General features: G+C 72.4%; 55 protein-coding genes, 3 tRNA genes, 1 other RNA gene and 1 pseudogene (1 of these 60 only partly in view). 31 read left to right on the forward strand and 29 right to left on the reverse strand.

Features of this window, described 5'->3' with window-relative positions:
• Positions 1–577: 577 nt before the first annotated feature.
• A pseudogene (locus HNR57_RS37640) lies at positions 578–757 on the reverse strand (transposase); the annotation flags it as partial.
• A 515-nt stretch (positions 758–1,272) separates the two neighbouring features.
• On the opposite strand from HNR57_RS37640, the gene HNR57_RS37645 reads away from it, so the two are divergent.
• Both HNR57_RS37645 and HNR57_RS37650 read left to right on the forward strand, forming a co-directional pair.
• Positions 1,273–2,517, forward strand: coding sequence for a hypothetical protein (locus HNR57_RS37645; RefSeq protein ID WP_184567683.1), 1,245 nt, complete (start codon positions 1,273–1,275; stop codon positions 2,515–2,517).
• A 92-nt stretch (positions 2,518–2,609) separates the two neighbouring features.
• Positions 2,610–2,876, forward strand: coding sequence for a hypothetical protein (locus HNR57_RS37650; RefSeq protein WP_184567685.1), 267 nt, complete (start codon positions 2,610–2,612; stop codon positions 2,874–2,876).
• Positions 2,877–2,892: 16 nt separating this feature from the next.
• Here HNR57_RS37650 and HNR57_RS37655 read toward each other — a convergent pair whose 3' ends face one another.
• Positions 2,893–3,369 (reverse strand): MarR family winged helix-turn-helix transcriptional regulator, encoded by a 477-nt coding sequence (locus HNR57_RS37655; protein ID WP_184567693.1) that lies wholly within the window; start codon positions 3,367–3,369, stop codon positions 2,893–2,895.
• A gap of 98 nt (positions 3,370–3,467) precedes the next feature.
• Between HNR57_RS37655 and HNR57_RS37660 the strand changes: the two genes are divergently transcribed.
• The 8 genes from HNR57_RS37660 (at position 3,468) to HNR57_RS37695 (ending at position 13,681) form a co-directional block, all read left to right on the forward strand.
• The gene (locus HNR57_RS37660; protein WP_184567695.1) at positions 3,468–3,854 is read left to right on the forward strand and encodes an HGxxPAAW family protein; all 387 of its coding nucleotides are present in this window, start codon (positions 3,468–3,470) and stop codon (positions 3,852–3,854) included.
• Between the two features lie 399 nt (positions 3,855–4,253).
• Positions 4,254–5,126, forward strand: coding sequence for a DUF2797 domain-containing protein (locus HNR57_RS37665; RefSeq protein ID WP_184567697.1), 873 nt, complete (start codon positions 4,254–4,256; stop codon positions 5,124–5,126).
• A gap of 107 nt (positions 5,127–5,233) precedes the next feature.
• On the forward strand, positions 5,234–5,974 hold the full coding sequence (locus HNR57_RS37670) for a response regulator transcription factor (protein ID WP_033309794.1): 741 nt from the start codon (positions 5,234–5,236) through the stop codon (positions 5,972–5,974).
• Positions 5,971–7,584 (forward strand): sensor histidine kinase, encoded by a 1,614-nt coding sequence (locus HNR57_RS37675; RefSeq protein WP_184567699.1) that lies wholly within the window; start codon positions 5,971–5,973, stop codon positions 7,582–7,584. The genes HNR57_RS37670 and HNR57_RS37675 overlap by 4 nt, the downstream gene beginning before the upstream one ends.
• Before the next feature lie 14 nt (positions 7,585–7,598).
• The gene (locus HNR57_RS37680) at positions 7,599–8,993 is read left to right on the forward strand and encodes a bifunctional glycosyltransferase family 2/GtrA family protein (RefSeq protein ID WP_184567701.1); all 1,395 of its coding nucleotides are present in this window, start codon (positions 7,599–7,601) and stop codon (positions 8,991–8,993) included.
• On the forward strand, positions 8,990–11,173 hold the full coding sequence (locus HNR57_RS37685) for a glycosyltransferase family 39 protein (protein ID WP_184567703.1): 2,184 nt from the start codon (positions 8,990–8,992) through the stop codon (positions 11,171–11,173). The genes HNR57_RS37680 and HNR57_RS37685 overlap by 4 nt, the downstream gene beginning before the upstream one ends.
• A gap of 107 nt (positions 11,174–11,280) precedes the next feature.
• Complete coding sequence (locus HNR57_RS37690) at positions 11,281–12,777, forward strand: MFS transporter (RefSeq protein ID WP_184567705.1); 1,497 nt, start codon at positions 11,281–11,283, stop codon at positions 12,775–12,777.
• Positions 12,778–12,901: 124 nt separating this feature from the next.
• Positions 12,902–13,681, forward strand: a complete 780-nt coding sequence (locus HNR57_RS37695) for a TetR/AcrR family transcriptional regulator (protein ID WP_184567707.1) — start codon at positions 12,902–12,904, stop codon at positions 13,679–13,681.
• Position 13,682: 1 nt separating this feature from the next.
• Here the strand turns inward: HNR57_RS37695 and HNR57_RS37700 are convergent, their stop codons facing one another.
• The gene (locus tag HNR57_RS37700; protein ID WP_033309789.1) at positions 13,683–14,153 is read right to left on the reverse strand and encodes a PPOX class F420-dependent oxidoreductase; all 471 of its coding nucleotides are present in this window, start codon (positions 14,151–14,153) and stop codon (positions 13,683–13,685) included.
• Positions 14,154–14,163: 10 nt separating this feature from the next.
• Positions 14,164–14,526: an STAS domain-containing protein gene (locus tag HNR57_RS37705; protein ID WP_376772335.1), complete on the reverse strand. Its 363-nt coding sequence runs from the start codon at positions 14,524–14,526 to the stop codon at positions 14,164–14,166.
• 207 nt (positions 14,527–14,733) lie between these two features.
• On the opposite strand from HNR57_RS37705, the gene HNR57_RS37710 reads away from it, so the two are divergent.
• A complete protein-coding gene (locus HNR57_RS37710) occupies positions 14,734–15,456 on the forward strand; it encodes an ANTAR domain-containing protein (RefSeq protein WP_184567711.1) in 723 nt (240 codons plus the stop codon).
• 57 nt (positions 15,457–15,513) lie between these two features.
• A complete protein-coding gene (locus HNR57_RS37715; RefSeq protein WP_184567713.1) occupies positions 15,514–16,215 on the forward strand; it encodes a GAF and ANTAR domain-containing protein in 702 nt (233 codons plus the stop codon).
• Here HNR57_RS37715 and HNR57_RS37720 read toward each other — a convergent pair.
• The 3 genes from HNR57_RS37720 to HNR57_RS37730 form a co-directional block, all read right to left on the reverse strand.
• Positions 16,198–17,019: a YceI family protein gene (locus tag HNR57_RS37720; RefSeq protein ID WP_184567715.1), complete on the reverse strand. Its 822-nt coding sequence runs from the start codon at positions 17,017–17,019 to the stop codon at positions 16,198–16,200. The genes HNR57_RS37715 and HNR57_RS37720 overlap by 18 nt on opposite strands.
• An 89-nt stretch (positions 17,020–17,108) precedes the next feature.
• On the reverse strand, positions 17,109–19,556 hold the full coding sequence (locus tag HNR57_RS37725; RefSeq protein WP_486387916.1) for an MFS transporter: 2,448 nt from the start codon (positions 19,554–19,556) through the stop codon (positions 17,109–17,111).
• Between the two features lie 97 nt (positions 19,557–19,653).
• Positions 19,654–20,142 (reverse strand): MarR family winged helix-turn-helix transcriptional regulator, encoded by a 489-nt coding sequence (locus tag HNR57_RS37730; protein WP_184567719.1) that lies wholly within the window; start codon positions 20,140–20,142, stop codon positions 19,654–19,656.
• A gap of 215 nt (positions 20,143–20,357) precedes the next feature.
• On the opposite strand from HNR57_RS37730, the gene HNR57_RS37735 reads away from it, so the two are divergent.
• Positions 20,358–20,555: a hypothetical protein gene (locus HNR57_RS37735; protein WP_184567721.1), complete on the forward strand. Its 198-nt coding sequence runs from the start codon at positions 20,358–20,360 to the stop codon at positions 20,553–20,555.
• 308 nt (positions 20,556–20,863) lie between these two features.
• On the opposite strand, the gene HNR57_RS37740 is transcribed toward HNR57_RS37735, so the two are convergent.
• The 8 genes from HNR57_RS37740 to HNR57_RS37775 form a co-directional block, all read right to left on the reverse strand.
• The gene (locus HNR57_RS37740; RefSeq protein WP_142162166.1) at positions 20,864–21,766 is read right to left on the reverse strand and encodes an RNA polymerase sigma factor SigF; all 903 of its coding nucleotides are present in this window, start codon (positions 21,764–21,766) and stop codon (positions 20,864–20,866) included.
• Positions 21,767–22,034: 268 nt separating this feature from the next.
• A complete protein-coding gene (locus tag HNR57_RS37745) occupies positions 22,035–22,880 on the reverse strand; it encodes an RNA polymerase sigma factor SigF (RefSeq protein ID WP_376772337.1) in 846 nt (281 codons plus the stop codon).
• A 199-nt stretch (positions 22,881–23,079) separates the two neighbouring features.
• Positions 23,080–23,373 (reverse strand): Dabb family protein, encoded by a 294-nt coding sequence (locus HNR57_RS37750; RefSeq protein WP_184567725.1) that lies wholly within the window; start codon positions 23,371–23,373, stop codon positions 23,080–23,082.
• A complete protein-coding gene (locus HNR57_RS37755) occupies positions 23,373–23,549 on the reverse strand; it encodes a hypothetical protein (protein ID WP_184567727.1) in 177 nt (58 codons plus the stop codon). The genes HNR57_RS37750 and HNR57_RS37755 overlap by 1 nt, the downstream gene beginning before the upstream one ends.
• Positions 23,550–23,665: 116 nt before the next feature.
• Positions 23,666–23,750: transfer RNA gene (locus HNR57_RS37760), tRNA-Ser, on the reverse strand.
• Between the two features lie 45 nt (positions 23,751–23,795).
• Entirely contained in the window at positions 23,796–24,227 is a 432-nt protein-coding gene (tadA, locus tag HNR57_RS37765) for a tRNA adenosine(34) deaminase TadA (protein WP_062927790.1), read from the reverse strand.
• 56 nt (positions 24,228–24,283) lie between these two features.
• The gene (locus HNR57_RS37770) at positions 24,284–24,826 is read right to left on the reverse strand and encodes a tRNA adenosine deaminase-associated protein (protein ID WP_184567729.1); all 543 of its coding nucleotides are present in this window, start codon (positions 24,824–24,826) and stop codon (positions 24,284–24,286) included.
• A 276-nt stretch (positions 24,827–25,102) separates the two neighbouring features.
• A complete protein-coding gene (locus HNR57_RS37775) occupies positions 25,103–25,336 on the reverse strand; it encodes a hypothetical protein (RefSeq protein ID WP_184567731.1) in 234 nt (77 codons plus the stop codon).
• Positions 25,337–25,468: 132 nt separating this feature from the next.
• On the opposite strand from HNR57_RS37775, the gene upp reads away from it, so the two are divergent.
• Positions 25,469–26,104 (forward strand): uracil phosphoribosyltransferase, encoded by a 636-nt coding sequence (gene upp, locus HNR57_RS37780; protein WP_062927788.1) that lies wholly within the window; start codon positions 25,469–25,471, stop codon positions 26,102–26,104.
• A gap of 14 nt (positions 26,105–26,118) precedes the next feature.
• Here the strand turns inward: upp and HNR57_RS37785 are convergent, their stop codons facing one another.
• Together HNR57_RS37785 and HNR57_RS37790 are read right to left on the reverse strand one after the other, a co-directional pair.
• Positions 26,119–26,736 carry a LytR C-terminal domain-containing protein gene (locus tag HNR57_RS37785; protein WP_184567831.1) on the reverse strand — a complete coding sequence of 206 codons (618 nt, stop codon included), beginning with the start codon at positions 26,734–26,736 and terminating at the stop codon, positions 26,119–26,121.
• A 121-nt stretch (positions 26,737–26,857) separates the two neighbouring features.
• Positions 26,858–27,154, reverse strand: a complete 297-nt coding sequence (locus HNR57_RS37790; RefSeq protein ID WP_003999914.1) for a type II toxin-antitoxin system VapB family antitoxin — start codon at positions 27,152–27,154, stop codon at positions 26,858–26,860.
• A gap of 106 nt (positions 27,155–27,260) precedes the next feature.
• On the opposite strand from HNR57_RS37790, the gene HNR57_RS37795 reads away from it, so the two are divergent.
• A complete protein-coding gene (locus HNR57_RS37795; RefSeq protein WP_184567833.1) occupies positions 27,261–28,865 on the forward strand; it encodes a helicase HerA-like domain-containing protein in 1,605 nt (534 codons plus the stop codon).
• A gap of 58 nt (positions 28,866–28,923) precedes the next feature.
• On the opposite strand, the gene HNR57_RS37800 is transcribed toward HNR57_RS37795, so the two are convergent.
• The 4 genes from HNR57_RS37800 to HNR57_RS37815 all read right to left on the reverse strand — a co-directional run bounded on the left by HNR57_RS37800 (position 28,924) and on the right by HNR57_RS37815 (position 31,268).
• Positions 28,924–29,073 carry a hypothetical protein gene (locus HNR57_RS37800; protein WP_184567733.1) on the reverse strand — a complete coding sequence of 50 codons (150 nt, stop codon included), beginning with the start codon at positions 29,071–29,073 and terminating at the stop codon, positions 28,924–28,926.
• 72 nt (positions 29,074–29,145) lie between these two features.
• A complete protein-coding gene (locus HNR57_RS37805) occupies positions 29,146–29,478 on the reverse strand; it encodes a hypothetical protein (RefSeq protein WP_313675814.1) in 333 nt (110 codons plus the stop codon).
• Between the two features lie 437 nt (positions 29,479–29,915).
• Positions 29,916–30,509: an HhH-GPD-type base excision DNA repair protein gene (locus tag HNR57_RS37810; RefSeq protein WP_184567735.1), complete on the reverse strand. Its 594-nt coding sequence runs from the start codon at positions 30,507–30,509 to the stop codon at positions 29,916–29,918.
• Between the two features lie 36 nt (positions 30,510–30,545).
• Positions 30,546–31,268: a siderophore-interacting protein gene (locus HNR57_RS37815; protein ID WP_184567737.1), complete on the reverse strand. Its 723-nt coding sequence runs from the start codon at positions 31,266–31,268 to the stop codon at positions 30,546–30,548.
• Between the two features lie 113 nt (positions 31,269–31,381).
• Between HNR57_RS37815 and HNR57_RS37820 the strand changes: the two genes are divergently transcribed.
• The 4 genes from HNR57_RS37820 (at position 31,382) to HNR57_RS37835 (ending at position 36,518) form a co-directional block, all read left to right on the forward strand.
• Positions 31,382–33,478 carry a penicillin acylase family protein gene (locus tag HNR57_RS37820; protein WP_184567739.1) on the forward strand — a complete coding sequence of 699 codons (2,097 nt, stop codon included), beginning with the start codon at positions 31,382–31,384 and terminating at the stop codon, positions 33,476–33,478.
• Complete coding sequence (locus HNR57_RS37825; protein WP_184567742.1) at positions 33,471–34,079, forward strand: GNAT family N-acetyltransferase; 609 nt, start codon at positions 33,471–33,473, stop codon at positions 34,077–34,079. Before HNR57_RS37820 ends, HNR57_RS37825 begins: the two co-directional genes overlap by 8 nt.
• A complete protein-coding gene (locus HNR57_RS37830) occupies positions 34,076–34,597 on the forward strand; it encodes a cupin domain-containing protein (RefSeq protein WP_184567744.1) in 522 nt (173 codons plus the stop codon). Before HNR57_RS37825 ends, HNR57_RS37830 begins: the two co-directional genes overlap by 4 nt.
• A gap of 94 nt (positions 34,598–34,691) precedes the next feature.
• Complete coding sequence (locus HNR57_RS37835) at positions 34,692–36,518, forward strand: copper resistance CopC/CopD family protein (protein ID WP_184567746.1); 1,827 nt, start codon at positions 34,692–34,694, stop codon at positions 36,516–36,518.
• On the opposite strand, the gene HNR57_RS37840 is transcribed toward HNR57_RS37835, so the two are convergent.
• The gene (locus HNR57_RS37840; protein ID WP_184567748.1) at positions 36,418–37,386 is read right to left on the reverse strand and encodes a DUF72 domain-containing protein; all 969 of its coding nucleotides are present in this window, start codon (positions 37,384–37,386) and stop codon (positions 36,418–36,420) included. The two genes, HNR57_RS37835 and HNR57_RS37840, sit on opposite strands and share 101 nt — an antisense overlap.
• A 149-nt stretch (positions 37,387–37,535) precedes the next feature.
• On the opposite strand from HNR57_RS37840, the gene HNR57_RS37845 reads away from it, so the two are divergent.
• From HNR57_RS37845 to HNR57_RS37855, 3 genes are read left to right on the forward strand one after another with little or no spacing between them, the layout of a single operon-like run.
• Positions 37,536–40,013 (forward strand): SpoIIE family protein phosphatase, encoded by a 2,478-nt coding sequence (locus tag HNR57_RS37845; protein WP_184567750.1) that lies wholly within the window; start codon positions 37,536–37,538, stop codon positions 40,011–40,013.
• 13 nt (positions 40,014–40,026) lie between these two features.
• The gene (locus tag HNR57_RS37850; protein WP_184567752.1) at positions 40,027–40,479 is read left to right on the forward strand and encodes a DUF4383 domain-containing protein; all 453 of its coding nucleotides are present in this window, start codon (positions 40,027–40,029) and stop codon (positions 40,477–40,479) included.
• A gap of 17 nt (positions 40,480–40,496) precedes the next feature.
• Positions 40,497–40,964, forward strand: coding sequence for an MSMEG_6728 family protein (locus HNR57_RS37855; RefSeq protein WP_184567754.1), 468 nt, complete (start codon positions 40,497–40,499; stop codon positions 40,962–40,964).
• A gap of 278 nt (positions 40,965–41,242) precedes the next feature.
• On the opposite strand, the gene HNR57_RS37860 is transcribed toward HNR57_RS37855, so the two are convergent.
• Positions 41,243–41,464: a hypothetical protein gene (locus HNR57_RS37860; RefSeq protein WP_097217638.1), complete on the reverse strand. Its 222-nt coding sequence runs from the start codon at positions 41,462–41,464 to the stop codon at positions 41,243–41,245.
• Between the two features lie 123 nt (positions 41,465–41,587).
• On the opposite strand from HNR57_RS37860, the gene HNR57_RS37865 reads away from it, so the two are divergent.
• The 3 genes from HNR57_RS37865 to HNR57_RS37875 all read left to right on the forward strand — a co-directional run bounded on the left by HNR57_RS37865 (position 41,588) and on the right by HNR57_RS37875 (position 42,499).
• Positions 41,588–41,821, forward strand: a complete 234-nt coding sequence (locus tag HNR57_RS37865; RefSeq protein WP_184567756.1) for a DUF8825 domain-containing protein — start codon at positions 41,588–41,590, stop codon at positions 41,819–41,821.
• 44 nt (positions 41,822–41,865) lie between these two features.
• Positions 41,866–42,090: a hypothetical protein gene (locus HNR57_RS37870; protein WP_184567758.1), complete on the forward strand. Its 225-nt coding sequence runs from the start codon at positions 41,866–41,868 to the stop codon at positions 42,088–42,090.
• A gap of 64 nt (positions 42,091–42,154) precedes the next feature.
• Complete coding sequence (locus HNR57_RS37875) at positions 42,155–42,499, forward strand: amphi-Trp domain-containing protein (protein WP_184567761.1); 345 nt, start codon at positions 42,155–42,157, stop codon at positions 42,497–42,499.
• A 51-nt stretch (positions 42,500–42,550) separates the two neighbouring features.
• Here HNR57_RS37875 and HNR57_RS37880 read toward each other — a convergent pair.
• A tRNA-Ser gene (locus HNR57_RS37880) sits at positions 42,551–42,638 on the reverse strand.
• Between the two features lie 73 nt (positions 42,639–42,711).
• On the opposite strand from HNR57_RS37880, the gene ffs reads away from it, so the two are divergent.
• The 6 genes from ffs to HNR57_RS37910 all read left to right on the forward strand — a co-directional run bounded on the left by ffs (position 42,712) and on the right by HNR57_RS37910 (position 51,493).
• Positions 42,712–42,806: signal recognition particle sRNA small type (gene ffs / locus HNR57_RS37885), an RNA gene on the forward strand.
• A 71-nt stretch (positions 42,807–42,877) separates the two neighbouring features.
• The gene (locus tag HNR57_RS37890) at positions 42,878–45,235 is read left to right on the forward strand and encodes a DNA polymerase III subunit gamma and tau (protein WP_184567762.1); all 2,358 of its coding nucleotides are present in this window, start codon (positions 42,878–42,880) and stop codon (positions 45,233–45,235) included.
• 93 nt (positions 45,236–45,328) lie between these two features.
• A complete protein-coding gene (gene purD, locus HNR57_RS37895; RefSeq protein ID WP_184567764.1) occupies positions 45,329–46,579 on the forward strand; it encodes a phosphoribosylamine--glycine ligase in 1,251 nt (416 codons plus the stop codon).
• Positions 46,580–46,986: 407 nt separating this feature from the next.
• Entirely contained in the window at positions 46,987–48,795 is a 1,809-nt protein-coding gene (locus tag HNR57_RS37900; protein ID WP_184567766.1) for a Rossmann-fold NAD(P)-binding domain-containing protein, read from the forward strand.
• A gap of 253 nt (positions 48,796–49,048) precedes the next feature.
• On the forward strand, positions 49,049–50,524 hold the full coding sequence (locus HNR57_RS37905; RefSeq protein ID WP_184567768.1) for a N,N-dimethylformamidase beta subunit family domain-containing protein: 1,476 nt from the start codon (positions 49,049–49,051) through the stop codon (positions 50,522–50,524).
• A gap of 69 nt (positions 50,525–50,593) precedes the next feature.
• Positions 50,594–51,493 carry a phosphoribosylaminoimidazolesuccinocarboxamide synthase gene (locus HNR57_RS37910; RefSeq protein WP_184567770.1) on the forward strand — a complete coding sequence of 300 codons (900 nt, stop codon included), beginning with the start codon at positions 50,594–50,596 and terminating at the stop codon, positions 51,491–51,493.
• Between the two features lie 47 nt (positions 51,494–51,540).
• Here HNR57_RS37910 and HNR57_RS37915 read toward each other — a convergent pair.
• The 5 genes from HNR57_RS37915 to HNR57_RS37935 form a co-directional block, all read right to left on the reverse strand.
• Positions 51,541–51,616 (reverse strand) — tRNA-Gly (locus HNR57_RS37915).
• Between the two features lie 22 nt (positions 51,617–51,638).
• On the reverse strand, positions 51,639–52,259 hold the full coding sequence (locus HNR57_RS37920) for a response regulator transcription factor (protein WP_184567772.1): 621 nt from the start codon (positions 52,257–52,259) through the stop codon (positions 51,639–51,641).
• Complete coding sequence (locus tag HNR57_RS37925) at positions 52,256–53,539, reverse strand: sensor histidine kinase (protein ID WP_184567774.1); 1,284 nt, start codon at positions 53,537–53,539, stop codon at positions 52,256–52,258. The genes HNR57_RS37920 and HNR57_RS37925 overlap by 4 nt, the downstream gene beginning before the upstream one ends.
• A gap of 22 nt (positions 53,540–53,561) precedes the next feature.
• The gene (locus tag HNR57_RS37930; protein WP_184567777.1) at positions 53,562–54,365 is read right to left on the reverse strand and encodes an ABC transporter permease; all 804 of its coding nucleotides are present in this window, start codon (positions 54,363–54,365) and stop codon (positions 53,562–53,564) included.
• Positions 54,362–54,864 carry the 3' portion of an ABC transporter ATP-binding protein gene (locus HNR57_RS37935; protein ID WP_184567779.1) on the reverse strand. It continues 469 nt past the right edge of the window, so 503 of the gene's 972 nt are visible here — the last part of the coding sequence; its start codon lies off the right edge, out of view; the stop codon is at positions 54,362–54,364. Before HNR57_RS37935 ends, HNR57_RS37930 begins: the two co-directional genes overlap by 4 nt.

Below are 54,864 nucleotides of genomic sequence, written 5' to 3' on the forward strand. Positions count from 1 at the left end.
GGACATCGTCCCCATTCCCGGCACCAAGCGCATCACCTACCTGGAGGAGAACGCCGCCGCCGCCGACATCCACCTCGACGCCGACCAGCTCGCCGGCCTGGAGGCAGCCATGCCGCCCGGCGCCGCCGCCGGCCCGCGCTACCCCGAAGCCTTCATGGACCGCGTCAACAACTGACACCGCCCCTGGCCCAGGCGCCCAGCACCGCCCCTGGGTCAGGGCCAGGACAACCCTGAGCACCCGACGTTGAGCGCCTGGTCTTCCGGCTCGCCGCGTCGCATCATCAGCCAGGCGCCCGCCGCGCGCGGCCGAACCCGCCGACGGGCGGTGGCAGCCGTGGCGGGCCGCTCCCGGCCAAGGTGCCTGCGGGCACCGTGAGAATGGTCAGTCCCGCTGGGCTTCGAGGGACTTCGGCTGACCGGCCATGCGGGACTGGTGGCGGGTGATGTGCCTGGTCATGAGGGTGATCGCGGCCCAGGCGTTCGCTGGACTCGATGCCTTTACGGGACCTTTACGGGCGATGTGGACGCCGATGCGTTTGCCGCGTCGGGGATGTCGTACGCCTTGTCGGCGTGGCGCGGGCAGAGCCCGCCAGGCGCAGCCGCTTTCCAGGACGCAGACGATGGCCGCGAACACCGCCTCATCAGGGGGGTCCTGCGTCCCGCAGCCCTGCGGACGCACCCGCGACGGCGGTAACAGTGGGCGGACGAGATCCCACAGACTGTCCGGGGTGATCCGCCCCCGGTCGTTGCTCTCCACCCGGTCAACGCCCAACTCGCCACATAGGACACAGTCTTAGTTGGGTGTCAGTCATCACTCAGGTGGCTCGGTGGGAGCGGCTCTGCTGCGACCTGGGCGGACCCTTGGCTGTGGCGTAGAGCATCGCCTTGACGGCAGCGCTGACGGCAACGACGGCACACGCTCGCACGCGACCGCTGACCTGGGCGATCGGCATCAGAGGCTGTCGTCGTCCAGCACGACGCCCTGCCCGATCCTACGGATCAGAAGGTTGCCGGTTCGAATCCTGCCGAGTGCACACAGGTGAGAGGCCCCGGAGAGATCCGGGGCCTCTTGCGTTTCAGGGCGTACAGCTGCCGCCCACGCGTTGTCTCTCTGGGTCCTCACCCGACGCGCTCCTCGACCGTCAACCAACTCCACGGCGACTCGCGCCAGTTCGCACTACGATCACGTGGCCGCTGCTGAGCAGGACATCGCGAGGGGACACGGACGTGAGAAGGACAGAGGGCCACGGAGGCCGCCGGCGGGGTGGGGGCATGGCCGCGCTGGCTGTCGCCACGGTGCTGTTTCCGCTCGTCGCGGGGTGTGGCGGGGGCCATGACGACTCCGGCCCCGGCGCCAAGGGCTCCAAGGCGACGGCGGGACGGCAGGGCGGGAGCAAGGGCGCAGGCCAGGGCAGCGGGGCCTTCCCCGACAGGGGTGTGATCGTCACCGCCTCGTGTTCCGTGCCCGCGAGCAAGCCGGCCAGTGTGACGGTCACGGGCTGGGATCCGGCAACGTGGGAACGGACCGTCTCCCGGACCTTCACCGTACCGGCCGAGGCCGTGGTCGCGGGGGCCGACGATGTCGCCTCCCCGCTCGTGGAGCTGTGCGCCGACAATTTCCCCGGTGCCGGCACGTCCGAGGACGGGCCGCGCGCCGTCGCCGCCACCCGGCTGCGGCAACTCTTCGACGAGGACTTCTCCCGGATGGCCGTCGTCCTCATCGATCGAGAGACCGAGGCGACAGGGGTGGGCTACGTCGACACCAGCGGCAAGCTGACCAAGCTGTCCGGCGAACAGGGCGACGACTTCGGTGACACGCCGAAAGAGGAGAACGCCGTCTTCGCCCAGGACGGCAGTGCTGTCTGGTTCACCGAGACCGACTCCTCGGATCGTGTGCGGATCGCCAGCCGTTCCGTGGCGGGAGATCACGCGGTGACCGAACAGGCGGGCGGTGACGGCAATTACATGGACGGGGCCGGCCTTGCGCTCGCGGGTGACCCGGTGCGCGGGCTCTTCGGCAAGGAAGTCCGGATCAGTCCCAACGGGCGCAAGGCGACGGCCTTCATCACCTGGCAGGGCTACAACGTGGCCGACGTGCCACAGCGCAGTGCGCTGCTCAAGGCCGACGGTGTGAAGGCAACCGGTATTCCGTTCGACGCCGACTGCTACCCCTACGGCTGGGTCGACGACAGGACCGTGCTGTGCGGCCCCCGACTCGGGAAGGCCAAGGCCCCGGAGCGGAAGAACTCCTTCTGGACGCTGGACACTTCCCGGCTCGACGGCACGGCGGATCTCCCGAAGGGCGCCCTGGGCGGTCCGATCATCCCGGCGACGGATCGGAAGAACACCGTGCGGGCCATTTCGCGGAACGGCAAGCAGATGATCTTCGCCTCGCTCCAGGGCACCCGGCTCGATTTCTTCGTCTCCGCCATCGCTCCCGGCGCAACCCCGAAGAAGATCACTGCAGGGGGCGCGGACAGGGCGCTGGGCGTGGGGGACGTCCTGGAGTGGCGGTAAACGCCGACGCTCCTGACGTCTTCTACGTCGGTGGCGGTCCGCGTCGGGGAAGGGGACGCTGGAACAGGGGCAACGTGATGGAGAGGTACTCCATGGCTCAGTTCAGCCCAGACCACAAGGCGCGCACACCGTTCTTCTCCCGGCCCGCGGTCCGCCGCTTCGCACCTTTCGTTCTGGTCACCGCCGTCGCTCTGATCTTCATCTTCGAGAACCGCTCGGACGTCGAGATCCGCCTTCTCGTGCCGATCGTGACCATGCCGCTGTGGGGGGCGCTCCTGATCGCCTGGGGACTCGGTCTGCTCGCCTGTGTCTTCACCGTGCGCCGACGCGCGAGCCGGCACTCACGTCAGCCCAGGTAGCGACGGAGGCTCTGGTTCAGCCGGGGCGGCGGTGCTCTTCCAGGTAGTTGGCCGCCAGCGTGCTCGCGCGGGTGAACCAGTCGTGCAGGACCGCGATCTCGTCCGGGGAGTAGTCCGCGAAGAGGTGCGTGAGGCGGGCGTAGTACGGCTCGTAGACCTCTCGGACGCGGGCGACCGCGTCGGGCCGGGCCGCCACGCGGATGCGGCGGCGGTCCGTGGGGTCGGGGCGGCGGGTGATGTAGCCGGCGCGCTCCAGGCGGTTGAGGATGCCGGTGACCGCGCCGGTGGTGACGTGGACGCGGGCCGCGAGATCGCCTGCCGTGGGGAGGTTCTCACCGGCCTCGATCACATAGGCGAAGCAGGTGAGGTCGGTCACACTCAGGCCCACCTGCTGGGCGATCTCGTGCTGTCCGACCATGTGAGTCGCGATGAGCTGGTCCATCGCCGAGAGCGCCTGCTCCGGTGTGGCGGCCGGACGCGGCTTGGCTGGCATTCCCAGATCCCTTAGTTCGTGAGATGTTTGGGCCGTATAAGTCTTAGCAGATGAAGGGTTCGGCGGACAGGGAGCCCTTGGGCGCGAGGGAGTGACACGTGAGTGCACATCAGTATGACCACGGGCACACGGTCGCGGGGTGGGTCGGATGCGGCATCGCCAGCGTCGGGGCCGGAGTGGCGGGTCTGGGGGTCTGCACGGTCTCCGGTGTGCTGATCGCCGGTGGGCTGGCGATCGGGGTCGTGGCCCTGCTCGTCACGTGGGCTCTGCATCTCGCCGGGTGGGGGAAGGGACCGGGTCTGCGGCCCCGGGCGGAGTGGGGATGGCGGGTGCGGGACTCGGCCGCGCCGGGCGGGCACGGGGAGTGCCTGGCGTGCCGGCTGGCCGGGCGGGGGCGCGGCGCGCGTGCGGTGGTGCCGGTCATGCCGGCGCAGCGCGAGGGCGAGCCGGAGACCGTCGCCGCCGGGGCCGACTCCGTGCGTTGAGGCCGCTCCTGACCGGCCGCCCCCCGTGGTCGCCGGCTCTGCGCGGCAGAGGCCGTACCGCACCGGCCGCCCCCGTGGTCGCCACTCCGTGCGGTGAGGCCGTACCTCACCGTCCGCCCCCGTGGTCGCCGGCTCTGCGCGCTGAGGCCGCTCCTCACCGGACGCCCTCCCGTGGTCGCCGGCTCTGCGCGGCAGAGGCCGTACCGCACCGGCCGCCCCCGTGGTCGCCACTCCGTGCGGTGAGGCCGTACCTCACCGTCCGCCCCCGTGGTCGCCGGCTCTGCGCGCTGAGGCCGCTCCTCACCGGACGCCCTCCCGTGGTCGCCGGCTCTGCGCGGCAGAGGCCGTACCGCACCGGCCGCCCCGCGTTGTCAGTGGTGCCCCCTACTCTCGGCAGGGATGGCACAGGCATGGAAGTGCTCGGGGCTGCGGTGGTCGGCGGACGGCCCCGTGCTGGTGTGGGACGGCGGGCGGCGCAGTGCGCTGACCTGGGGGAAACGCGTGGCCTTCGGGGTCGTCGAGGGGGGCGTGCGTACCTGCGTGGGGGCGAGGGGGCATGCGTGCCCGGTCGGGGCCGTCGTGCCGGGGCGCAGTACGGGGGCCCGGTGCGAGGAGTGTGCGCGGCTGGACCGGGCCCACTCCGTGGCGGCGGACACCATCGCCGACGATCCCCGGCCGTACCGCGTCTATCTGGCGTGGTTCGGGCCCGGCATGGTCAAGGCCGGGATCACGGCGCGGGCGCGGGATTCCGCTCGGCTGCTGGAGCAGGGGGCCGTCTGCTTCAGCTGGCTCGGCGTCGGGCCGCTCATGGCCGCGCGGCGCACGGAGGAGCTGCTGCGGGCCGCCCTGCGGGTGCCCGACCGGATCCCGTACGCCGAGAAGCGGGCGGTCCGGGCCGCGCTGCCGGAGGCCGCCGCCGACCGGGCCCGTGAGGTGGCCGAGCTGCACGAGCGGGCGGTCGCACTCCCCGCGTGGCCCGAGTCGCTGGCGCGGGAGCCGCTGCGGGTCGTCGATCACGTGGGGGTGTTCGGGCTCGGGGACCTGCCCGTCGCCGTCGGGCAGGTGAGCGAGCTCGTCGCCGGGGGTGTGGTCGGCGGGGAGCTGGTCGCGGCCGCCGGGCCCGATCTGCACCTGGCCACCGGGGGCGGGGTGGTCGTGCTGGACACGCGGTTGATGACCGGATGGGGGCTGGTGCCTGTCACGGCGGGAGAACTGACCGTGCCGACCAGGCAGTTCAAGGAGACGCCGGGCGTGCAGGACGGGTTGTTCTGATCTGACCGGCGCTTCCCAGGCATTGCCTGAGAAGCGCCTGTGTGTTTCTCAGAGAAATCACAGGTTGGCGAAAGCGTGTTCTCAGAGCCCCCCGACATCGTGTTCACATGACCACGACCTCGCCCCAGGGGCGCACCGAACTGCTCAGGCCGGACGGGAGCCCCGTCCGCGTGCTGGTGGTGGACGACGAGATGTCGATCACCGAGCTGCTGTCCATGGCACTGCGCTACGAGGGATGGCAGATCCGGAGTGCCGGTGACGGCACGGGCGCGATACAAGCCGCCCGCGACTTCCGGCCCGACGCCGTCGTCCTCGACATGATGCTGCCCGACATGGACGGCCTGGCGGTGCTCGGGCGGCTGCGCCGGGAACTGCCGGACGTGCCGGTGCTCTTCCTCACCGCCAAGGACGCCGTCGAGGACCGGATCGCCGGGCTGACGGCGGGCGGGGACGACTACGTCACCAAGCCGTTCAGCCTGGAGGAGGTCGTCGCGCGGCTGCGGGGGCTGATACGCCGCTCCGGTGCCGCCGACCGGCGCTCGGAATCCGTGCTGGTCGTCGGCGACCTCACCCTCGACGAGGACAGCCACGAGGTGACCCGGGCCGGGGACGGCATCCACCTGACCGCGACCGAGTTCGAGCTGCTGCGGTTCCTGATGCGCAATCCGCGACGCGTGCTCAGCAAGGCGCAGATCCTCGACCGCGTGTGGTCGTACGACTTCGGCGGCCAGGCCAATGTCGTCGAGCTCTACATCTCCTATCTCCGGCGGAAGATCGACGCCGGGCGCGAGCCGATGATCCACACACGGCGCGGTGCCGGGTACCTGATCAAGCCCGCCGCGTCATGAGCGGACGGCGGCGGCCGGGTACGCCGCAGCGGGCGGGCAGGCGGTGGGCAGGCAAGCCGCGCACGCTGCGCACACGGCTCGTCGTCGCGTCCGTGGTGCTGATCGCCGTGGTGTGTGCGGTGATCGGCACGGTGACGACACTGGCGTTGCGGTCACATCTGTACGAGCAGTTGGACGGGCAGCTCGGCGTGGCCGCGGTCCGGGCCGCCCAGAGCCCGCCCAGGGATCCCGGCCAGGACATGAACGGCGGCTCCGGCACGCCCGGGCAGAAGAAGGAGAGCCTCACCGACTTCGTCACCCGGGGACCGCAGCCGGGCGGCACGGTCGCCGCCAAGATCGAGGGCGGCCGGATCACCGAGTCCGCGTACGGCGTGTCCGAGGACAACCAGCCGATGAGCGCGCGCTCGCTGAACTCAGCCCAGACCGACGCGCTCACTTCCGTGCCGCAGGCCGAGGGGACGGTGCGAACCGTCGACCTGCCGGGCCTCGGCGAGTACCGGGTCACCTACAAGAGCGGCGACAAGGGCAGCTACTACGTCGCCATCCCCACCACGGATGTCACCAACACCGTCAACACCCTCATCCTGGTCGAGGTCAGCGTCACGGCAGCCGGTCTGGCCGCCGCGGGGCTGGCCGGTTCCGTCCTCATCGGCGTGGCCACCCGCCCCTTGCGCCGCGTCGCCGCCACCGCCACCCGGGTCTCCGAACTGCCCCTGCACACGGGCGAGGTGAACCTCAGCGAGCGGGTCCCGGACTCCGAGACCGACCCGCACACCGAGGTCGGCCGGGTCGGTGCCGCGCTCAACCGGATGCTGGACCACGTCCACGGGGCGCTGCACGCACGGCAGCAGAGCGAGACGCGCGTCCGGCAGTTCGTCGCCGACGCCAGTCACGAGCTGCGCACCCCCCTCGCCTCCATCCGCGGGTACGCCGAACTCACCCGGCGCGGCAGGGAGCAGGTCGGACCGGACACCCGGCACGCGCTGGGCCGGATCGAGTCCGAGGCCGGCCGGATGACCCTCCTCGTGGAGGATCTGCTCCTGCTCGCCCGGCTCGACGCGGGACGGCCGCTCCAGTTCGAGCAGACCGACCTCGTCCCGCTCGTCGTGGACACCGTCAGCGACGCCCGGGCAGCCGGCCAGGACCACAACTGGCGCCTCGACCTGCCCGACGAGCCCGCGCTCGTGTCGGCGGACGCGGCCCGGCTGCAACAGGTCCTCGTCAACCTGCTCGGCAACGCGCGCAGCCACACGCCACCCGGTACGACCGTCACCGCCCGCGTCCAGCGGCGCGGACCCTGGCTGTGCGTGGACGTCGAGGACGACGGGCAGGGCATCCCGGCCGAGTTGCTGCCGCACGTCTTCGAACGGTTCGCGCGCGGTGACTCCGCGCGTTCCCGCGCCCACGGCTCGACCGGCCTCGGCCTCGCCATCGTGCAGGCCGTGGCGAGCGCGCACGGCGGTGCCGTGACCGTCGACAGCGTGCCCGGGCGGACCGTGTTCACGGTGCGCCTGCCCGCGCTGCCGCCCGAGCCGCAGCCGGACATGAGCCGGCAGTCGCACTCACAGGCACGCCACAGCGTCACCACATGGGCACAACAGGACGCCTGACGAAAGTCGGTTCCATGCGAACCGACACTTCTCCCGGCACCCTGCCGGCGCGGGAGCACCTCCCGGCCGCACCAGCCGGTACGCCTGTCCTGGACGTAGTGATCCCCGTCCACAACGAGGAGAAGGACCTCCAGCCGTGCGTCCGCAGACTGCACGAGCACCTCGACCGGACGTTTCCCTACGCGTTCCGCATCACGATCGCCGACAATGCCTCCACGGACACCACCCCGCAGGTGGCGCGGCAACTGGCGGCGCAGATCCCCGAGGTGACCACCTTTCGCCTGGAGCAGAAGGGGCGCGGCCGAGCCCTGCGGGCCGTCTGGTCCGCCTCGAACGCCCCGGTGCTCGCCTACATGGACGTGGACCTGTCCACCGACCTCAACGCCCTGCTCCCGCTGGTGGCACCGCTGATCTCCGGCCACTCCGACCTCGCCATCGGCTCCCGGCTGACGCGCAGTTCCCGGGTGGTGCGCGGCCCCAAGCGGGAGTTCATCAGCCGCGCCTACAACCTCGTCCTGCGCGGCTCGCTCCAGGCGCGGTTCTCGGACGCCCAGTGCGGCTTCAAGGCGATCCGTCGGGACGTGGCCCAGGTGCTGCTGCCGCTCGTCGAGGACACCGGCTGGTTCTTCGACACCGAGATGCTGGTGCTCGCCGAGCGCGCCGGGCTGCGGATCCACGAGGTGCCGGTCGACTGGGTCGACGACCCCGACTCGACCGTGCACATCGTCAGGACCGCGACCGACGACCTCAAGGGCGTGTGGCGGGTCGGCAGGGCCCTGGCCACCGGCTCGCTGCCGCTGGACCGGCTCACCCGGCCGTTCGGCGACGACCCGCGCGACCGTGACATCGAGGACGTGCCGAAGGGACTCGCCCGGCAGCTCGTCGGATTCTGCGTGGTCGGGGCCCTGTCCACCCTCTTCTACCTGCTGCTCTACAGCGGCTTCCGGGTGTTCACCGGCTCCCAGACCGCCAACGCCCTCGCCCTGCTGGTCTCGGCGGTCGCCAACACCGCGGCCAACCGGCGGCTCACCTTCGGGGTGCGCGGGCGGGGCGGGGCCGTACGGCACCAGGCGCAGGGTCTGGTGGTCTTCGGTATCGGACTCGCCCTGACCAGCGGTTCGCTCGCGGCACTGAACGCGGCGACCTCCGAGCCCGCCCACTCCACCGAACTGGCCGTCCTCATCGCGGCCAACCTCGCGGCCACCGTGCTGCGCTTCCTGCTCTTCCGGGCGTGGGTGTTCCCGGACCGGCGCGAGGACGACCCGGCGCGTGCCGTCGCCCCTTCCTCCTCGTCCTCGTACGACACCACCCCCTTCCGCGCCGGTGACGTCGCGGACTCCTGGCGGGACGCCACCGTGCAGCTGCTGCCGGTGCGCCCGCACGACACCGATGCGAGGGACCTCCGATGACCGTCCGCTACGACCAGCCGGCCACCGGCAGAGACACGAGCCCCGGCACCTGGACGCGACCCCCGGACGCCGCGCCGGCTCCGCGCGCCGGTGCCCCCGGCCGGTCCTTCCCGCAGCGGCTGTGGCGCGGCCGGCCCGAGGACCCCCGCTGGGCCCGCCCGGCCTTCCTCGCCCTGCTGCTGGCGACGGCCGTGCTCTACCTGTACAACCTGAGCGCCTCCGGCTACGCCAACTCCTTCTACTCGGCGGCCGTTCAGGCGGGCAGTCAGTCCTGGAAGGCGTTCTTCTTCGGCTCGCTCGACGCGGCGAACGCCATCACCGTCGACAAGCCCCCGGCCGCGCTGTGGCCGATGGCCCTCTCCGTGCGGCTCTTCGGCCTCGGCTCCTGGGCGATCCTCGTGCCCGAGGTCCTCATGGGCGTCGGCACGGTGGCCGTCGTGTACGCGGCCGTGCGCCGCCGGTTCAGCCCCGCGGCCGGGCTGATCGCGGGCGCCGTGCTGGCGCTCACCCCCGTCACGGCGCTGATGTTCCGCTTCAACAACCCCGACGCGATGCTGGCGCTGCTGATGGCGGCGGCCTGCTACCTCGTCATCCGCGCACTGGAGGACGGCCGTACGAAGTGGCTGCTGTGGGCCGGTGCCGCGATCGGCTTCGCCTTCCTCGCCAAGACCCTCCAGGCCTTCCTGATCCTGCCCCCGCTCGCCCTCGTGTACGGCGTGTGCGCCCCGGTGACGGTGAGGAAGCGGATCGGCCAGCTCGCCGCGGGGCTCGCCGCGATCGTCGTCTCCGGCGGCTGGTGGGTCGCGATCGTCGAACTCTGGCCCGCCTCCTCCCGCCCGTACATCGGCGGCTCGCAGAACAACAGCTTCCTCGAACTGACCTTCGGCTACAACGGCCTGGGCCGCCTCAACGGCGACGAGACCGGCAGTGTCGGAGGCGGCGGCGGGGGCGGCAACGGCGGCGGCGCCTGGGGCGAGACCGGCTGGGACCGGATGTTTAGCTCGTCCGTCGGCGGCCAGATCTCCTGGCTGATCCCGGCCGCGCTGATCCTGCTCGTCGCGGGCCTGGTCGCTACGCTCCCCCACTCTCGACTTCGCTCGAGCGGGGGGACCCCCATGGCCCGCCGGACCTCGGCGACCCGCGGCGCGTTCCTGGTGTGGGGCGGCGCGCTGCTCACGACCATGCTCGTCTTCAGCTACATGCAGGGCATCTTCCACGAGTACTACACGGTCGCCCTCGCCCCCTACATCGCCCCGCTGACCGGGATGGGCGCGGCCCTGCTCTGGGAGAAGCGGGACAAGGCGTGGGCGTCGCTGACCCTGGCCGCCGCGATGACGGCGACCGCGGCCTGGGGGTACGTCCTGCTCAACCGCTCCTCCGACTACCTGCCCTGGCTCAAGTGGCTCGTCCTGGCCGGCGGTCTGACGGCGGCCCTCGGGCTGATCTTCGCCGGCCGACTGGGACGCCGGCTGGCCCTGGGAGCGGCCGGGCTGGGCCTCGTCGCCGCGCTGGCCGGTCCGGCGGCGTACACCCTCACCACGGTGAACGAGGGGCACACCGGCTCGATCGTCACGGCGGGCCCGGCGGTCGCGGGCGGCCGCGGCGGACCGGGCGGTGGCGGCGGCCCCGGCGGAGGCGGCTTCCCGGGCGGCGGCCCGAACCAGCAGGGTCCGAACCAGAACGCCCAAGGCCGGCAGGGCAACGGCTTCCCCGGCGGCGGCCCGAACCAGCAGGGCCAGGGCCAGAACCAGCAGAACGGTGACGGCGGCCGTATGGGCGGCATGGGCGCAGGCGGCGGCGTCGGCGGCCTGCTCAACGGCGCCAGCGTCAGCACCGAGGCCCAGACGCTGCTGGAGACCGACGCCGACCGGTACACCTGGGCAGCGGCGGCCATCGGCGCCCAGAACGCGGCGAGTTACCAGCTGTCCACCGGCGACCCGGTGATGGCCATCGGCGGCTTCAACGGCACGGATCCGTCCCCGACCCTGGCCCAGTTCAAGAAGTACGTGGCGGACGGAGAGATCCACTACTTCATCGCCTCCGGCGGCATGGGCGGCGGCATGGGCGGCAGCAGCAACGGGACCTCCTCCCAGATCACCTCCTGGGTCGAGGCCAACTTCAAGAAGGTCACGGCCGGTTCGGCCACGTTCTACGACCTCACCCAGAAGGCGAGCAGCTGACACGTCCCTGACCGGGCGAAGGGCGGTGGCCGGAAGCCACCGCCCTTCGCCGTCCCCGCCCGGAACTCTGTTGTACGCCGTATAAGAACTGTTCTACGGTGTACGGCATGACGACGTCCCCCCAGGAAACGGCCGCGCCGCAGACGGCCCACGGAAGCCACCCGCAACGCTGGCTGATCCTCGGTGTCATCTGCCTCGCGCAGCTCACCGTGCTGCTCGACAACACGATCCTGAACGTGGCCATCCCCTCGCTCACCCGCGAGATGGACGCGACGACCGCCGACGTCCAGTGGATGATGAACGCCTACGCACTGGTGCAGTCCGGCCTCCTGCTCACAGCGGGCAACGCCGCCGACCGCTACGGCCGCAAGCTGCTGCTGATGTCGGGCCTGGCGATCTTCGGCGTGGGCTCGCTGGCGGCCGGGCTCTCCCAGAGCCCGGGCCAGCTGATCGCGGCCCGCGCCGGCATGGGCGTCGGCGGCGCGCTGCTGATGACCACGATCCTCGCGGTCGTCGTGCAGATCTTCGACGACCAGGAGCGGGTGAAGGCCATCGCGCTGTGGTCGACGGTCAGTTCGCTCGGCTTCGCGGCCGGACCGCTGATCGGCGGCGTGATGCTGAACCACTTCTGGTGGGGCGCGATCTTCCTCATCAACATCCCGGTCGCGCTGCTCGGCCTGGTCGCGGTCGCCGCGCTGGTGCCGGAGTCGAAGCACCAGGCCGGTGACCGGCCCGACCTGCTCGGCGCGGTGCTCTCGACCATCGGTATGACGGCCGTCGTCTACGCGATCATCACCGGGCCCGAGCACGGCTGGACCTCCGCGCAGGTGCTGGTCTCCGCCGTGACCGGCGCGGCCGTGCTCGCCCTGTTCGTGCTGTGGGAGCTGCGCACCGAGCACCCGATGCTCGACATGCACTTCTTCCGCAACCAGAAGTTCGTGGGCGCGGTCGCGGGCGCGATCCTCGTGGCGTTCGGCATGACGGGGTCGCTGTTCCTGCTCACGCAGCACCTGCAGTTCGTCCTCGGCTACGAGCCGCTGGACGCCGGGCTGCGGACGGCGCCGCTGGCGCTGACCGTCGTCGCGCTCAACTTCACGGGGGTCGGGGCGAAGCTGGTCCTCAAGGCCGGCACACCGGCGGCGATCGCGCTGGGCATGACCCTGGTGGCAGCCGGGCTCGCGGCGATCGCGCTGCTCGGAGGACACGGGTACGAGGGCACGCTGCTCGGGCTGGTCGTGATGGGCGCGGGTGTGGCGCTGTCCATGCCGGCGATGGCCAACGCGATCATGGGCGCGATACCGCCGGAGAAGGCGGGTGTGGGAGCGGGGATCAACGGGACGCTCGCGGAGTTCGGCAACGGGCTGGGCGTCGCCGTCCTCGGTGCCGTGCTCAACTCCCGGTTCGCGTCGCTGGTCGCCGTGTCCGCGACGTCGCTGCCGGCGGCGCTGGCGGCGGCCGACAGTGCCGAGGAGAAGGCGCGCATCTCCGACGCGTTCGCCTCCGGGCTGGAGACGAGTCAGTTGGTGGGGGCGGTTGCGGTGCTGGCCGGTGGACTGGTCGCGGCGGCGTTGCTTCGACGTGCTGAGCGGGCAGAGTCCGCCTAGGAGCTCGGGGCTGGTCGTAGCGCGCGGGTGTGGGTCCGTCGTGGTTGATCGCGCCGTTCCCCGCGCCCCTGAAAAGACGGCGCGTCTAGCATGAGCGGCGTTGGAAGATCGAGGAAGGTGCGCCATGGCGAAAGCCGCCCGGCAGGATCAGCCGCGGTCCAGTGTCTGGCTGGAGGGCACGGCGCACCGGCGGCGTGGCGGGGGGCAGCCCTCGGGGCTGGACCGGGACCGGATCATCGAGGTCACCGTGCGGCTGCTGGACGCCGAAGGCCTGGCCAAGTTCTCCATGCGGCGGCTGGCCGGCGAGCTGAACGTCACCGCGATGTCCGTCTACTGGTACGTCGACACGAAGGACGACCTGCTAGAACTCGCCCTGGACGAGGTCATGGGCGGGATGCGGCTGCCCGATCCGGACGCCGGTGAGGACTGGCGGGACCAGGTGCGTGCGCTCGCCCGGGAGTACCGGACCCTGCTCGTGCGGCACCCCTGGGTGTCCGCGCTGGTCGGGGTCTTCCTCAACATCGGCCCCAACAGCCTGGCGTTCTCCCGGGTCGTCCAGCGCGTCGTCCGCAGGACCGGACTGCCCGCGAAACGCATGACGAGCACGATCTCGGCCGTCTTCCAGTTCGTCTACGGCTACGGCACCCTGGAGGGCCACCTCGCCTCCCGGGCCACGGCCGGCGGCATGAGCGTCGACGAGTACTTCCAGCAGGCACTGAGCGCCGTGACCGCCGCCCCGCAGGCCGCCGACGTCCTGAAGGAGTCGCGGGAGATCATGGCGGCCCGTGGCGGCGACACGGTCGCCGAGATGCTGGAGCGCGACTTCGAGTTCGCGCTGGAGCTGCTGATCGCGGGCATCGAGGCGATAGTCACCCGCGAGCGGGAAGCCGAAGCAGAGGGCTGACCTACTCCCCTTCGACCAGCCGCGCCGGGAACCCGCCGGTCGCCACCGGCCCCCACCGCTCCGGCGTGATCCGGATGATCGACTTGCCCTGCTTGAGCATCGCCGCGCGGTACTCGTCCCAGTCGGGGTGCTCCCCGGCGATGTTCCGGTAGTACTCGACGAGCGGCTCGACGGAGTCGGGGGCGTCGACGACCTCGGCCGTGCCGTCGATCTGCACCCAGGGGCCGTTCCAGTCGTCGCTGAGCACGAGCAGGCTCACGCGGGGGTCCCGCTTGGCGTTGCGGGTCTTGGCGCGCTCCGGGTAGGTGGAGACCACGATCCGGCCGGAGTCGTCGACACCGCAGGTCAGCGGGGAGCCCTGGGGGCCGCCGTCGGCCCTGCGGGTGAGCAGGATCGCGTGGTGCCGCGGGCGTACGAAGTCGAGCAACTCGTCCAGGGAGACGCGGGTGTTCGTCGCGATGTTCGGTGCCATGTGCGGCAGCCTACGACGCCAGGGCTTCGGCGAGGTCGTCGTACACGGGGACGTCCCGGCGCAGGCCGGTCAGCTCCAGGACGCGGCCCGTGACCCCCTCCGGCCGGGCCACGAGACGCACCACGGCGCCGGGCGGCAGCCGGTGCCGTACGTCGTTGACGAGGCGGACGCCCTGGGAGTCCATGAAGGAGGTCGTCCTCAGGTCGAGGACGAGGACCTCCAGCCGGTCACCCTGGGCCCCGGCCGCGGACAGGACGAGCGGCAGCAGCTCCGCCGCATTGCAGAAGTCGATCTCGGCGGGCATCGTGAGGTGGACGCGACCTGGGAGATCGCGCGGTTCTGTGGGATTCGTGAAGAAGGTCACGGCACTCACCTGGCAGACGTTCGTCCGGTTTCCGGTAAGGCCGCTTCCTGACCCGTGGCGCCATTCCACCATGCTGGGGCCCGGTGGTGGAAGCGCCCCTCAGCGGCGTCGGCCGGGCGTCACTTGACGGCAACCGAACGGTTAGAGTGCTGTCCGTCCTGTGCTCGCAGTCGGGAATGTGCTGCGGAGCTCTCCTGCGCACGGCCATGGCCGTGCATGCCGAAGAGGTTCGTGGTGGCTGCGTCCGAGTTTCCTGATTTGCCCCGTTTTCCGGCTGGCGTCGAGCTGGCCGAGGCCCTCACGGTGGCTTCTCAGCAGCTGCACGAAACCCTCACACCCCACAGCGCCCTGCGCACGGCGGTCGGGCTGGCGGTGCACCTCATGCCGGGCGCCGAGCACGCCGGCATCTCCGTGATCGAGCGCGGCGACAAGCTCCGCACCCTCGCCTGGACCGACGAGGTCGTGCGCTCCGCCGAGTCCCGGCACACCGGCCGCGAGCAGCACGGGCTGTGGGACCAGTTGTGGAACAGCCCGGTGGCGCACATAACGGACAGCGAGGCGGACGACGGCTGGGACGTGCTCGCGGCGCTGGGCCTGCGCTCCGCGCTGTCGCTGCGGCTGCGCGCCGACCGCCGCCGGCTGACCGTGCTGACGGCATACGCGCGTAAGCCGGGCGCCTTCGACGAGGAGGCCACGCGTGTCGGCCGGCTGTTCAGCGCGCACGTCAGCATCGCCCTGGACTCGGCGACCGTGCGCGAGCAGCTCACCGAGGCCATGCACACCCGGGACCTGATCGGACAGGCCACCGGCATCCTCATGGAACGCCAGGGCATCGACGCGGCCGCGGCCTTCGAGAGCCTGGTGCGGGCCTCCCAGCGGGAGAACGTGAAACTGCGCGACCTCGCCCGCCGGATCGTGGGTGCGCACAACACCCCCTGAGGTGAGGTGGATTACGCAGGGGGCGTGTCCGGCCGGTGACGGGATACCCGTACGGTCATGAGCTCCGAAGCGTCCGACACGCTGGACCAGGCGATGGTGCGCAGCAGCGGTCTCGACACCCTGCTGCGCGATCTGACCGACCGCGCGGTGCAGGAGGTGCCCGGCGCGGACGCGTGCAGCATCACCGTGCGCCGCGCCGGCCGGCTGCTCACCCTGGCCGGCAGCGACGGCATGCCCAGCGGCCTGGACCTGCGCCAGTACGAGAACGGCTCGGGGCCGTGCGTCGACGCGGCCGAGACCGGCGAGGAGCAGTACGGCCCGGATCTCGCCGCTGAGTCCCGCTGGCCGTCGTACACGCGGTACGCGCTCTCCACGGGCGTCCGCTGCGTGCTGGCGGTGCCGGTCGCCGTCGAGGACGAGAGCGGCGCCGCGCTCAACTTCTACGGGCTGCGGGCCGGAGCGCTGGACACGGGCCGGGACGCGGCCCGTGCCTTCGCGGCCCGGGCCGGGGACGCGATCGACGTGGCGCTGCGGATCGAGCGCCGGCGCCAGTCGGCGGCCGATGTGCGCACCGCGCTGCTCTCCCGCAGCGTCATCGACCAGGCGGTCGGCATCCTGATGGCCCGGGAGCGGATCGACGCGCGGATCGCGCTGGAGCGGCTGCGCCGGGTCTCGCAGGACCGGAACATCAAGCTCCGGGACCTGTGCGGCCAGTTGGTGGCGCGGGTGTCCGCCCCGGACTCACGCCGCCGGAAGTGACTCGCCCTGCACGGCCTGGACGTCCAGCTCCACCTTCAGGGTCGTGCCGACGGCGGCGATGCCGGCCTGCAGGACCTGGTTGTAGTTCATCGCGAAGTCCTCGCGGCGCAGTTCGGTCGTCGCGCGGAACGCGGCCCGGGTACCGCCCCACGGGTCCGGACCCGTGCCGAGGTAGGCCAGATCCAGGTCCACGGGCCGTACGACCCCGTGCATGCCCAGCTCGCCGTGGACGGTCCACCGGTCGGACCCGGCCGCCGTCAGACCCGTCGACCGGAAGGTGATCTCCGGGAACCGCTCGACGTCCAGGAAGTCCGGCGACTTCAGGTGCCCGTCGCGCATGCCGTTGCCGGTGTCGATCGACGCGGCCCGGATCAGCGCCTCCACGCGCGACGTGGTGACGTCGTCCGGGGCGATCTCGATCGAGCCGGAGAACTCCGTGAAGCGGCCGTGCACGCTGGAGATGCCCAGGTGCTGGGCGACGGCGGCCACGCTGGAGTGCACCGGGTCGATCGTCCACGGCCCGGGCGGCGGCAGCTCGGTGCCGCCCTGGCGCGCCAGCGTCACGGTGCCGACCTCGGCCCGTCCGCTCGCGGTCACGATCACGCTGGAGGCCGCGGGCGCATAGCCCACCGCCGTGACGATGACGGTGTACGCCCCCGCTTCCATCGGCGTCGCGTCCCGCACGGCGCCCTCCGCGTCGGCCTCGGCCCGCAGCACCTGCGCTCCGGTCATGTCCGCCACCGTGACGACCGCGTGCGACACGGCCCATCCGTCCCGGGTGCGGATCCTCGCGGTCAGTCCCATCTCAACTGCTCCTCAGAAAGAAACCGGCCCGCGACAGGGGGCGCACCTCCGCTCAGAGCGCGCCCGCCTGTCACGGGCCGGGGTCCGTACTACTCGCCGGGGTGGGCGAGTTCGATGTCGTGGGCGTCGGTGCCGGCGCCCGTGACCGTCAGGGCGGTGGCCACCGGCGGGTAGCCCGTGGCGATGACCGTGTACTCGCCGCCGTCCAGGTCGGTGAAGGCGTACGCCCCGTCCGATCCGGTCGTGGCCGAGCCGACGACGTTGCCCGCCTGATCGACCAGCGTCACCCGGGCGTCGGCCAGCGGCCCGTGCGGGGCGCGCACGACACCCTGGACGCGGGCGCCCGCGTCCAGGTCGATCTCGACCCGGGTGACCCCGGCGCCGCCCACCTCGACGGGCAGGGCGCGCGGCCGGTACCCGGCGGCGTTCACCGCGACGGTCACCGCCCCCGGCACCAGCTCGGCGAAGGAGAACTCGCCCTGCTCACCCGTGGTCCCGTTGGCCAGCAGGTCCCCGCGCACATCCGTCACGATGACCATGGCGTCCTTGACCGGCTGCCCGCCGTCGGCGGCCCGCACCAGGCCGGTCAGCCCGCTGGTGCCGTTGAGCAGGATGTCGTAGGCGACCGGCTCGCCGTTCACCACGACCGTGGACGCCTGCGGCTGGAAGCCGTCGGCCGAGGCGATCAGCACGTACGAACCCGAGCCCGGGGCGTCCACCGCGTACGAGCCGTCGGCCTGCGCCACCGACCGGCCCAGCTGACGCCCGGCCGGCGAGATCAGCGTGACGGCGGCCTGCGGCACGGGCGCGGACTCGTTCCCGCGGACGAAGCCACGGACCGGGACACCGCCCCCACCGGACGCGGACTCCTCGGCGCGGGCCACGGTCGCGACGGCTGCGAGCCGCTGCGTCCCCTCGGGCCCGGCCTCGGCGTCGGCCACGGCCCAGCTCGGCACGGCCTTCTCCCCTTCGGCAGCCGCGGCGGCCTCAGCCGGAGCGACAGCGGGCGTCTCCGCGTCGGCGGCCTGCGCCAGCCCGCCCTTCGTCTTCAACGGGACCTCCTTGATGAACAGCGACACCAGCAGCGCGAGCAGCGCCAGCGGGGCCGAGTAGAGGAACACGTCCGCGACACCGTGGCCGTAGGCGCTCTCCACGACGGTGCGGATCGGCGCGGGCATCGAGCTCAGGTCGGGGATGTTGCCCTCGCCCGTGCCGGCGTGGCCGAGGGCCGCGCCCTTCGGGCCGAGGCCGGCCAGGCCGTCCTTGACGTAGTCGGTGATCCGGGTGGCCAGGACCGCGCCAAGCGCGGAGACGCCCATCGCACCGCCGAGGGACCGGAAGAACGTCACCGTGGAGCTGGCCGCGCCCAGGTCGGAGGGCGCCACCTGGTTCTGCGTGCACAGCACCAGGTTCTGCATCATCATGCCGATGCCGAGACCCAGCAGCGCCATGAAGATCGCTATGTGCCAGTACTCGGTGTCGTAGCGGATCGTGCCCAGCAGGCCCAGGCCCGCGGTCACCAGCACACCGCCGGCGACCAGCCAGCCCTTCCAGCGCCCGGTCCGGGTGATGACCTGGCCCGAGACGGTGGAGGAGATGAACAGACCAGCGATCATCGGGATCGTCATGACGCCGGACATCGTCGGCGACTTGTCACGGGCCAGCTGGAAGTACTGGCTGAAGAAGACGGTCCCCGCGAACATCGCGATACCGACGAACAGCGAGGCCAGCGAGGCCAGCGCGATGGTGCGGTTGCGGAACAGCCGCAGCGGGATGATCGGTTCGCTCGCCTTCGCCTCGACGAGGACGAACAGCGCCAGCAGCACCAGCGAACCGCCGACCATCGCGTACGTCTGCCAGGACACCCAGTCGTACTTGTCACCGGCGAAGGTGACCCAGACCAGCAGCAGGCACACCGCGGCGGTGATCAGGAACGCGCCGCCCCAGTCGACCTTGACCTTCCGCTTGACCACGGGCAGGTGCAGGGTCTTCTGCAGCACGATCAGCGCGATCACGGCGAAGGGCACGCCGACGTAGAAGCACCAGCGCCAGCCGAGCCAGTCGGTGTCGGTGATGACACCGCCGACCAGCGGGCCGCCGACCATGGCGGTGGCGAAGGTGGCGCCGAGGTAGCCGTTGTAGCGGCCTCGCTCACGCGGCGAGATCATCGCCGCCATGATGATCTGGGCCAGCGCGGACAGACCGCCCATGCCGATGCCCTGGACCGCGCGGAAGGTGATCAGCATGCCCGGGTTCTGGGACATGCCGGCCGCCGCCGATCCCAGCACGAAGACGACCAGTGCGAACTGGATCAGCAGCTTCTTGGAGAACAGGTCGGCGAGCTTGCCCCACAGCGGGGTGGACGCGGTCATCGTCAGCAGGGACGCGGTCACGACCCAGGTGTAGGCGCTCTGGCCGCCGCCGAGGTCGCTGATGATCCGGGGCAGGGCGTTGGAGACGATCGTCGACGACAGGATCGCGACGAACATGCCGAGCAGGAGGCCGGTGAGGGCCTCCATGATCTGCCGGTGCGTCATCGGAGCGCCGTCGCCGGAGGAGCCGTGGGAGCCTCCCCCGTGCTTGGCATGAGCCCGCACACCGGCTGGTGTGGTCGTTGCCATGGGCTTCCTTCTCTTACGTGCTTGCGGGTGTACGGGTGGTCCGGTCGAAAGCGGCCGGTGCGGCCCGGGCCCCGGGCCGGCAGGCGAAGCTCTCCCTCAGCCGCGCCATGAGGCTGGTGAGCCGGCTGACGTCCTCGTCGGTCCAGTCGCTCAGGCGTTCGGCGAGGACCTCGGTGGTCCGCCGGGACAGCTCGTCGAGCTGTGTGTGGCCGGCGGGGGTGAGGCGCAGGATGCGTGAGCGTTTGTCCGCCGGGTCGGGGGAGCGCTCGATCCAGCCCCGGGCCACGACGTGCGCGACGTGGCGGCTGGTGACCGACATGTCCACCGCCAGCAGCTCGGCGAGCTTGCTCATGCGCATGTCGCCGTGGCGTCCCAGCAGCGTCAGGACGGCCGCCGACCCGCCGGGGCACTCGGCGGGCATGATCCGGCCGAGCTCCCGCTTCACGGCGCCGAAGGCGCTGAACTGGCGGACCAGCTCTTCGTACTGCGCCTGTTCGGCCATGACACCTCCCGCTTTCGTTGCTTAGGGCAACCGTAAGAGCTGTTGGTTGCTGCAGGCAAATAAAAGAGGGCGGTGCGGAATAAAAAGTTGGCAAAGGCAAGTATTGCGGGAGTAAACGTGCTGCTGACGAGCCTGGCGGTACGGGTCGGTCGGGACCAAACGGAATCCCAACCCCCACTTGGGGAGCCCCGGCGTTTTCGCTAGGGTCTCGGGCCATGGCTAACAACCAGGCCCCGCAGGGCAATCACGACCCCGCCGGCAGCACCCAGATGTTCCGCGCGTTCGTCGACGAGGCCCCGCAGGGCCGTCAGGCGGCGGCCTCGTCCAGCGGCGGGCCGCGCATCGGTCTCATCCTCGGCGTCGTGGTCGCCGTGGCGGTCATCGCGGCGGTGGCCTGGCTGGCGCTGGCGTAATTCCTACGGCGGTCTCTGACCGGCATCTGGTTCTGCAAGCTCTCGGCTTCGCTCGGGCAGGGGCCCCCACGCCCAGCGGCACGATTGCCCGCAGCTGGGGCAGAGCGCGCCCGCACCCGCCGTCGTATGCAAGGGGACGTGTCGGGGGAGTCCGCCCGCAGCGGTTGGCGCGTCAACGGGGAGTCGGTCGGTAAGTGGCTCCATCGCGCCGTTCCGAGGACGGACACCCCCCGGCGCGGCCCCGACCACCACCCGCGGCTGGGCGCGGCACGAGCCCCCGCCCAGCCGCACTGCGGCGTAGCCGTCCGTCAGTCCGAGATCAGGCCTTCCCGGAGCTGCGCCAGCGTCCGGGTCAGCAGCCGGGAGACGTGCATCTGCGAGATGCCGACCTCCTCGCCGATCTGCGACTGCGTCATGTTCGCGAAGAACCGCAGCATGATGATCCGCCGCTCACGGGGCGGCAGCTTCGCCAGCAGCGGCTTCAGGGACTCCCGGTACTCCACGCCCTCCAGCGCGGTGTCCTCGTACCCCAGCCGGTCCGCCAGCGACCCCTCGCCGCCGTCGTCCTCCGGCGCCGGCGAGTCCAGCGAGGACGCCGTGTAGGCGTTCCCCACCGCCAACCCGTCGACGACGTCCTCCTCGGACACTCCGAGCACAGCGGCCAGTTCGGTGACCGTCGGCGACCGGTCCAGCTTCTGCGAGAGCTCGTCACTGGCCTTGGTCAGCGCGAGCCGCAGCTCCTGCAGTCTGCGCGGCACCCGCACCGACCACGAGGTGTCGCGGAAGAAGCGCTTGATCTCCCCGACCACCGTCGGCATCGCGAACGTCGGGAACTCCACGCCCCGTTCGCAGTCGAACCGGTCGATCGCCTTGATCAGCCCGATCGTGCCGACCTGGACGATGTCCTCCATCGGCTCGTTCCGTGACCGGAACCGCGCGGCGGCGTACCGCACCAGCGGGAGGTTGAGCTCGATGAGCGTGTCGCGGACGTACGCACGCTCGGGGCTGTCCTCGTCGAGCGCGGCCAGCCGCAGGAACAGGGAGCGGGACAGGGTGCGGGTGTCGATGGCGCCCGCAGCCGGAAGGACCGGGACGGGCTCGGCCGGGAGGGCCGGTACGTCATCGATGGGGCCGAGTGAGTCGAGAGCATGGGGAGCTGTCTCGCTCTCCGCGAGCGTGAGCACCTTCGAGCTGCCCTGTTCTGCGGACATGCCACCCCCTTTGGGTCGCGGGACGGTCGCGGCGAACGCCCCCGTCTGAGGGACGCAGCCTTCACCTGAATACCGGAGCCGGAGCTCTGGCAAACGCGCTTCCCGCAGAATGTCACATGTCGGCAACACGCTGTAGTGACATGTCGACATCTGAGACGCGAATACGCCCTGCAAACAAGGGGTCTGACGGCTTTTCGGCTCTCGCCTGTCGGCAACCGCCCTGATGAGCGATTCCCTCCTCGCGGTGACCTGTCGCTCGTGTTTGCGGTTACGCGTCGATACGGTTCGCAGACCGCAATCTCTGGAAGCTACGCGCCAGTAGCCGCGACACATGCATCTGCGAGACGCCGAGCTCCGCGGAGATCTGGGACTGCGTGAGATTGCTGTAGTACCGCAGCAGCAGGATCCGCTGTTCCCGCTCGGGCAGCTGAACGAGCAGGTGCCGTACGAGATCCCGGTGCTCCACGCCGTCCAGCGCGGGATCCTCGTAGCCGAGCCGGTCCAGCAGCCCCGGCAGCCCGTCGCCCTCCTGCGCCGCCTCCAGGGAGGTCGCGTGGTACGAGCGCCCGGCCTCGATGCAGGACAGCACCTCGTCCTCCGTGATGCGCAGCCGCGCGGCGATCTCCGAGGTCGTCGGGGTGCGCCCGAAGGAGGTCGTCAGGTCCTCCGTCGCGCTGTTGACCTGCACCCACAGCTCGTGCAGCCGGCGCGGCACATGGACCGTGCGGACGTTGTCGCGGAAGTACCGCTTGATCTCGCCGACGACCGTCGGCATCGCGAAGGTCGGGAACTGCACGCCCCGGTCCGGGTCGAAGCGGTCGATGGCGTTGATGAGCCCGATGGTGCCGACCTGGACGACGTCCTCCATCGGCTCGTTGCGGGAGCGGAACCGGGCGGCCGCGTAGCGCACGAGCGGGAGGTTGGCCTCGATGAGCGCCCCGCGTACGCGGTCGTGCTCCGGGGTGCCCGGCTGGAGCTCCTTGAGCTGCGCGAAGAGGACCTGGGTGAGAGCGCGGGTGTCGGCCCCACGGCTTCGCTGGGGAGCGGGCGGGGTGGCTTCCGCGGTGTCCGGGGTTTCCGAGGTGGGTGCCTGAGGCGCGGTACTGGCCAGCACGGTCAATTCCACCTCGTCATCGTCAACTCATCGTTCAACTCTTCCATCAAAAGCGGTCATAGCATCACAAGACATGTGCACTGTGTGCAAGCACCCCATAACTACGTGTTGAGTGATGAATGGCGCATAAATGAACTCACGTCACACAGAAGCCCCCTGTCGCACTGACAGGGGGCGAACCGACCGGACCGGCCGGGAGTCAGAAGTCGTAGTCCGCGATCACCCACGTGGCGAACTCCCGCCACAGCGCGACACCCGCCTGGTGGTCCGGGTGCTCCACGTACCGTCGCAGCGCGTCCGCGTCGTCGAAGGCGGAGTTGATGGCGAAGTCGTACGCGATGGGGCGGTCGCTGACGTTCCAGCCGAGCTCCCAGAAGCGGATCTCGGGGATCGTGCCCTCCAGCGCGCGGAAGGCCTCGACGCCCTTCACGACCCGCGGGTCGTCGCGCTCGACGCCCTCGTCGAGCTTGAAGAGGACCAGGTGGCGGATCATCACTTTCCTCCGTTGGCGACCCAGGTGGCGAAGTCGCCGAGGGCCTTGGCGGCGTCCGAAATGCCCTGGAAGCCTATCTGGACGTAGTCGGCCGCCTTGGCCGGGTCCGTGATGATCACGTACGTCGCGAAGACCACGACGGCGTAGACGGCGACCTTCTTCGCGTTCACCGCCATTGCGGCCTCCCCTGTCACTCATGTCCCGTGCAGCGCACATGATCGCACGAAGGGCCGATCACACGAAGAGGCTGATCGCACGAAGGGCCCCGTCTGACGACGGGGCCCTTCTCAAGCGGTAGCGGAGGGATTTGAACCCTCGGTGACTTGCGCCACACTCGCTTTCGAGGCGAGCTCCTTCGGCCGCTCGGACACGCTACCGAGGGAGACCTTACAGCAAGGAGCCGCGTGCTTTGAAATCGGTATTCAGCGGTCCCGGAAGAACGCCGTGAGCAGCCCGGCGCACTCCTCGGCGAGCACGCCCTCGATCACCTCGGGCCGGTGGTTGAGCCGCCGGTCGCGGACGAGGTCCCAGAGCGAGCCGGCCGCGCCGGCCTTCTCGTCGCGGGCGCCGTAGACGAGCCGGTCGACGCGGGACTGCTGGATCGCGCCCGCGCACATCGTGCAGGGCTCCAGCGTCACCACGAGGGTGCAGCCGGCGAGCCGCCACGCGCCGAGGGCGGCCGCGGCCCGCCGCAGGGCGAGGAGCTCCGCGTGGGCCGTCGGATCGCCGCCGGCCTCGCGTTCGTTGTGCCCGGCCGCGAGCACGGTCGCGCCGTCCGGGGCCAGGACGACGGCGCCGACGGGGACATCCCCGCCCCGGACGGCGCCGGCGGCCTCGTCCAGGGCGAGTCGCATCGCGGGCCGCCAGGGGTCGCGGACCGGATCCGGCGGCCCCGCGGTGCCACGACCGGTCAGCGGACGGTCTCCAGGGTCTCCGAGGCGCCCAGGACTTCGGCGATCTCGGTGACGGCGTCCGTCGACATCAGGCGCAGTTCCTTCTCGCTCACGCCGAGGTCGTCCAGGATCAGGGCGTCGCCGACCGGGCCGTGCGGCACGGACTCGGCGGAGCCGGCCGCCGCGGCGCCGTCCTCGGCGTCATCGTCGTCCTCGTCGGACTCACCGTCCTCGGTGCCGTCGAGGTCGAGGGCGTCGAGGACGTCCCCGTCGTCCGGATCGCGGCCCAGCAGCTCGTCGGTGAGCAGGATCTCGCCGTAGCTGCTGCGGGCAGCGGCGGCGGCGTCCGAGACGTAGATGCGAGGGTCCTCCTCGCCGTCCACGCGGACGACGCCGAACCAGGCGTCCTCCTGCTCGATGAGCACGAGCACCGTGTCCTCGTCGGGGGAGGCTTCACGGGCCAGGTCGGCCAGATCCGACAGGGTCTCCACATCGTCGAGCTCTGTGTCGCTCGCTTCCCACCCGTCTTCGGTGCGCGCGAGCAGTGCGGCGAAGTACACCGTGACTCTCCCACTGGTCTTAGGCGTGCCGGTTGGGGGTCCCCCCGGCGGAGGTTACGGGCGGGGAGTGCTCGTCCGAGCCCCACCCACTCGGAATCGTGGCAGAAACACAGCGTTCAGGGGACGTCTTCGGCTCCCTGTGTCCCGCAGTTCCGCTCGCACGCACGTTGCCGCCACCTGCGGATCGTACGCGGCTTTGCCCCGCCGCACGCACGGTCACTCGCGACAACGTCCGCGCGGTTCGTGATCTTTGCCGGGGGTTTTCCCACCCGTTTCCTACCAGCGGAAGGTGCGCATGCGCATGGCGTGCCGCAGCCGGGCCGTCTTGGCGCGGCGCGGCTGGACGCGGTCGCGCAGCTCCCGGGCCTCGGCCAGATCGCGCAGGAACCGGGCGCGACGCCGGCGGCGCTCGGCGTCGGACTCGTCGGTCCCGTTCGTCAGGTCGGGCTCCGGGCCCGCCCCCGGCCGCGTGCGCGGCGACGGATCGTCTCGGAATTTCCGGTCGGGCATCAGGTTCACCACCCCCAGTCCGTCCTTTCCGCTTTCCCCCGGACGGGCCGTTTGACGCCAGTGACCGGGTGACGGCCGGACGGCGGGCTTGCCGTGCGGTCCGGGACACCCCGCCCGGTTAATGTTGTGGACATGCGTCTCCACGTCGTCGACCACCCTCTGGTCGCCCACAAGCTCACCACGCTGCGCGACCAGCGCACCGACTCCGCGACCTTCCGCCGTCTCGCCGACGAACTGGTCACCCTGCTCGCCTACGAGGCCACGCGTGACGTGCGCACCGAACAGGTCGACATCCAGACGCCGGTCGCGCGGACCACGGGCGTCAAGCTGTCCCACCCGCGGCCGCTGGTGGTGCCGATCCTGCGGGCCGGGCTCGGCATGCTGGACGGCATGGTCCGGCTGCTGCCGACCGCCGAGGTGGGTTTCCTCGGCATGATCCGCAACGAGGAGACGCTGCAGGCCTCCACGTACGCGACGCGGATGCCGGAGGACCTGTCGGGGCGTCAGGTGTACGTGCTCGACCCGATGCTCGCCACCGGCGGCACGCTGGTCGCGGCGATCCAGGAGCTGATCCGGCGCGGCGCCGACGACGTGACCGCCGTGGTGCTGCTGGCCGCCCCCGAGGGCGTCGAGATCATGGAGCGCGAGCTGGCGGGCACGCCGGTGACGGTCGTGACCGCCTCGGTCGACGAGCACCTGAACGAGCACGGCTACATCGTCCCGGGCCTCGGTGACGCGGGGGACCGGATGTACGGGGCCGCCGAGTAGGCCGGACGGGCCTCTCAGCAGCCCTTCTTCGTCGTGGGCGCCGGCTCGGGCGTGGCCAGCCCGGCCAGTGCCCGGTCGGCGTCCGGCTTTTTCGCCAGCTCCTTGAAGCCGTCCCCGATGACGAGGTCGACGGCGGCGCCCTCGCGGGCCGCATCGGTACGCCGTTCGGCGCCCGGGAGCTGGGTGCCGAGCACGGGCAGTGCGGTGTCGAGCGCGGCGGCGGGGCCGAGCAGCAGACCGGTGCCCTTGACCTTCTTGTCGTACTGCTTGGTCGCGTTGCCCACGTCGCCGATCTTGAAGCCGCGCTTCTTCAGCTCGTCGGCGGTCTTCTTCGCCAGGCCGGCGCGGGTGGTGGCGTTGAGCACGTTGACGGTGATCGTGCGCGGCTGCGGCAGGGGCTTGGCGCTGGGCGAGGGGCTCGCCTTGGTCGTGACGTCGCAGTCCGTCCCGTCACCGGCCGCCGAAGCCTCTCTGCCGCCGCCGGTGAAGACGTCGATGAGCTGCAGCGTGCCCCAGCCGCCCATGCCGAGGACGACGACGGACGCGACGGTCAGGAGGGCGAGCCTGCCGTGCCGCCGGGGCCGGCGCATCCGGGGGTACTTGTTGCCCTTGATGCGGTACTTGCCGCCCATGCCGGGGGGAGTCAGCATGCTCATGAGCGCAGCGTAGTGCGCCCGGGCGACGATGCCTACTAGATGATCATTCGACGTCGCCCAGCGGAACCCGAAAGGGCCAACCCGCGACCGGCGGGGATCAGTCGAGTTCGAGCACGCGCGCGTGCAGCACCTGGCGCTGCTGGAGTGCCGCCCGCACCGCGCGGTGCAGACCGTCCTCCAGGTACAGGTCGCCCTGCCACTTCACGACGTGCGCGAAGAGGTCGCCGTAGAACGTGGAGTCCTCGGCGAGCAGTGTTTCCAGATCGAGCTGACCCTTGGTCGTCACGAGCTGATCGAGGCGGACCGGGCGCGGCGCGACGTCCGCCCACTGCCGGGTGCTTTCCCGGCCGTGGTCGGGGTACGGCCGGCCGTTTCCGATGCGCTTGAAGATCACACGGAAAGCCTACCGGTCAAGACCTTCCGGGCGCAGCCTTGGCGCCCTAGTGCGACGCTGAAAAAAACCCCGCAAGGCGGTACGAACCGGGAACAGGGGCGTGAATATGCCGGACCGCGAGACCATGCCGTCGGCCTCCGCCCCGGAGGTTTCCGCGCGCGCCGCCGCCCTTCCCCGGGAGGCCCTGCGGATCGCCGCCGGCTACGCCTTCTCCGGTCCGGCCCTCCAGCTGGGCGCCCTGCTGTGGGACGGGCAGTGCCTGCCGGACGCGCAGGTCCGGGTGCCGCTGGCGATGCTCAACCGCCATGGGCTGGTCGCCGGAGCGACCGGCACCGGCAAGACCAAGACGCTCCAGCTGATCGCCGAGCAGCTGTCCGCCCAGGGCGTGCCGGTCTTCCTCGCCGACATCAAGGGAGACCTGTCCGGGATCGCCGCGCCGGGCCGCCCGGACGCGCGGGTCGAGGGGCGGGCCGTGGATGTCCACCAGCGCTGGACGGCGACCGGCTTCCCCGCCGAGTACTACGCCCTGGGCGGCATCGGGCGCGGCATCCCCGTCCGGGCCACGGTCACCGGATTCGGCCCGGTGCTGCTGTCCAAGGTGCTGCGGCTGAACCGCACGCAGGAGCAGTCCCTCGCGCTGATCTTCCACTACGCCGACAGCAAGGGTCTGGAGCTGATCGACCTCAAGGACCTCAGGGCGGTCGTGACCTTCCTGACCTCGGACGAGGGCAAGCCGGAGCTGAGGAGGGTCGGTGGTCTGCCGGCGGCCACGGCCGGGGTGATCCTGCGGTCCCTCACCGCCTTCGAGGCGCAGGGCGCGTCCGGCTTCTTCGGCGAGCCGGAGTTCGACACGGGTGAGCTGCTGCGTACGGCGGAGGACGGGCGGGGCGTGGTCTCCGTCCTGGAGCTGAGCGCCGTGCAGGAGCGGCCGCAGCTGTTCTCGACCTTCCTGATGTGGCTGCTGGCCGATCTCTTCCACGACCTGCCCGAGCTGGGCGACGTCGACAAGCCGCGCCTGGTGTTCTTCCTTGACGAGGCGCACCTGCTCTTCGACGACGCCTCCGAGGCGTTCCTGGAGTCGATCACGCAGACCGTGCGCCTGATTCGCTCGAAAGGGGTCGGGGTCTTCTTCGTGACGCAGACCCCCGAGGACGTACCCGCCGATGTCCTCGCCCAGCTCGGCAACCGCGTCCAGCACGCGCTGCGCGCCTTCACGCCCGACGATCAGAAGGCCCTCAGCGCCACGGTGAAGACCTTCCCGAAGTCGCCCTACGACCTCGAAGAGGTGCTGACCGGCCTCGGGACGGGCGAGGCGGTGGTGACGGTGCTGAGCGAGAAGGGCGCGCCGACCCCGGTCGCCGCGACCCGGCTGCGCGCGCCCGAGTCACTGATGGGGCCGCTCGGGCAGGAGGCCCTGGAGCGGGCGGTGGCGCAGTCGCCGCTGCACGAGCGGTACGCGCGGGCCGTGGACCGGGAGTCGGCGTACGAGCGGCTGGAGCGGGGGCGTGGTGCGAAGGGGCCCGACGAGATGCGGGATGCCGTCTCCGGACGGGGTGGGCGGGCGGAGGAACAGCCGTCCATGGCGGAGCGGGTGGCCGAGAGCGGCGTCTTCAGGTCGCTGGCCCGGTCGGTGGGGACGCAGATCGGGCGGGAGATCACGCGGTCGCTGTTCGGCACGGCACGGCGTTCGGGGCGGCGCAGCAGGCGGTAGGGGCGGCGCAGGCGATGGGGACGGCGGAGGCGTGGGTGCCTCCGCCGCGCGGGCCGGGTCAGCCGCGATCTCGTCCCTGTCCCCGCCTCTGCCCGTCCAGGGGCTGCGGCGGCTTCCGGGTGTCCGGCCGGGAGGGGGACTTGGGGGCGCTGCGGGCGGCTTCCGCGCGCAGGAGGGCGCGCATGACCGCGTACGGGTCCTGAAGCATGGCTGGTTCCTCGTCGTTCTTCGTCGTTCTGGTTCCGTGCGGGACGGACGGACCGGTGTCGGGCCGGTCCTGTCAGCAGCGCAGGACCTCGGAACGCAGGGGACGAGGGTCGTACACCGGGTGCGCCGGCACGGGCACGGGGCGCCGTGCGGTGTACGCGGGCTCGGGCAGCGGGGCGGGGGCCGGCGGAGCGGCGGTGCGGCGGACTCCCCGGGCCGGCGGGCGCAGGGCGGTGTCGAAGAGGTCGCACTCGACGGGGGTGCTCTCCCCGGGGACGGTGGCCGTCGGCCCCGTGAGGGCCTCGGCGTGGGCGCCCGGCACGAGCAGGGCGAGCAGCAGGACGAGCACCCGCAGCCACATGTGCCGGCGGGGGCCGCGGGGTTCCGGCTGCGGTCCGGGGGTCACGGGACGTCATTCCCCCCGCCGTCCGCGCCGCTCAACCCGCCGACCGCGAGATCCGCTCGCTCGGCCCGTGCCGGGCCGGAACGCGGCCGGGGTCCGGGTGATGCCGCTTCCCCGCGGCGCGGGGCCGAGGGCGCGGGGCGTATGTCGGAGGCGTTGTGCTCCGGGCCCCAGGGGGAGCCGACAGGGGGCTCGCTCATGGTTCATGCTGGGATCGCACCGCGAGGAGCCGCCACCTGAGCCGGGCCAGCCGACTGACGGCCCGAGCGTGGGGGGCACCGGCGGGGCAGGCTGCCCGCTGCCCGCGGCGGGCCTGGGACAGCCGGGGAGGCGCCGCCAGCCCTCAGGCCGACGGTACAGATCTCCCGCGTCGGTCGCGGGTCACGTGCGGGCCGGCTGAACGGTGTTCTCGTCCTGCCGCCGGAGGCGCGGGTGGTGGGTTACTTTCCGGTGGCCTTCGACGCCTTGGCCGCTGCTTTCATCTCCTGCTTGTGGGCCCGTACCTTGACCAGCGACTCGGGTCCGGTGATGTCGGCGACCGAGCGGAACGAGTCCGGCTCGCCGTAGGAGCCCGCCGCCTCCCGCCAGCCCGTGGGCCGTACCCCGAGCTGCTTGCCGAGGAGGGCGAGGAAGATCTGGGCCTTCTGTTTGCCGAAGCCGGGCAGTTCCGCGAGCCGCTTCAGCAGTTCCTTGCCGGTGCCGGCGTCCTTCCAGACGGCCTCGGCGTCGCCGTCGTAGTGCTCGACGAGGTACTGGCACAGCTGCTGGATCCGCTTGGCCATGGAGCCCGGGTAGCGGTGCACCGCCGGCTTTTGGGACAGCAGCGCGGCGAAGGCCTCCGGCTCGTGCGCGGCGATCTCGTGCGCGTCCAGGTCGTCGCCGCCGAGCCGCTGGGCGATCGTCGCCGGGCCCTTGAACGCCCACTCCATCGGTACCTGCTGGTCCAGCAGCATGCCGACCAGCGCGGCGAGCGGACTGCGGCCGAGCAGCGCGTCGGCCTCGGGGTCCTGGGCGAGGTGAAGTGTGACGTCCATGCCCCGATCATCCCCCGGGGCGGGCCCGGCCGCCGCTCAGGTCGCCCGCCAGTACCCCAGCGCGTGCACCCGCTGCTTGGGCAGGCCCAGTTCCTTGCGGACGTACGCCCCGAGGGCCCGGGTCGTCGCCGTGTCGCAGGCGATCCAGACGTACGGGTCGGCGGTGTCCCGGAGCAGGCCGGGCAGGTCCGACTTCACCCGGTCCACGAGATGCGCGCCGGAGTCCTGGCGCGGCACCTTGCGCAGCTCGTGCCGGTCCGGGTCGGTGCGGAACGGCAGGTCGTCGTCGCCGCCCTCGAACCAGACGGTGGCCGGGGCGGAGCCCAGGGCGTCCAGGAGGGAGTTGATGGCCGGGAGCGAGGCCGGGTCGCCGATGGCGAAGACGTGCGAGGGCGCGGGGCTCGGGTGCTCGAAGCCGGTGCCCTGGACGGTCGCCTCGATGGTGTCGCCCGGCTTCGCCGCCCTGGCCCAGTCACTGGCGCACCCCTCGTGCAGGGCGAACTCCAGGTGGAAGGTGCCGGCCTCGGCGTCCGGGTCGACCAGGGTGTAGGCCCGCTGGTGCGGCTTGCCCGCGTTGTCGAACCACAGCCGTACCCACATGGTGGGGTGGACCCCGGTCGCGGCCAGCAGACCACCGTCGGTGAAGCGCAGCCGCCGGTAGTCCGGGGTGACGTCCTCCACGTCCGTGACCGTGAACTCGAAGTCCTTGCCGCGCAGCAGTCTGAGGACCGCGCCCTCCCAACCCCGCCCCTGCCCCATCGCTTTTCCGCCCCTTCGCGTACGATTCCGGCCACAGCTGTGACTTAGGCAAGGCTAACCTAAAGAAAACCCACCCCAAAGAAGACTCACCCAAAGAAAAGGGGAGACCCAGCGTGGCGACCGAGATCTACCGTGATGCCTGGGGCATCCCGCATCTGCGCGCGGGCAGCGTGGCCGAACTCGCCCGCGCCCAGGGCCTCGTCACCGCGAGCGACCGGGCCTGGCAGCTGGAGACCGAGCGCCACCGGGCGCAGGGCACCTCGGCGTCCTTCCTCGGCGGGAGCGCCCTGGCCTGGGACCGGTTCGCGAGACGGGCCCGGCTCGACGACACCGCCAGACGCTGCTTCGCGGACCTGGTCAGACGGGACCCCGAGACGGCGCGGTGGGTGCGCGCGTACGTCGACGGGGTCAACGAGGGCCTGGCAGGCAGCCCCGCACCCGAGTTCGCCCGCACCGGCCTCACCCCCGGCCGCTGGGAACCCTGGACCCCCCTCGCCGTCTGGCTCGCCACCCACATCCTCTTCGCCGGGTTCCCGGCCAAGCTCTGGCGCGAGCAGGTCGCCGCCCACCTGGGCGCGGACGCCATCGGCCTCTTCGCCGCCGACGGCCCCGGCACCTCCGGCAGCAACGGCTGGCTGGTCTCCGGCGAGCGGACCGTCACCGGGCAGGCGGTCATCGCCGGCGACCCGCACCGCTGGATCGAGGACCCGGGCGTCTACCAGCAGATCCACCTGTCCTGCCCGGAGTTCGACGTCGTGGGCCTGGCCGTGCCCGGCGTCCCGGGCATCGCCCACTTCGGGCACACCGGCACGGTCGCCTGGGCCATCACCAACGCCATGTCCGACTACCAGGACCTCTACCGCGAGCGGCTGCGGCGCACCGGCGCCGGGGTGGAGGCCCTCGACCCGGACGGGGTCTGGCGGCGGGCGGCCCGGCACACGGAGACCGTCGAGGTGGCGGGCGATGACCCGGTCGAGGTGGAGGTGATCGAGACCGGCCGCGGGCCGGTGATCATCGGCGGCCCCGAAGGGCTCGACGGCGACCCGTCCGACTCGTCGGACCCCTCCGGCGCGCCGGTGGCGATCAGTCTGCGCTACCCGCCCCGCGTCACCGGCGACCTCGGCTTCGCCGCCCTGCTGCCGCTGCTGCGGGCCCGCCGGGTCGCCGACGTGGACGGTGCCTTCGACCGCTGGGCCGAGCCGGTCAACGTCGTCCAGGCCGCCGACACCGAGGGCGGCGTCCTGCACCGCGTGGCCGGGCGGGTGCCGCTGCGCGCCGGGACCAACTCCCTGCGGGTGGTGCCCGCGTGGGAGCCCGGCCACGAGTGGCGGGGCTGGCACGCGACACCGCGCGCCGGGCTCACCGACGGCGTCGCCGTCATGGCCAACCAGCGCGGCCCGGCCGCGCCCCTCGGCGTCGAGTTCGCACCGCCGCACCGCGCCGACCGCATCACCGCGCTGCTCGCGGGCAAGGAGCGCTGGTCCGCCGCCGGCATGCCCGCGATCCACACGGACACCCACCTGGCCTCCGCGTCCCCCCTCCTGGACCGTCTCGCCGCCCTCGACGGCCTCACCCCCGAGGCCGCCGCCCTCCGGGACCGCCTCCTCGGCTGGGACCGCCGCATGGACGCCGGCAGCGCCGACGCGGCCCTCTACGCGGCCGTGCGCGGAGCGGTCGTCCGGCGGCTCGCGGCGCACCCGGCGCTCGCCGCGCTCACCACACCCCCGGTGTACCCGGAGGTGTTCCAGCCCTGGCTGGCCCTCGTCCCCCGGGTCGGCTTCGCCCTCGAACACCTGCTGCGGGCCGGGGAACTGTTCGGCATCGACCGCCCGGCGGCCGTCCGCGCGGCGATCGAGGAAGTGGCCCTGCGCCCGCCGGCCGGTGTCTGGGGCGACACCCACCGCCTCGCCCCCTGGCGGGCGCTGGAACCGGAACAGCCGTACGACGAACCGGGGCTGTCCGGTGACCATGACTGCGTGCTGTGCACCTCGGGCGTGCCGGGCCTCACCGACCGCGCCGCCCGGGGCCCGGCCGCCCGGTACGTCTGGGACCTGGCCCGGCGCGAGGACAGCCGCTGGGTCGTCCCGCTCGGCGCCTCGGGCGTCCCGGGCTCGCCCCACCACCGCGACCAGCTCCCCCTGTGGCTGGCGGGAGATCTCGTCCCGGTCGTCACCGACTGGACCCGGCTGAAGAAGGAACGCGATGTCTGACCCGTACGCCTCCCGCACGCCCGTCCACGAGCAGGTGGTCGACGGCTTCGGCACCGTCCGCGTCCTGCCGCTGGACCCCCCGGCCGACGCCGCCGTGATCCACCGCTGGGCCGGTGAGGAGCGGGCCGTCTTCTGGGGCATGACCGAGCTGACCGAACCACAGATCGCCGCGGTCTACGCCCACATGGCCACGCTCGACACCCACCACGCTCACCTGGTCGTCCGGGACGGCGAGCCGGTCGCACTCCTGCAGACCTACGAGCCGGAGGCCGACCGGGTCAGCGAGTGCTACGACGTCCGCCCCGGCGACATCGGCGTCCACCTGCTGCTCGCCCCGGCCGGTCCGGGCGGCGGGCAATCCGGCTGGACCGCCCGGCTGGTGGCCGTCGTCGCCGCGTACGTCCTGCTCGGCCTGGACCGCCGGCGGGTGGTGGTCGACCCGGACGTGCGCAACGAGAAGGCCATCGCCCGGTTCCTCGGACTCGGCTTCGCTCCGGGCCCGGTGGTGGTCCTGCCGGAGATCGATCTCCCGGACGTGTACCTGCCGGAGAAGAAAGCCCAGCTCGCCTTCCTCGACCGGGAGCTAATGTTCCCCGGGTGACCCCCGAGGACCTCATCGCCCACTACGGCCTGGAGCCGATCCCGGACGAGGGCGGCCTGTTCCGCCAGACCTGGGCCGGGCCCGAACGCCCCGACGGCAGGCCGGAGGGCACGGCGATCGTCGCGCTGCTGACAGCGGACGACTTCTCCGCCCTCCACCGCCTGCCCACGGACGAGATCTGGCACTTCTACCGGGGTGATCCGCTGGAGCTCCTCCTGCTCGCCCCGGACGGCACCGCGCGAACGGCGGTGCTCGGGCCGGACGTCCTGCACGGCCAGCACGTCCAGTTCACCGTCCCGGCGGGCACCTGGATGGGCGGCAGGGTGGCGGCGGGCGGCTCCTGGACCCTGTTCGGCTGCACGATGGCCCCGGGCTTCACCTTCGCGGGCTACGAACACGGAGACGCGGCGGAGCTGACCGCACGCTATCCGGCGCAGGCGGCCAGGATCGCCCGGCTGTCCCGGCCCTCCTCTTGGCCCCATCCCGTTGAGCGCTACACCGATCCCGCCCGTACATAACCCGGAGCCGTCCAGCCCGACCCCGGAGAACCACGTGGACCTACGGCGGAACGAGGATCGCAATGCAGGACACCCCCGGCGATTCCAAGCCCTGGTGCTGCTGGGCACCGTGCTGGTCCTGCTCCTCGCCGGAGCAGCCCCCGCCTCCGCCCACGCCGCCCTGCGCAGTACCGACCCCGGCGACGGATCCCTCGTCCGGCAGGCCCCCCGCCACGTCACCCTGACCTTCACCGAGTCCGTCGGCCTGCTCGACGACTCCTTCCGGGTGTTCGGCCCCGACCAGCGCCGGGTCCACACCGGCGAGGCCACGCACGCCGACGGCCGCTCCGACACGGCCCGGATCGGCCTGCCCGGCAAGCTCGCCGAGGGCACGTACACCGTGGCCTGGCGGGTCGTCTCCGCCGACAGCCACCCCGTCTCCGGCGCCTTCAGCTTCTCCGTGGGGAAACGGTCCGCGACCACCGCCCAGGTCGACACGGGCCCGACCGAGGACCCGCTCACCCGCGGCCTCTACGACGCCGCCCGCTACCTGGCCTACCTCGCCGCCGCGCTGCTCGTCGGCACGGCCGCGTTCGCGCTGCTGTGCCGGCCCGCGCACACCTCCCCGCTGCGCCGGCCGCTGGTGGCCGCCTGGTGGACGCTGCTGTGCTCGACGGCCGTCCTGCTCCTGCTGCGCGCCCCCTACGAGGCGGGCACCGGCCCCGCCACGGCCTTCGACACCACCGCCCTCGGCCGCACCCTGACCAGCCGCCCGGGCCTGGCCCTGCTCGCCCGGCTGCTCGTCCTCCTGCTGACCGCCGCCTTCCTGATATGGCTGTCCAGGTCCCGTGACACGGGGAAGCGGCCCGTCGCCCTGGCGACCGGCACGGCCCTGGCCGCGGCCCTGGCCCTGACCTGGGCGGCGGCCGAGCACGCCTCAGCCGGGATCCAGGTCCCGGCGGCGATGACGTCGTCCGTGGTGCACCTGCTGGCGACCGGCGTCTGGCTCGGCGGCCTGGTGGCGCTGCTGCTGACCCTGCGCCGCTCCTCCGGCGACGACCTGGTGGAGGTCGTGCCCCGCTTCTCGCAGATCGCCTTCGCCTCGGTGACCGTCCTGGCCGTCACGGGCCTCTACCAGTCCTGGCGCGGCCTCGGCTCCCTCCCCGCGCTGACCGGCACGTCGTACGGCCGTCTGCTGCTCGCCAAACTGGCCGCCGTGGCCGTGCTGTTGCTGGTCGCCGGGTACTCGCGGCGCTGGACGGCACGGATCGCGGTTCCGGTGGCTCCGGCCCGGGCGGCCGTACCGGCGCCGGTGCCGCAGCCGGTCGGCGCGCGTGCGGGGCAAGTCCACGAGGCGTCCGCGGAATCCGGGACACGGGACGCCGGGACGACGCCAGAGGAGCCGGAGTCGCCCGACGGCCCGGTGCAGCCGGGGGCCGGGGACCCGGGCGTCCGGCGCCGCCTGCGCCGCTCCGTCCTCGTCGAAGTGGCCGTCGCCGCCGTGGTGCTGATGATCACGACCGTGCTCACGGGCACCCTTCCGAGCCGGGCCCAGGCCGAGGCGGCCCAGCAGGCCCCGGCGGGCGCGCTGCCGCCCACGACCGAGATCACGGTGCCCTTCGACACCGGCACGGGATCCGTGACCGGAAGCGGCAAGGTGCAGATCACCCTGGATCCGGCCCGTGTCGGCGACAACGGCGTCCAGGCCATCGTCTACGGCTCCGACAGGGGCCTGGTGGCGGTCCCCGAGGTCCGCATCACCTTCACCCTGCCCTCCCGCGAGGTCGGCCCGATCGACGCCGAACTCGTCGACCGGGGCGGCTACTGGAGCACCAACGCGGTCAACCTGCCGCTCGCCGGGAACTGGACGATGAAGACGACCGTGCGGGTGTCGGACGTGGACCAGGTGTCGGTGGAACGCCGGGTGCGGGTCGAGCCCTAGGCACACGCGGCGCCGGCGGTGAGGCGTCGTCGAGGAGCCGTGTCATGGTCTCGGCGGCGCGGACCGCGGCGTCGCCGCAGCAGTTGTTGAACAGGACGTGCACCTGTTCGGTCCGCTCGGCCAGCCGGCGCACCCGGGGCAGCCACTCGGCGAGTTCGTCCTCGCCGTACACGTGCCGGAACCGGTCCTCCTTGCTGCCGGTGCCCCACGCGGTGCTGCGGCCGTGGAAGCGGACGACGGACAGCCGGGGTGAGGTCACGGGAGTGACCGGCGGTACGGAGGAGGCGAGCCTCTGCGTCATGTCGACGGCCACCGCGGCCATGCCGTGCCGGGCGAGCAGCGCACCCGTCGCCTCGGTCTGCCCCGGCCCCCACCAGGAGGGGTGCCGGAACTCGACGGCGAGCGGCCATCCCTCGGTCCGCTCGGCACACTCCCGGAGGTACGCCTCCGCCCGCTGGCCGGGCCGGAACCAGGGCGGGAACTGGAACAGCACGCTCCCGAGCCGCCCGGCCTCCCGCAGCGGCTCGATCCCGGCCGCGAACCGGGCCCACACCCGATCGAGATCCGCCGGGTCCCGGTGATCGGCCCGCAGCCCGTCCGGCATCACCGCGTCCCGGGTGGGATGCCCGGTGAGCAGCGAGAACGCCTTCACGTCGAACACGAACCCGTCCGGTGTCCGCTCGGCCCACAACCGGCTGTTCCGCTCGCCCGGCAGCGCGTAGTACGAGGCGTCGACCTCGACGACCCCGAACCTCTCGGCGTAGTGCCGTAACCGCCCCTCGGCGTCCCGCCGGCCCGGGGGATACCAGCCGCTGCCGACCAGTGCCCGGTCGGTCCAGGAACACGTGCCCACCAGGATCTGACCCATGGGGGAGCGGTTACCCGGCCGGGGCGGCGGCAGGCTCCGTTTCCAGGCCGCGGCGTCACGGTGAGACCCGGAGTAATCGGGGTAACCAGGTGATATCTGTGCAAATCCGGGGTTATGGATGATTCCCCCCGAGAGTGAGATGACCGATCATGGAGCAGCCCGCCACCGCCGGCCGGGCCACCCGGCCGTTCGGAGAAGGACCCGAAGCCCTCGACACCCTCGTCGGCGCATCCCTCACGGCCCGTGTCACCCTCGACGAACACGGCACCGTGACCGGCTGGAACGCGGGCGCCGAGCGGCTCCTCGGGTATTCGGCCGGGCAGGTGACCGGCCGCCGCGCCGCGGATCTGCTGGCCGAGCCGATCCCGGTGCGCGGCGGTCTTCCCAGGCTCGCCGGGCTGCCCCGGTGGAACGGCGACGTCGCCCTCCGGCACCGCGACGGCAGGCAGCTGACGGTCAGGATCCTCGCCCACCACAGACCGCCCGGCGCGGACGCCCCCGCCTGGCTCATCGTCTCCGCCCTGACCGACCGGCAGCCACCGGCCGGTCTCGACGAATCCCTCGTGAGCTGGAGTTTCGCCCAGTCCCCGTGCTGCGCCCAGGCGATCTACGACACCCGGCTCCGGCTGCGCCGGGCCAACGCCGACATGGAGCGCGCCACCGCGCTGACCGAGGAGGAGATGCGGGGCCTGCGCGTGTCCGAGATCGTCGACGAGGACGCCGGCCTGCGGGCGGAACGCGCCATGGCCCGGGTCCTGCGCACCGGCGACCCGGAGTACGAGGAGAACTACCTGCGCGCGCCCGGCGAGAACCACGAACACGCCTGGTCGGTCTTCATGTCCGCGCTGCGCGACCACGAGGGCACCATCCGGGGCGTCTGCCTGTCCGCGCACGACATGACGGAGCAGTTCTGGGCGCGCAAGCGCCTCCAGTTGATCGCCGAGGCCGGCCGGCGCATCGGCAGCACGCTCGACGTGACGCGCACGGCCCAGGAGCTGGTGGACGTGACCGTCCCGGTCCTGGCCGACTGCGCCAGCGTCGATCTGCTGACCGCGCTGGACGACGCACCCGAGCCGCCCACGCAGGCGGTCCCTGCGGACGGGCCGCTGCTGCTGCGCCGGGCCGCGCTGCAGTCGGTGGTGCCGGGCGCCCCGGAGGCGGTCGTGGCGGCCGGTGCGGTCGACTCCTACCCGGCGGGCTCGATGCCCTTCGAGAGCCTGCGCACCGGACGGCCCACCCTGCACGCGGTGACCGACACCGCGTTCACCGCCTGGCTGGCCCGCGACCCGGCCCGCGCCGCCCGGGTCCGGGCGTTCGGCATCCACTCCGTGATGGCCGTCCCGCTGGTCGCCCGCGGCACCACCCTGGGCGTCGCCTTCTTCATCCGGCACCGCAACCAGGAGACCTTCCAGCAGGACGATCTGATGCTGGCCGGAGAACTGGCCGCCCGGGCCGCGGTCAGCATCGACAACGCCCGCCGCTACACCCGCGAACGCGCCACGGCGGTCACGCTCCAGCGCAGCCTGCTGCCCCGGCGGCTGCCCCGGCAGGCGGCCGTCGAGGTCGCCTCCCGCTACCTCCCGGCGGGCGGGCACGCCGGTGTCGGCGGGGACTGGTTCGACGTCATCCCCCTCTCGGGGGCGCGGGTGGCGCTGGTCGTCGGAGACGTGGTCGGCCACGGGCTGGTCGCGTCGGCGACCATGGGGCGACTGCGTACGGCGGTCCGCACGCTGGCCGACATCGACCTGCCGTGCGACGAGCTGCTGACCCACCTCGACGACCTGGTCGCCCGTCTGAACACGGAGGAGGACGACGGCGAGCGGACGGCGGCGGGCTCCGCGGGCGCCTCGGGCGACGTCGGGGCCACGTGCCTCTACGCCGTCTACGACCCGGTGACGCGGCACTGCTGCTTCGCCGGGGCCGGGCATCCGGTGCCGGCCGTGGTCAGCCCCAGGGGCACCGTCGACCTCGTCGGGCTCCCGGCGACGCCCCCGCTCGGCGTGGGCGGCCTGCCGTACGAGTCCACCGAGGTCGTCCTGCCCGAGGGCAGCCTGCTCGCCCTGTACACCAACGGCCTGGTCGAGACGCCCGAGCGGGACCTCGACACCGGTGTCCACCGGCTGCGGGAGGCCCTGGGCCGCCCGGCGAGCTCGCTGGACGCCCTGTGCGACACGGTCCTCGCCGACCTGCTGCCGCAGCGCCCGGCCGACGACGTGGCCCTGCTCATCGCCCGGACCCGCGCGCTCGACGCGCGGCAGGTCGCCACCTGGTCGGTGCCGTCCGATCCTTCAGCGGTCGCGCAGACCCGCAAGGACGTGGTGGCGCAACTGGAGCGGTGGGGGCTCGCCGACGCCGTGTTCGTCACGGAACTGGTGGTCAGCGAGCTCGTCACCAACGCCATCCGGCACGCCGAGCCGCCGGTCCAGCTCCGCCTGATCCACGACACGACCCTGATCTGCGAGGTCTCCGACGGCGGCAGCACCGCCCCCCACCTGCGCCGCGCCCGCACGTATGACGAGGGCGGCCGCGGTCTGCTCCTCGTCGCCCAGCTGACCGAGCGCTGGGGCACCCGGCAGAGCGCCATGGGCAAGACCATCTGGGCGGAACAGAACCTGTCCCTCGCGTGAGGAGCCACCGGCCATGACCGCACCCGTGTCCCACCGGGCCGCCCGCGCCCCCGTCCAGCAGGCCGCCCTGCTGCTCGGCCTCGTCTTCCTCGTGGTCGGGGTGCTGGGCTTCATCCCGGGCATCACCACCGACTACGGCTCGCTGGAGTTCGCCTCCCACGAGTCGGGCGCCGAACTGTTCGGCCTGTTCCAGGTCTCGATCCTGCACAACCTCGTGCACCTGGCGTACGGCCTCGCCGGTCTGATGCTCGCCGGCACGGCCGCCGGGGCGTACTCGTATCTGCTGGTCGGTGGCGCCGTCTACCTGGTGCTGTGGGTGTACGGCCTGTCCGTCGGCCACGACAGCGACGCCAACTTCGTCCCGATGAACACCGCGGACGACTGGCTTCACTTCGTCCTGGGCATCGCCATGATCGGCCTGGCCCTCGCCCTCGGCCGACGCGGCACGCGCGCCGGCGCACGGTAAGGAGCACCGGCGACCGCATGCAGACCTTTCTGCCCTACCCCGACTTCCGCACCACGGCCCTGTCCCTCGACCGCCGCCGGCTGGGCAAGCAACGCGTGGAGGCCCTGCAGGTCCTGCGCGGCCTGGTCGTCCCGGGCTACGGCTGGCGCCGCCACCCGGCCGTGCGGATGTGGCTCGGCTACGAGGAGGCGCTGGTCCGCTACGGCCTGGAGATCTGCCGCGTCTGGCGCGAACAGGGCCACCAGGACACCTGCGCGGCGACGCTGGTGGCCGACCTGGCGGCGACCCGCCCCCACGCCCCGATCCGCGACCAGCCGCAGCTGGCCGCCGAGGGCGAACTCCCGCCGTGGCTCGGCGACGACCCCTTCCACGAGAGCCACCGCTCGGCCCTGGTCCGCAAGGACCCCACGACCTACGCGGCCCTCTTCCCGGGCGTGCCGGACGACTTGCCGTACGTCTGGCCGGCGTCGGACCGTGAGATGTGACCGGCCACGAAGCGGAGCCAGGGGTCTTTATGCGGCCCTGCGGCGCGACGGACGCCTGGCCGCGGCGGGCGGCTCCGGCACGTCCTCCAGGGGGAAGGGTTCGTCCCCGCCGAAGTCGGGTGCCTGGAAGGGGTTGGTCGCCGGAGGCGGCGACGCCGCGCCGGAAGGGCTCGGCTGCCCCTCCACGGCGGAGAACAGCGAAGTCGGTTCGATGAGAGGTCTCTTTTCCGTTACTGGCCCGGACAGGGCCAGGCGTGCCCCGACCGGGCGCGGAGGTCCTACAGCTTGGTCATCTTGGCGTAGGGGCTCAGGATCCGCATCTGCGCCGAACCGAAGTCGACGAGCGCGGCGATCCCGTCCTCGATGCCGATGACCCGGCCGAGCCCGTACATGTCGTGCGTGACCTGGTCACCCACGGCGAAGTGCTTGGGAGCGGGGGCTACCGGAGCCTTGAAGGGGCTGGTAGGCAAGTGACGCTTGGAAGCAGCAGGCTTTGTCATTGGCCTCAGTATGCGCCCACTCCGGCTCCTCGCGCTGCGGCTGTCCACCTCTGGTGCCCGAACCGAGACGTTGGAGGGGCGCCGCACTGGCTCGAAAAATCGAACACATGATTGAATTCGGCCATGCGAACGTTTCCCGACGATCTCGTCCGGGCGCAACGGGAGTGGAGTGCCACGTACCGGCAGCTCGCCGATCGTCCCGGCCGCACCGAGCTGCGCCGGCGTCTGTACCGGCTGTCGGCCCAGGCGTTCTTCCACCCCTACTGGCAGCAGCGGCGGCCGAGTCCCGCGGCGTGGTGGGAGCTCCGGGAGCTGGGGCGGACGGCCGGGGACGTGAGCGAGCGGCTCCACCGATGACGCCCCGGCCTGCGGGACCGTACGTCCCGGACGATCCTGAAGGCATGTCCGGACCTATTCGTGTGATCGTGCATCCGCCGTCGCCCTCGGGCGGCCGGCGCGTCCGCGTGGACGGCGAGATCCTCGGACTCGCCCACAGCGTCGTCGACGTCGCGGAGTTCCTCCGCCGTGCCGGGTTGGAGATCGACCCGGCGGACGTGGCGGAGGTGGCGTGGATCGACTGGCGCGGCGTGGGGCCCGAGCACTGGGGTCCGGGGGCGGGTGACTGACCCACGAGCCCGCACATCACTCCAGGGCGGGTTGTCCATTCCTCGTGCCACATCGGAGGGCCCCATGAAGGACCTCAAGTTCGAGCAGAAGCGTTCACTGTCACGCCAAGAGGCCGCTGACCAGCTCACGGCACTCGCAGACGCCCTGCGGGAAGGCGGGGACGCCGAGCTGGACCTCGGCCCCGGGACGCTGGGCCTGCGGATCCCCGACGACCTCGACAGCGAACTGGAGGTCGAGATCGGCGGCGGTGAGATCGAGCTGGAGATCGAGCTGAAGTGGAAGACCGCCCCTACGCGGGCGACGCCCCCACGGACCGAATCCCCCGCGGAAAAGCCCAAGCGGAAGAAGACACCCGCCCCTGCGGGGCGCAGCAGGAGCGCAAAACGGTCAACGACGAAAGCGTCATGAGCTCACGAACGCCAGAGGGCCGGACCACTTTCGCGGTCCGGCCCTCTGGGCTGGCGGAGGATACGAGATTCGAACTCGTGAGGGGTTGCCCCCAACACGCTTTCCAAGCGTGCGCCCTAGGCCTCTAGGCGAATCCTCCGCCGGAAACATTACATGACCGAGAGGAGTGCTCGCGAACTCGTTCCCCGCCCCAGACATCAGGTAGCCTTGGCGCAGCCCCTCACGCGGCGCTATCTGACTGAACTCCCCCAGGGCCGGAAGGCAGCAAGGGTAGGTTGGCTCTGGCGGGTGCGTGGGGGGCGTCTGCGTTCCAGGACCGATCTCCCGGCCGGGTCCGGGCCGGGCCCGATGTCAGTGGGCGCCTATAACCTCGTATGCGTGTCGTCTCTCGCTCTGTACCGCCGCTACCGCCCCGAGACCTTCGCCGAGGTCATCGGGCAGGAGCATGTCACCGACCCGCTGCAGCAGGCGCTGCGGAACAACCGGGTCAACCACGCGTACCTGTTCAGCGGGCCGCGCGGCTGCGGCAAGACGACCAGTGCCCGCATCCTGGCCCGCTGCCTGAACTGCGAGCAGGGGCCCACGCCGACGCCCTGCGGTGAGTGCCAGTCCTGTCAGGACCTCGCGCGCAACGGCCCCGGCTCCATCGACGTCATCGAGATCGACGCGGCGTCCCACGGCGGCGTGGACGACGCCCGTGACCTGCGCGAGAAGGCCTTCTTCGGGCCCGCCCGCAGCCGGTACAAGATCTACATCATCGACGAGGCCCACATGGTCACGTCGGCCGGCTTCAACGCGCTGCTGAAGGTCGTCGAGGAGCCGCCGGAGCACCTCAAGTTCATCTTCGCGACCACCGAGCCGGAGAAGGTCATCGGGACGATCCGGTCCCGGACCCACCACTACCCCTTCCGGCTCGTCCCCCCCGGCACCCTCCGGGAGTACCTCGGGCAGGTGTGCCAGCAGGAGACCATCCCGGTCGAGGACGGCGTGCTCCCGCTCGTCGTGCGGGCCGGCGGCGGATCCGTGCGTGACTCCATGTCCGTCATGGACCAGCTCCTCGCGGGCGCCGCGGCGGACGGTGTGACCTACGCCATGGCCACCGCCCTGCTCGGCTACACGGACGGCTCCCTCCTCGACTCGGTCGTCGAGGCCTTCGCTACCGGCGACGGAGCCGCGGCCTTCGAGGTCGTCGACCGCGTGATCGAGGGGGGGAACGACCCCCGCCGCTTCGTCACCGACCTCCTGGAGCGGCTGCGCGACCTGGTGATCCTCGCCGCCGTGCCCGACGCGGCGGAGAAGGGGCTCATCGACGCCCCCGCCGATGTGATCGAGCGCATGCAGGCCCAGGCCGGCACCTTCGGCCCCGCCGAGCTGAGCCGCGCCGCCGACCTCGTCAACGAGGGCCTGACCGAGATGCGGGGCGCCAACTCGCCCCGTCTCCAGCTGGAACTGATCTGCGCCCGCGTCCTGCTCCCCGCCGCCTACGGCGACGAGCGCTCCGTAATGGCCCGCCTCGACCGGATCGAGCGCGGAGTGAACTTCTCCGCGGGCCCGTCCGGCGCGCCCGCCATGGGATACGTGCCCGGCCCGGAGGGCCATGGGGGAGCGGCCCCCGCTCCGGTCCAGGCGAGCGGCGGCGGTCCGGTGCCGGCGGGCGGCGGCCCGGCGGCGGCCCGTGCGGCGGTCCGCGCGACGGGAGCACCGGGCAGCGGCGGCGGCCCTGCTGCGGCAGCGCCCGGCCCCGCCCCTACGACGGCGGGTCATGGTGTGCCCCAGTCGTCTCCGGGCCAGAGCGCGCCGCCGCCGGCACCGGCCGCCGCGCCCCCGGCGCACGCCGCCCCCGAAGCGACCGGCGCCCCCGCCCAGGAGCCCCAGCCTGCACCGGCCCAGCCCTCCCCCGGCGCCTGGCCCACCGCCGCCTCCGCGGGCAGCGGCGGCCGTCGCCCCGGCGGCTGGCCCACGGCCGCCCCGGGCGCGCCCGCCTCGAACACCCCACCGGCGAACACCCCGCCGACGAGCACCCCGCCGACGAGCACCCCCGCCCCCAGCACCCCTCCGGCGGCCCAGCCTCAGGCGACGTCGGCACCCGCCCCCGCCCCGGCCCCCACGGGTGGTGCCCATCTCGACCCCCGCATGCTCTGGCCGAACATCCTGGACGCGGTCAAGAACCGCAGGCGCTTCACCTGGATCCTGCTCAGCCAGAACGCCCAGGTGGCCGGCTTCGACGGCACGACCCTCCAGCTCGGCTTCGTCAACGCGGGTGCCCGGGACAACTTCCTGAGCAGCGGCAGCGAGGACGTGCTGCGGCAGGCGCTGGGCGAGCAGTTCAACGTCCAGTGGAAGATCGAGGCGATCGTCGACCCCTCGGGCGGCTCCGCGCCCCCGGCCTCCGGCGGCGGCCCCTCCGGGTTCGGCGGCGGTGGCGGATACAACGCCGGCGGTGGCGGTGGACACAGCACCGGCGGCGGTACGGCGACGGCCCAGCGTCCCGCCCCGCCCCAGCCGGCTCCCCCGGCCGCCCCGTCCCAGCAGTTGAGCGGCCCCGCTCCCGCCGCCGGCTCCACCCCGGCCGCTGCCGTCCCCCAGCCCTCCGCCCCGCAGCCGCGTCACGTCTCCGCGGAGGAGGACATCCCCGAGGACGACGACCCCGACCTCGACGAGTCGGCCCTCTCCGGCCAGGAGCTGATCGTGCGGGAGCTGGGAGCGACGGTGGTCGAGGAGTTCACCAACGAATAGCCGGCCCCTTGGAGGAACCTCCAGCTCAAGATCCCCCCTCCCCTCGGCGGCCCGCACAAAGGGAACCCGGCGCCTCCCGTTAGGCTGACCCCCGTGAAGGTCCTCGTCATCGGCAGCGGCGCCCGCGAACACGCCCTGTGCCACTCCCTGTCCCACGACCCCGATGTCACCGCGCTGCACTGCGCCCCCGGCAACGCCGGCATCGCCGAGGTCGCCGAGCTGCACCAGGTCGACGCCCTGGACGGCGCCGCCGTCACCGCGCTGGCCACCCGCCTCGGCGCGGAGCTCGTGGTCGTCGGCCCCGAGGCCCCGCTGGTCGCCGGTGTCGCCGACGCCGTGCGCGAGGCGGGCATCCCGGTCTTCGGCCCGTCCGGCCAAGCCGCGCAGCTGGAGGGCTCCAAGGCCTTCGCGAAGGACGTCATGGCGGCGGCCGAGGTGCCCACGGCCCGGTCCTACGTCTGCACGACACCGGAAGAGGTCGACACGGCCCTCGACGCCTTCGGCGCTCCGTACGTCGTGAAGGACGACGGGCTCGCCGCCGGCAAGGGTGTCGTCGTCACCGGCGATCTCGAAGCGGCCCGGGCCCACGCGGCGGCCTGCGAGCGCGTGGTCATCGAGGAGTACCTCGACGGCCCCGAGGTCTCCCTGTTCGCCGTCACCGACGGCGAGACGGTCGTCCCCCTCCAGCCCGCCCAGGACTTCAAGCGCGCGCTCGACGGCGACGAGGGCCCCAACACCGGCGGCATGGGCGCGTACTCCCCGCTGCCGTGGGCCGACCCGAAGCTGGTCGACGAGGTGCTGCAGACCGTGCTGCAGCCCACCGTGGACGAGATGCAGCGGCGCGGCACACCCTTCTCCGGCCTGCTCTACGCCGGTCTCGCGATCACCTCCCGTGGTGTCCGCGTGATCGAGTTCAACGCCCGGTTCGGCGACCCCGAGACCCAGGTCGTCCTGGCCCGGCTCAAGACGCCGCTGGCCGGGCTGCTGATGGCCGCCGCCACCGGCAACCTCGCCCACCTGGAGCCGCTGCGCTGGAGCGACGACGCGGCCGTGACCGTGGTCGTCGCCTCGCACAACTACCCCGGCACCCCGCGCACCGGCGACCCCATCACCGGTCTCGACGAGGTCGCCGCCCAGGACGCCCCGCACGCGTACGTGCTGCACGCCGGCACCCGGCAGGAGGGGGACGCCGTCGTCAGCGCGGGCGGCCGCGTCCTGTCCGTGACGGCCACCGGCAAGGACCTCACCGAGGCCCGCGACCGCGCCTACACGGCCGTCGGCCGCATCCGCCTCGACGGCTCCCAGCACCGCACGGACATCGCCGCGAAGGCGGCGGGCGCGTAACCGGCCCCTGCGGTGCGGGGAAACCACCCCGCCGCCGATGAACCCCGCCGATGAACCCCACAGGCCCCGGATCCGTCTCAGGATCCGGGGCCTTTCGTATGCGAGGGGCCGGGCCTGACGTATGCGAGAGGCGGGGCCGGAGGTGCGCGAGAGGTGAGGCCGGAAGTATGCGAGAGGTGGGGGCCTGATGCTCGCTGTCCGTCATCCACCTCTCCCCAAAGCCATTCCATCGGGTGACCGATGCCCTTTCCGGCTGACGGGCGGCGGAGCCCCAACTAGGGTGCGGCGCAAGCGTTCCGGCACTTGGCCCACCGGCATTGCGATGTCAGTGGCGGGTGCCACAGTGGGGGAGTGAGCAAGGGCAGCATCAGGTCAACGGGGAGGGGGTGAGGTCGGTAGTGACCGGAATGGGTGTGGAAGCAGGCGCGCAGGCCGCGCGGGCACGGGCTTTGGCCGTCCTGCGCATCCGCAGCCGTGCCCTGGCCGTCGCCCTGCTGCCGGCCGCCGTCGCCGTGATCCTGCTCGCGGGCGCCGCCGGCGACCGCCTGGAGGGCCCCGTCTGGGGCGCGGCCCGCTGGGTCCTGACACCGGTCGCGGTCCTCGTGCTGCTCGCCGCCGCCGGGATCGCCCTGGTCGTCGCCCGGGCCCGGCCCGCCATGAGCCCGACCGTCCCGGTCACCGAGGAGGCGGCTCCCGACCTGTACCGCATGGTGCGCGACCTCGCCGACCGCCTGGACGTCCCCGCGCCCTCGGCGATAGCGCTCACCCCGGACTGCGACAGCTGGCTGGAGGACCGCACGCACCCGGCCCACGGCCCGCCCCCGGCCGAGGAGCACCACGACATAGCGGGACCGGGGAAGCAGGCGCACCGCCGGCACCCCGTCGCGCCGGTCCTCGTCATCGGCTCCCCGTTCCTGTGGTGGATGCGGGTCGGCGAGCTGCGCGCGGTCCTCGCCCCGGTCATCGCCGGAACGGGCCCCTCGGCCCACCCGGACATAGCCGCCGCCCGGCGCTTCGTCCGGGGCCTGGACGCCGCGGTGGCCGTGGCCTCGGCGCCCCGCCGCGAGCCCGTCTCGCGAGCGGTGCTCGCCGGGGTCGGCTGGGTCGCCCGGCTGCTGCTGCGCAGCTGTCGCGTTCACGCCGCCGAGATGGAGCGGGGCGTGGCGGCCGCGGAGCGCGCACAGGCCGTGGATTACGGGCTGCGGATCGTCGCCCAGGAGCAGGTGGGCCTGGCGTACGCGGGCTGGGACCGGCTGCTGACCCGGGTGGCGCTGCCCGCCTGGCGGATGGGCCGCTGGCCGTCCCGGCTGGACGCCGGTGTGGTCGCGGCGCTCACGGAGCTGTCCCGGCGTGACCGCCTGGCGGAGGGTTTCGCGTCCCGGCTCGGCGAGCGGCCCGCCTGCGATCTGCTGGAGGAGCCGGGCGCGGTCGACGAGGCCGCCTCCCTCCTCGCCGCCCGCCTCTTCCACGGCGGCCCCGCCGGGTCGGGGCCCGACTGGTCGCCGGTGGACTGGAGCGAGTATCCGGACGAGGTCGTCGACCGCAAGTGGCGCCTCGACGCGGCCCGCCTCCACCGCGTCCTGGACACCATGGGCGTCCGCCCCGCCACCGGGCCCGCGGCCCCCGCGACCGGAGCCCCCACCCTCTCCCGCGTCCTGGACCACCTGACGGACCAGGGCACCGCATGGACGGCCGGGAGCGACCCGGCCGGCAGCCCCGCAGGAGACCTCGCCGCCTCCGGACCGCACACCACCCCGAGCCCCGGCGCGGCGTACCCCCTCGAAGACGAGGACCTCTCCGGTACGACGGCCCCCAGCGCCACCCTCGCCGCCCGGCTCAGCGCCGAACTGGCCCGTGAGGAGGCCGCCCCCTCCCCGGCGACCCCGTCGCCCGCCTCGCCGCCCCCCACCTCCGACCCCGTGGCGCTCTGGGACGACCGCGCCCTGCCCCTCTTCCCCCTCCAGCCCCCGCGCACGGCCAGGGAACTGCTCGCCGACCACCTCACCGCGATGGTCTGCTGCGCCGCGATGGACACCGCCGGCGCGACTCCCGGCCTGGACTGGCTGGACGGCCCGACCCTCCTGATCGACGGTGATCGCACGGCCGATCTGGCGCCCAAGGTCCTCACCCTCATCGAAGACGGCGACGCCACGCCTCTGCGGGTCTGGCTCTCCCAGCTCGGCATACGCCCGGAGAAGCCGGTCCGCCTCGGCTGACCACCCGGAGCACCCACTTCCGGTTCTGGCCAATTCGAAACGAACAGTGACGGAGTGCGCGCTTTATGTGATGTGCTGGGACCGTTCCCGCGCATGGCAAGGGCTTGCGACATACGACAAGCACATAGGCACGAAGGCGTCGCACCCACCGCAGAGCACGACACGCACCACACCGGTACACAGCACACCGCACACGCCCGCACACACCACACCGGCAGGCACCACCACGGGGGCAAGGGGAGGGGAAGCAACCATGGGTTCGGAGCAGATCCGCCGCTGGGAGTCGGGAGCACTGGCGCACGCCGTGACGGATCCCTTCGGGCAGGGCCCCGTACCGTGGCTGCGCGGCAACGTGACGTACTTCGACGACTCGGGCCAGGTCGTCCCCTGGTACGTGGACCAGGACGCCCCCCACCCGTCGAAGAAGGGCAGCCGCTCGGGCGGCCCCCGCGCGGCCGATGACGTCCACCGTCAGATCAAGGGCTTCACGTCCACCGGCGCGGTCGCGCCCGGTGAGGCCATCGACTTCCACATCACCGTCGACCCGCCCCAGCAGTTCGCGGTCGACATCTACCGCATCGGCCACTACGGCGGTGACGGCGCCGCGAAGATCACCACGAGCCCGCGCCTGTCCGGCATCGTCCAGCCCGCGCCGCTCACCGCGGACCGCACGGTCTCCTGCCACCACTGGTGGCTGTCCTGGCGGCTCCAGGTCCCGTCGTACTGGAACGTCGGCGCGTACGTCGCCGTCCTCACCACGGCCGACGGCTACCGCTCGCACGTCCCGTTCACCGTCCGCCACGACCAGTCCGCCGACCTGCTGCTCGTGCTGCCCGACGTCACCTGGCAGGCGTACAACCTCTACCCGGAGGACGGCCGCACCGGCGCCAGCCTCTACCACGCCTGGGACGAGAAGGGCCGCCTGCTCGGCGAGTCCGACGCCGCCACGACGGTCTCCTTCGACCGCCCGTACGCGGGCGCCGGCCTCCCCCTGCACGTCGGTCACGCCTACGACTTCATCCGCTGGGCCGAGCGCTACGGCTACGACGTCGCCTACGCCGGCGCCAGTGACCTGCACGCGGGCCGCGTCGACCCGGCCCGCTACCGGGGCCTGGTCTTCCCGGGCCACGACGAGTACTGGTCGGCGGACATGCGCCGAACCGTCGAACTCGCCCGCGACGCCGGCACCTCGCTGGTCTTCCTCTCCGCCAACTCCATGTACTGGCAGGTGGAGCTGGGCCCCTCCCCGTCCGGCGTCCCCGACCGGCTGCTGACCTGCCGCAAGCGCCGGGGCCCGGGCAAGCCCGTGCTGTGGCGGGAGATCGACCGGGCGGAGCAGCAGCTCATGGGCATCCAGTACGCCGGGCCCGTCCCCGAACCGCACCCGCTGATCGTGCGCAACGCCGGGCACTGGCTGTGGGAGGCGACCGGGGCGCACGAGGGCGACGAGATCGAGAACCTGGTGGCGGGCGAGGCGGACCGCTACTTCCCGCGCACCCCGCTGCCCGAGCACGAGGAGCGCATGCTGCTCGCCCACTCCCCGTACGCCGACAAGGCGGGCGTCCTCCGCCACCAGGAGACGTCCCTGTACCGCGCCCCCTCCGGTGCCTGGGTCTTCGCAGCAGGAACGTTCGCCTGGTCCCCGGCCCTGGACCGCCCCGGCCACGTCGACCCGCGCGTCCAGCGCGCCACCGCCAATCTCCTGGACCGCATCTGCAAACGGGACTGACCCACTGTCGGTGATCAAGCTCGCATACGGGAGAATCGAGCCACTTGGACAGAACCACGGGGAGGAACCGTGTCCGGATTCGTCGAAAAGCCCGAGCCGATCCAGGTTCCGGGCCTGGTGCATCTGCACACCGGCAAGGTGCGCGAGCTGTACCGCAACGAGGCGGGCGACCTCGTGATGGTCGCCAGCGACCGCATGTCCGCCTACGACTGGGTGCTGCCGACCGAGATCCCCGACAAGGGCCGGATCCTCACCCAGCTCTCCCTGTGGTGGTTCGACCGGCTCGCCGACCTGATCCCGAACCACGTCCTGAGCACGGAACTGCCCGCGGGCGCCCCCGCCGACTGGGCGGGCCGCACCCTGATCTGCAAATCGCTGCAGATGGTGCCCGTGGAGTGCGTGGCCCGCGGCTACCTCACCGGCTCGGGCCTCGCCGAGTACAACGAGACCCGCACGGTCTGCGGCCTCGCCCTGCCGGAGGGCCTGACCGACGGCAGCGAGCTGCCCGCCCCGATCTTCACCCCGGCCACCAAGGCCGCCGTCGGCGAGCACGACGAGAACGTCTCCTACGAGGAGGTCGCCCGCCAGGTCGGCGCGGACACCGCGGCCCGGCTGCGTCAGGCGACCCTCGCCGTCTACTCCCGGGGCCGGGACATCGCCCGTGAGCGCGGCATCATCCTCGCCGACACCAAGTTCGAGTTCGGCTTCGAGGGCGACGACCTGGTCCTCGCGGACGAGGTTCTCACCGCGGACTCCTCCCGCTTCTGGCCGGCCGACCAGTGGCAGCCGGGCCGTGCGCAGCCGTCGTACGACAAGCAGTTCGTCCGGGACTGGCTGACCTCGCCGGAGTCCGGCTGGGACCGTAAGAGCGAGCAGCCCCCGCCGGCCCTGCCCCAGCAGGTCGTCGACGCCACCCGCGCCAAGTACGTGGAGGCGTACGAGCGCCTGACCGGCACGAGCTGGTCGTAGGACCCGACACGAAGAAGCCCCCCGGCCGGAACCGGGGGGCTTCTCGATGGAGCGAACGACGAGGTTCGAACTCGCGACCTCAACCTTGGCAAGGTTGCGCTCTACCAACTGAGCTACGTTCGCATGCGCCGTGGCGCGAGAACCACTATACCCAACCTCGCTCCCGCGCGAGCCGCACGGCCGCATGCCGGTTCTCCGCCCCGAGCTTCGACACGGCCGACGACAGATAGTTCCGTACGGTCCCCTGCGACAGCGCGGCCCGCTCGGCGATCTCCGCGACGGGCGCGCCGTCGGCGGCCAGTTCCAGAACCTCGGCTTCCCGCGCGGTCAGCGGCGAGTCCCCGGCGGCGATCGCGTCGGCGGCCAACTCCGGGTCGACGTAACGGTTCCCCGCGTGCACCGTACGGATGAGCTCGGCGAGCCGCTGCGCGCTCACGGTCTTCGGCACGAACCCCCGCACACCCGCCGCCAGCGCCCGCTTCAGATGACCGGGCCGCCCGTGGCTGGTGACGATGAGGACCCTGCAGCCGGGCAGTTCGGCCCGCAGCGATGTGGCGACCTTCACACCGTCGGCCCCGGGCATCTGGAGATCCAGCACGGCGACGTCGGGCTTGTGCGCCCGGGCCATCGCCATCGCCTCGGGCCCGGTGGCCGCCTCGGCGACGACGACGAGGTCGTCCTCCAGCGACAGCAGCGCGGCGAGCGCCCCCCGGATGAGGTGCTCGTCATCGGCGAGCAGCAGCCGGATGGGTTCCACGGCCGTCATGAGGTGACCTCACTCACAGGACGCGGCGCGATGACGGCCGGGGCGGCGCCGGGAGGGGCGGGCGGCGACGGCAGCGGGATCTCCGCCGTCAGCCGGAACAGCCCGCGCCCCGCGGGGCCGGCTTCCAGCGTCCCGTCGATCTCCGCCAGGCGTTCCCGCAGCCCGGCGAGCCCCGAACCGGACGGTCCGGACCCGGACTCCTTGGCCGCCTCGCTCACGCCGTCGTTCTCCACGGACAACACCACGCGCCCCTCCAGCACCCGCAACCGCACGGCACACCGTCGTGCGTCCCCGTGCCGCAGGACGTTCGTCGCGGCCTCCCGCACCACCCACCCCAGGGCGGACTGCACCGCGGCCGGAAGCCCGGCCACCGGTACCCCGCCGACCGTGCAGTCGATACCGGCCGCCGCCAGCACCCCTTGCGCACCGGCGAGTTCCGAGCCGAGGTCGGCCTCCCGGTAGCCGCGCACGACCTCCCGCACCTCGCGCTGCGACTCCTGCGCGAGCCGCTGCACCTCGACCATCTGGGTCACGGCCTCCGGCCGCCCCCGCTGGGCCAGCTGCACGGCCAGTTCGCTCTTGAGCGCGATCACGGCGAGGTTGCGCCCCATGACGTCGTGCAGATCCCGGCCGAACCTCAGCCGCTCCTCGGCGACGGCGAGCCGGGTCCTGGTCTCGCGGGCCTCGTCGAGTTGGTAGACGGCGTTCAGCAGCCACACCGAGAAGACGGCCGTGAAGGCGATGAACACGCCGCCGACCAGCACGATCACCGCCGTGAAGAGCGCCGTGAGAGCGGGGGCGCCGAGCCCGAACGCCACGGTCCAGGTGCCTGCCGCGAAGCCGCCCGCGATGCCGAACGCGCGCCGCCGGTCGCGCACGCCGAGCGCGATGATGCCGGGGCCGAAGATCAGGATCACCCCGAAGACGCCGCCGGCGGCGGTGTCGACGCCCTCACGGTCGGGTCCGTGCTCGGCGAGGCCGATCGCGGCGGCGGCGATGGCGGCGGTGACGGCGCCCAGGGTCCACAGCAGTCCGGTGGGCTGCGGCCTGCGGCCACGCGTCCAGTCGATCGCCCGCGACACGGTCACGAAGCAGAGGGCCGCGTGCACGGCCACCAGCAGCATGACGGCAGTGCCCAGCCGTGCCCCGAGCGGGGCCACGGACGTGAGCCCGACGGAGAAGAACTCCATCACCGCGAAGAAGTGGAACGACCACCGCGTGTACGTCTCGACCTTCTCCGGCGTGCTCTTGTGCCGCCACCACCTGCCCGGCGTGCGCATCGGCCCGTCACTCCCCCTTCGGTCAGCGCCGCGGTTCCCAGCGGAACCACCGCCGTACAGCAAACACCCCGATGAGGATCCAGGCCATCGCCGTCGCGAGAGCGCCCAGCGCCTCGTACCCGGAGAGGTTCCCGGTCCAGCCGCCGCGCACCAGCGTGACGACGGGCGTCAGGGGCAGCAGCTCGCACACGGAGGCCACCTTGTCCGGCAGCAGCTCCAGCGGTACGAACATGCCGGAGCCCATCATCGAGACCAGCAGCAGCGGCATGGGCGTGGCCTGGGCGCTCTCGCCCGTCTTGGTGAAACTCGCGGTGGCCGCGGCGAGGGCAGCGCACATCACGAGCCCCAACAGCAGGCCGATGACGACCAGATGGGGCGCCGACGGCGCGGACAGGTCCAGCAGGGCGACGCAGCCCACCGTCAGCAGCAGGCACTGCGCCAGCCCGGTGAGCGCGGCCGGCAGCGCGGAGCCGGCCAGGATCTCGGCGTCCCGCAGCTCGCCGGTGCGCAGCCGCTTGAGGACGAGCTCCTCACGCCGGACGACGAACACGCCGACGAGCACCGAGTAGACGGCGAACAGCAGGGAGAAGCCGAACGCGGCGGGCAGCACCAGCGTGCCGGTGCTCAGCCCCGCCCCGGCGAGGTCCATCTCCTCCGCCGCCGACCGCACGCTGACCGGCATCACCAGCGGCACGAACAGTGCGGCGACGAGCGCGCCCCTGGTGCGTCCCAGCAGGGTCAGTTCTGCACGGGCGAGGGAGGCCATCCGGCTCAGCGGGGTCGTCGCGGCCGTGGCCGGCCGGGACGTCGTCTGCGTGGCGCTCATGCCGCGTACTCCTTCGTCGTCGTTCCCGTGGCCCGCTCCGCCGAGACGTTCTTGGCGATCCCGAGGAACGCCTCCTCCAGGGAGGCCGAGCGCACGTCCAGGCGGCGCAGCTCCACCCCGGCCCGCGCGGCCCACATCAGCAGCTCGGTGGCCGTCCGCTGCAGTTCGCGGGTGCGGAGCCGGATCATCCGGCCCTCGGTCTCGTGCCCGGCCACGCCCAGCTCGCCGAGCGGCGGGAGATCGCCGACGAAGTAGCCCTCGGGCAGTTCGAAGGAGATCCGCGACGGCTCCGCGGCGGTCACCTCGGCCGGTGTCCCGGTGGTGGCGATCAGGCCGTCGTGCATGATCGCGAGACGGTCGGCGAGGTTCTCGGCCTCCTCCAGGTAGTGCGTGGTCAGCAGCACCGTCGTCCCGCCGTCGCGCAGGGCGCTCACCAACTCCCAGGTGGCCCGGCGGCCTTCGGCGTCCAGCCCGGTGGACGGTTCGTCGAGGAAGAGCA

Origin of the sequence: Streptomyces paradoxus (assembly GCF_014202475.1) — a bacterium.
Classification (GTDB): Bacteria; Actinomycetota; Actinomycetes; order Streptomycetales; family Streptomycetaceae; genus Streptomyces; species Streptomyces paradoxus.

Bases quoted from the DNA above. Each gene is read 5' to 3' on its own strand.
- HNR57_RS37645 (WP_184567683.1), top strand. From the start codon at position 1,273: ATGGCCGCGCTGGCTGTCGCCACGGTGCTGTTTCCGCTCGTCGCGGGG.
- HNR57_RS37650 (WP_184567685.1), top strand. From the start codon at position 2,610: ATGGCTCAGTTCAGCCCAGACCACAAGGCGCGCACACCGTTCTTCTCC.
- HNR57_RS37655 (WP_184567693.1), bottom strand. From the start codon at position 3,369: ATGCCAGCCAAGCCGCGTCCGGCCGCCACACCGGAGCAGGCGCTCTCG.
- HNR57_RS37665 (WP_184567697.1), top strand. From the start codon at position 4,254: ATGGCACAGGCATGGAAGTGCTCGGGGCTGCGGTGGTCGGCGGACGGC.
- HNR57_RS37670 (WP_033309794.1), top strand. From the start codon at position 5,234: ATGACCACGACCTCGCCCCAGGGGCGCACCGAACTGCTCAGGCCGGAC.
- HNR57_RS37675 (WP_184567699.1), top strand. From the start codon at position 5,971: ATGAGCGGACGGCGGCGGCCGGGTACGCCGCAGCGGGCGGGCAGGCGG.
- HNR57_RS37680 (WP_184567701.1), top strand. From the start codon at position 7,599: ATGCGAACCGACACTTCTCCCGGCACCCTGCCGGCGCGGGAGCACCTC.
- HNR57_RS37685 (WP_184567703.1), top strand. From the start codon at position 8,990: ATGACCGTCCGCTACGACCAGCCGGCCACCGGCAGAGACACGAGCCCC.
- HNR57_RS37690 (WP_184567705.1), top strand. From the start codon at position 11,281: ATGACGACGTCCCCCCAGGAAACGGCCGCGCCGCAGACGGCCCACGGA.
- HNR57_RS37695 (WP_184567707.1), top strand. From the start codon at position 12,902: ATGGCGAAAGCCGCCCGGCAGGATCAGCCGCGGTCCAGTGTCTGGCTG.
- HNR57_RS37700 (WP_033309789.1), bottom strand. From the start codon at position 14,153: ATGGCACCGAACATCGCGACGAACACCCGCGTCTCCCTGGACGAGTTG.
- HNR57_RS37710 (WP_184567711.1), top strand. From the start codon at position 14,734: ATGCCGAAGAGGTTCGTGGTGGCTGCGTCCGAGTTTCCTGATTTGCCC.
- HNR57_RS37715 (WP_184567713.1), top strand. From the start codon at position 15,514: ATGAGCTCCGAAGCGTCCGACACGCTGGACCAGGCGATGGTGCGCAGC.
- HNR57_RS37720 (WP_184567715.1), bottom strand. From the start codon at position 17,019: ATGGGACTGACCGCGAGGATCCGCACCCGGGACGGATGGGCCGTGTCG.
- HNR57_RS37725 (WP_486387916.1), bottom strand. From the start codon at position 19,556: ATGACGCACCGGCAGATCATGGAGGCCCTCACCGGCCTCCTGCTCGGC.
- HNR57_RS37730 (WP_184567719.1), bottom strand. From the start codon at position 20,142: ATGGCCGAACAGGCGCAGTACGAAGAGCTGGTCCGCCAGTTCAGCGCC.
- HNR57_RS37735 (WP_184567721.1), top strand. From the start codon at position 20,358: ATGGCTAACAACCAGGCCCCGCAGGGCAATCACGACCCCGCCGGCAGC.
- HNR57_RS37740 (WP_142162166.1), bottom strand. From the start codon at position 21,766: ATGTCCGCAGAACAGGGCAGCTCGAAGGTGCTCACGCTCGCGGAGAGC.
- HNR57_RS37750 (WP_184567725.1), bottom strand. From the start codon at position 23,373: ATGATCCGCCACCTGGTCCTCTTCAAGCTCGACGAGGGCGTCGAGCGC.
- HNR57_RS37755 (WP_184567727.1), bottom strand. From the start codon at position 23,549: ATGGCGGTGAACGCGAAGAAGGTCGCCGTCTACGCCGTCGTGGTCTTC.
- tadA (WP_062927790.1), bottom strand. From the start codon at position 24,227: ATGCGACTCGCCCTGGACGAGGCCGCCGGCGCCGTCCGGGGCGGGGAT.
- HNR57_RS37775 (WP_184567731.1), bottom strand. From the start codon at position 25,336: ATGCCCGACCGGAAATTCCGAGACGATCCGTCGCCGCGCACGCGGCCG.
- upp (WP_062927788.1), top strand. From the start codon at position 25,469: ATGCGTCTCCACGTCGTCGACCACCCTCTGGTCGCCCACAAGCTCACC.
- HNR57_RS37785 (WP_184567831.1), bottom strand. From the start codon at position 26,736: ATGGGCGGCAAGTACCGCATCAAGGGCAACAAGTACCCCCGGATGCGC.
- HNR57_RS37795 (WP_184567833.1), top strand. From the start codon at position 27,261: ATGCCGGACCGCGAGACCATGCCGTCGGCCTCCGCCCCGGAGGTTTCC.
- HNR57_RS37800 (WP_184567733.1), bottom strand. From the start codon at position 29,073: ATGCTTCAGGACCCGTACGCGGTCATGCGCGCCCTCCTGCGCGCGGAA.
- HNR57_RS37810 (WP_184567735.1), bottom strand. From the start codon at position 30,509: ATGGACGTCACACTTCACCTCGCCCAGGACCCCGAGGCCGACGCGCTG.
- HNR57_RS37815 (WP_184567737.1), bottom strand. From the start codon at position 31,268: ATGGGGCAGGGGCGGGGTTGGGAGGGCGCGGTCCTCAGACTGCTGCGC.
- HNR57_RS37825 (WP_184567742.1), top strand. From the start codon at position 33,471: ATGTCTGACCCGTACGCCTCCCGCACGCCCGTCCACGAGCAGGTGGTC.
- HNR57_RS37840 (WP_184567748.1), bottom strand. From the start codon at position 37,386: ATGGGTCAGATCCTGGTGGGCACGTGTTCCTGGACCGACCGGGCACTG.
- HNR57_RS37845 (WP_184567750.1), top strand. From the start codon at position 37,536: ATGGAGCAGCCCGCCACCGCCGGCCGGGCCACCCGGCCGTTCGGAGAA.
- HNR57_RS37850 (WP_184567752.1), top strand. From the start codon at position 40,027: ATGACCGCACCCGTGTCCCACCGGGCCGCCCGCGCCCCCGTCCAGCAG.
- HNR57_RS37855 (WP_184567754.1), top strand. From the start codon at position 40,497: ATGCAGACCTTTCTGCCCTACCCCGACTTCCGCACCACGGCCCTGTCC.
- HNR57_RS37860 (WP_097217638.1), bottom strand. From the start codon at position 41,464: ATGACAAAGCCTGCTGCTTCCAAGCGTCACTTGCCTACCAGCCCCTTC.
- HNR57_RS37865 (WP_184567756.1), top strand. From the start codon at position 41,588: ATGCGAACGTTTCCCGACGATCTCGTCCGGGCGCAACGGGAGTGGAGT.
- HNR57_RS37870 (WP_184567758.1), top strand. From the start codon at position 41,866: ATGTCCGGACCTATTCGTGTGATCGTGCATCCGCCGTCGCCCTCGGGC.
- HNR57_RS37875 (WP_184567761.1), top strand. From the start codon at position 42,155: ATGAAGGACCTCAAGTTCGAGCAGAAGCGTTCACTGTCACGCCAAGAG.
- HNR57_RS37900 (WP_184567766.1), top strand. From the start codon at position 46,987: ATGGGTGTGGAAGCAGGCGCGCAGGCCGCGCGGGCACGGGCTTTGGCC.
- HNR57_RS37905 (WP_184567768.1), top strand. From the start codon at position 49,049: ATGGGTTCGGAGCAGATCCGCCGCTGGGAGTCGGGAGCACTGGCGCAC.
- HNR57_RS37920 (WP_184567772.1), bottom strand. From the start codon at position 52,259: ATGACGGCCGTGGAACCCATCCGGCTGCTGCTCGCCGATGACGAGCAC.
- HNR57_RS37925 (WP_184567774.1), bottom strand. From the start codon at position 53,539: ATGCGCACGCCGGGCAGGTGGTGGCGGCACAAGAGCACGCCGGAGAAG.
- HNR57_RS37930 (WP_184567777.1), bottom strand. From the start codon at position 54,365: ATGAGCGCCACGCAGACGACGTCCCGGCCGGCCACGGCCGCGACGACC.